Source organism: Collinsella sp. LCP19S3_D5 (genome assembly GCF_052121415.1).
In the GTDB taxonomy this organism is placed as follows: domain Bacteria; phylum Actinomycetota; class Coriobacteriia; order Coriobacteriales; family Coriobacteriaceae; genus Collinsella.
This window is the reverse complement of record NZ_JBQKEH010000017.1, coordinates 1-45,958: the sequence shown is the minus strand read 5'-3', so window position 1 is coordinate 45,958 and position 45,958 is coordinate 1. Positions and strand designations below refer to the sequence as shown.

Here is a 45,958-nt window from a genome sequence, read left to right as displayed (position 1 = left end):
CGATACAATACGGAGAGGCGCAGCGATGCGCTCGGCGGCCGCACGCCGGCCGAGTTCCGCGCCGCGCTGGGAAGGGCCGCGTAACGGTCCAAGAAATCGTCCGCAGTCCCGCCGATGCGGAAACTGCGTCCCGTTTCGGGTCTTTAAAGCGGGACGCGGCTTCCCCTAGGGAAGCATCTCGTTATTTGCCGTCGTCGTCCTGGGCTTCATCGCGCGCGTAGAGCTCCAGCATGCGGCGGCGGTATTCGCGCACGGCGAGCTTGGCGCGCTCCAGGCGGCGGCGCTCACGCGGAGTCAGCTCGGACGGGTCGATCTCGTCGCCATAGGTCTTCTCAGCCAGCAAATGAGCGGCGTCCACGATACGGGCATCGATGTGGCCGCTTGCCGCCTCGGTCGAGAGGCGGTCAGCAATGGAATCAAGGGTAGGTATGCCGTCGAGCGAACGCCCATGGCCATGCGAGGTCAAAAGCTCATGCTCGCGCGCGAGCAGGCTCGCTAGGTCGTGGTGAGCGCGCAGGATATCGAGTGCGTCGGCAGGGTGCTCGGCGACCTCTGCCACGGCAGTGGCCGGCGCGGCATCGACCACGCGATAGAAGAGCTGCGCGAGCAGCGGCATCAAGAACACCGTGATGGCACCGGCGGCTACCATAACCGAGGCGACGTCTTGCGACAGAGCGCCTGCGTTGACGGCCACACTCGTCACGGCAACGATGATCGGCAGGGCCGTGGTGCAGTACAGGGCCACGGTAATGCGGCCATACGCCGAAACGTCACGTGTCGCGGGACAAATGCTCATAGAGACAAGGATCGGTACGGCGCGAATGATCAGCAACGCCGCGATAAAGCCCACGAGCAGACCCGGGCGCGACGCCACGGCCGTCAGGTCAATCTTTGCGCCCGACACGGTAAAGAACACCGGAATCAAAAAGCCATAGGCCAGGCCATCGAGCTTGGTCTCGAGCGTATGGTTGCCCTCGGGGATGATATAGCGCAGGACAAAGCCAGCGGCAAAAGAGCCCAACACGATGTCGAGGTCAAAGATGGCGGAAAATGCCACGAGTGTGACCAGGATGAGCACCGTCAGGCGCACGAACGTCTGCGACGTCGTGTCGGCCCGTTCCTCGACAAACGCAAAGAAGCGGCTGCCGACGCGCTTGGAGCGGCTCGGAACCACGGCCAACAGCACACAGACCAGTGCAAACAAGCCAAGGATCACGAGCGTCTGGATACCAGTACGAGCGGAGAGCAGCACCGACATGGCAAGCACGGGACCGAGCTCTCCCCACGTGCCATAGGCAAGGATGGAGTCGCCCACGCGCGTGCCGGTCAGCGAACGCTCACGCATGATGGGCACGAGCGTGCCGAGCGCCGTCGAAGTGAGCGCCAGCGTCACGGCGATACCGTCGAAATGGCTGACCGAGAACCACGGGGTAAAGCGCACGGCAAGCCAGGCGATGCCAAACGTGACGACCCACGTCGCCATACCGTAGCGTCCCTCGACGCCCGTGATGTTCTTGGGGTCGATCTCAAAGCCGGCAAGCAGGAACAAAAAGGCCAGACCGAGCTCGGACACAAGCGAGACCTCGGCATCTACATGGATGACGCCGAGCATATGAGGTCCCAGCACCGCGCCGAACACAAGCAAAAAAACCGTCTCGGGAACGGGCTTTCCGGGAATCGCCGATGCGATAAAGGGGCTTGCAAAAGCCACAAGCGCGATGATGGCGAGCGAAACGAATGCCATGTGATGCCTTTCTCTTGTTTGCGCTTCACTGTAGCACCCTCGCCGTCCTCAATACGCCATGAGCTGTCGTATCATAGTGACGTTTACAAACATGTGGCTCAAGGCGACCGCGAGGCTTGTCCCGCAAACCGACCGCTGCCGCATACCGCACCGTACGCCCAACCGATCAGGAAGGCAGGAACCAATGGTCTCTCGTATTTACGTGGAGAAGAAACCCGGGTTCGACGTCGAGGCTCAGCAGCTCAAGGGCGAGCTGACCGAAATTCTCGGCATCAAGGGCATCGAGGCCCTGAGGATCATCAACCGCTACGACGTCGAGGGCATCGACGAGGAGCTTTTCCGCTCCTGCGTGCCGACCGTCTTTAGCGAGCCCCAGGTCGATGTGACCTACGACGAACTCCCCGCAAGCGATGGCGCCGTCTTTGCCGTCGAATTCCTGCCTGGCCAGTTTGACCAGCGCGCCGACTCCGCCAGCGAGTGCGTGCAGCTCATCAGCCAGGGCGAGCGCCCCGCCGTGCGCTCCGCCAAGGTCTATATGATCTCGGGCGCTCTGGACGAAGCCGCCATCGAGGCCATCAAGCACTACGTGGTGAATCCCGTCGAGGCCCGCATCGCCTCGCTCGACCTACCCGAGACGCTGTACATGGAGACCCCCGAGCCCCAGCCCGTCGAGGTGCTCGACGGCTTCCGCGAACTCGACGAGGCCGGCCTTGCCGCCTTTATCTCCGAGCGCGGCCTTGCCATGGACGAGGCGGACATCGCCTTCTGCCAGCAGTACTTCCGCGATGAGGACCGCGACCCCACCATCACCGAGATCCGCGTGATCGACACCTATTGGTCCGACCACTGCCGCCACACCACCTTCGGTACCGTCCTGGACGACGTGACAATCGATGACGCCGTGGTACAGCAGGCCTTCGACCGCTATATGGAGATGCGCCACGAGCTCGGTCGCGACGCCAAGCCCGTCTGCCTCATGGATATGGGCACCATCGGTGCCAAGTACCTTAAGAAGACCGGCGTCATGACCGATGTCGACGAGTCCGAGGAGATCAACGCCTGCACCGTCAAGGTGAAGGTCGATGTCGACGGCGAGGACCAGGACTGGCTGTTCCTGTTTAAGAACGAGACCCACAACCACCCGACCGAGATCGAGCCCTTCGGCGGTGCCGCCACCTGCGTGGGCGGCGCCATCCGCGACCCGCTCTCTGGCCGCAGCTATGTGTACCAGGCCATGCGCGTCACCGGCGCCGGCGACCCCACCGTCCCGGTCTCCGAGACGCTCGAGGGCAAGCTGCCGCAGCGCAAGCTCGTGACCACCGCTGCCGCCGGCTACTCCAGCTACGGCAACCAGATCGGCCTTGCCACCGGTCAGGTCAACGAACTCTATCACCCCGGCTACGTGGCCAAGCGCATGGAGGTCGGCGCCGTCGTGGGCGCCACCCCGGCAAACCACGTGCGTCGCGAGTGCCCCGCCCCCACCGACAAGATCATCCTGCTGGGCGGCCGCACCGGCCGTGACGGCATCGGCGGCGCCACCGGCTCCTCCAAGACCCAGAATACCGATTCCATCGAAACCTCGGGTGCCGAGGTCCAGAAGGGCAACGCCCCGGTCGAGCGCAAGCTGCAGCGTCTGTTCCGCCGCGGCGACGCCTGCCGCCTGATCAAGCGCTGCAACGACTTTGGCGCCGGCGGCGTCTCGGTCGCCGTTGGCGAGCTTGCCGACGGCCTGTATGTCGACCTGGACACCGTGACCAAGAAGTACGACGGCCTGGACGGAACCGAGCTCGCTATCTCCGAGTCCCAGGAGCGCATGGCCTGCGCCGTCGCCGACGGTGACGTCGAGGAGTTCATGGGTTATGCCGCCGAGGAGAACCTGGAGGCGACCGTCATCGCCGAGGTTACCGCCGAGCCGCGCATGCGTATGGCCTGGAACGGCGTCGCCATCGTCGATCTGTCCCGCGAGTTCCTCAACTCCAACGGCGCACCCAAGCACCAGGTCGCCCACGTGTGTGCCCGTAGCGTGTGGCAACCCAGCTGGGCCGGTACCACGCTTGCCGAGCGCATGACCTCGCTTGTCACCGATCTCAACGTCGCCTCCAACAAGGGCCTTTCCGAGCGCTTCGACTCCACCATCGGTGCCGCTACCGTGCTCATGCCCTTTGGCGGCAAGACGCAGCTCACCCCGAGCTCTGCCATGGTCGCCAAGTTCCCCGTGGACGGCGAGACCACCACGGCGAGCGCTATGGCATGGGGCTTCAACCCCTACCTGATGGAGGCCGACCAGTTTGCAGGCGCCTACCTGTCCGTGGTCGAGTCCATCGCCAAGCTCGTTGCCGCCGGCTTTGAGCACAAGCGCGCCTACCTCTCCTTCCAGGAGTACTTTGAGCGCCTGCGCACCGAGCCCGAACGTTGGGGCAAGCCCATGGCAGCCGTCCTGGGCGCCCTTATGGCCCAGGTCGACCTGGGTGCCGGCGCCATCGGCGGCAAGGATTCCATGAGCGGCTCGTTTGAGGACGAGGCCGGCGAGCTCAACGTTCCGCCGACCCTGATCAGCTTCGCTGTCGCCGTGGGCCGTGCCGCCCGCGCCGTCTCCCCCGAGTTTAAGGGCCTCACGCACCGCGTCGTTCGCATCGCCCCCGCCACCTATGGCGAGGACTACCGCCCCGATGCCCAGCAGCTGCTCGCCGCGTTTGACGCCGTCGAGGCGCTCACCGCTACCGGCGACGCCCTGGCCGTCTCCACGCCCGGCTACGGCTGCGGCGCCGAGAGCCTCTTTAAGATGTGCGTCGGCAACCAGATCGGTATCGAGCTTGCCGAAGATGTGGACGTTGAGAGCCTCTTCACCCCGCTCTACGGTAGCTTTATCGTCGAGCTCGCCGAGGACGCCGAGCTGCCCGAGGTCGCCGACGGCGTTGTCGTCGAGCCCCTGGGTACCACCGTCGAGGGCTATGTCATCGACACCGGCTCCGAAGTCATCGAGCTCGCCGAGCTCCAGGAGGCCTGGGAGAGCGGTATCGAGGGCGTCTTCGCCTACCGCAGCGCCGGCGAGACCCCCGAGGTCGAGGCCATCGACTTCCGCGCCAAGGATATCCACGTGTACGGCGGCGCCAAGATCGCCCGCCCGCGCGTGATCATCCCTGTGTTCCCCGGCAACAACTGCGAGTACGATAGCGCCCGCGCCTTCCGCGCCGCCGGCGCCGAGGCCGACACCTTCGTGATCAACAACCTCACGCCCGAGGCCGTCGCCGAGAGCACCCACGAGCTCGCCCGCCGCATCCGTGCAAGCCAGATCGTCATGATTCCCGGCGGCTTCTCGGGCGGCGACGAGCCCGACGGCTCCGCCAAGTTCATCACGGCGTTCTTCCGCGCTCCCGAGGTCACCGAGGCAGTCCGCGACCTGCTCAAGGCCCGCGACGGCCTGATGCTGGGCATCTGCAACGGCTTCCAGGCCCTGATCAAGCTCGGCCTGGTGCCCTACGGCGACATCGTCGACGCCACGCCCGATGCGCCCACGCTGACGTTCAACACCATCGGTCGCCATCAGAGCCGTCTGGTGCGCACCCGCATCTCGTCCAACCTGTCCCCGTGGCTGTCGCAGTGCAGTCTGGACGACCCCTACACCGTCGCCATCAGCCACGGCGAGGGCCGCTTTGTCGCCAACGATGAAGTGCTCGCCCAGCTGATCGCCAACGGCCAGGTCGCCACGCAGTACGTGGGCGAGGATGGCAAGCCCAGCATGGATCTCTCCGTCAACCCCAACGGCTCCGCGCTCGCCATCGAGGGCATCACGAGCCCCGACGGCCGCGTCCTGGGCAAGATGGGCCATGCCGAGCGTCGCGGCGACAACCTGTACCGCAACGTGCCCGAGCATGTTCCCGGCGACAAGTTCATGCCGATCTTTGAGAGCGGCGTAGCCTACTTCGCTTAAATACGTTCCCATCGGGTACAATCCCCTCGGGTAACAACACCCGCCACCGGCACACCCGGTGGCGGGTTCTTTTTTACTTCGCGCATACAGGAAGGACATCATGGAAAGCCGCAAGCCGCATCTCGCCACCCTGCCCGGACTCATCCTGGGCTGCCTCGTCTGCTGCGCACTCTGGGGGTCGGCTTTCCCCTGCATCAAGATCGGCTACGAGCTCTTTGGCATCCCCGCGCACGATAGCGCCTCGCAGCTGCTCTTTGCGGGCTTGCGCTTCACGCTTGCCGGCGCCCTGGTTATCGTTGGGATGAGCGCGGCCCAGCGCTGCCCACTCGTTCCACAGGCTCGCGACATTAAGCCCATCTGCATCCTGTCGCTCTTCCAGACTATCGGGCAGTACTTCTTTTTCTACCTGGGACTCTCGCGCGCCAGCGCCATGTCGAGTTCCATCATCGAGGCCAGCGCCAACTTCCTCGCCATCCTCTTTGCCGCCCTGGCGTTTCGCACCGAAAAGCTCGATGCGACCAAGGTGCTCGGCTGCGTACTGGGCTTTGCCGGCGTCGCATTCGTCAACCTTTCGGGTGCGGACGGCACCTTTGGCTTTACACTCGACGGCGAGGGATTAATCTTGGCTTCCACTATTGCGGGCGCCCTGTCGACCTGCCTCATTGGCATCTTCTCGCGCGAGCATGACGGCGTCTTGCTCGCCGGCTGGCAGTTTTTAGTCGGCGGTTTGGTCCTTACCGCCATCGGGTTTTTGATGGGCGGCGCGCTATTCCCCACCGAAATCGCCCCCGCCATCGCGCTCATCATTTATATGGCGCTCATTTCCGCCGTCGCGTACTCGCTGTGGTCCCGCCTACTCGCCGTCAACCCCGTTAGCCGCGTTTCGGTCTTTGGCTTTATGAACCCGGTCTTTGGCGTGCTGTTGAGCGCGTTGTTGCTCGGAGAGGGCGCTGGCACGAGCCCCGTTACCGTAATTGTGGCCCTGCTCTTGGTCTGCAGTGGCATCATCATTGTCAACAAACCTAAAAAGGCCTAACAAACCACCCCGTTTGGAAAAGGGCAGCTCTCACTTTAGCTTAATGGAGTACACTGTATCTCGTTGATTTCGTACCGAGTCGCGGCGGCAGACGCCGTCTTGCCGTAACGCGCCGGCGACATCGAGGGGATACAGATGCATAAGAAACTGGTTATGGGAAACCAGGCCTTTGCGTATGCCGCGCTTGCGGCGGGCGTTCGCGTGGTCGCCGGTTACCCGGGCACGCCGTCGACGGAACTTGTCGAGACAGTTGCCAAACTCAAGGCCCAAGGTAGTGCCGAGGGTGTCCACGTCGAGTGGTCGACCAACGAAAAAGCCGCGCTCGAGGTGCTGGCAGGTGCATCGTATGCAGGAGCGCGCTGCCTTTTTACCTGCAAACAAGTTGGACTAAACGTTGCCTCCGACCCGCTCATGAGCCTCAACTACGTGGGCATCAAGGGCGGTCTGGTGCTGTTTGTTGCCGATGATCCCGGCCCCATCTCCTCTCAAACCGAGCAGGATACGCGCCGCTTTGCCGCATTTGCGAAGATCCCCGTGCTCGATCCGCAAAATCTGGAGCAGGGTTACGCGATGATGCAAGAGGCATTTGAAATCTCGGAGCGCTACCATACGCCCGTTATCGTGCGCCCCACCACCCGCGTATGTCACGCCTCAACCTATTTGGAGGTACCCGAGCATACCGTCGCACATCCCGCTGGCACCTTTGAGAAGGATCCCAAATGGGTTATCTTCCCGCGCCGTTCGTTTGCCGCCCATGGCGAGGTTAACGAGCGCCTGCCGCAGATTGCAGACGCCTACTCCAGCGGCAAGGCCGCAGACGCGTTTAACCCCATCGAAAACCATGGCGATGCCACGCCGCGCTCGGTGAGCTACCCCGCTCCGAGAAAAAGACGAGGCGCATCTTCGACAGCCGATACTAGTCCCCGAAAGCGCAGAAGGGGCACACGACCATCGCAACGGTCGTGCGCCCCTTTTTTCTAGCGTATCTGGACGCCGGCTTTCTTCTTCTCGCGCTTTACGCGGTAGAGCTCCGCGTCGGCAGCACGGAGCAAGTCTTGCCAGGTATCGACGCCATCACCAACCCGTGCGTAGCCGATGGACATCCGCAACAGATACGGAACCTCGGCGCACGCGAGCTCGTCGTTGATTGCCGCGCACAGATGCAAGATATCCTGCTCCGCCATCGCCTTTTGAAGCACCACGAACTCATCGCCGCCATAACGCGCGATAAAGCTACCAGACGCCGAGCAGACTTCTTTGAGTGCAGCGGATATGACCTGAAGAGCATGGTCGCCCTCCACATGTCCATAGCGATCGTTAATCTGCTTAAAGCCGTCGGCGTCCATCATAAGCAGATACACGTCTTCGGCCTGATCCACATTTGAGAAGAGCGACAGTATATAGGTCTCAAAACGGTTGCGATTGTTGAGGCCAGTCAACGGGTCGGTCGAGATGAGCTGCTCCTGGAAGACAATGTAGAGCAACAATATGCTAATCATTATGCCGACACAAAGGCCGGGCACCGAGTATACGACCTGAAAGGTACCGCCCACCAGGGCCGGAATGGCGAAAAATGCCAAGGTTCGATAGATGGTCTTCGTCTGCAGGCTCTCGACCCTGCGAGATTGCACAAACGCATGTAGGGACGTATGTATAACGTAGCAGTAGCTGACAATGGGCTGGATCATATAAGCAGAGCCGCGACTATACACGCCCTGCGAATCGATATAGAACAGGGCGTGCGTCCAGTAACTGGTAAACGCCAGCACGACCACCAGAACCGTAGGCGACGCTACAAGCACCACCCTATAGCGCGAGGCCAAAAGGCGAGAACCCTGCACCGTCTCGGAATAGATAAACCAAATGAGACACACGATGGCAAAGAGCGAAAACGAAACCGCGTTGGAAATCCAGTTGACAGCAATGCCCAACGTGTCGTCCACACCATCCAATAGCACCCAGATCATATCGAATAATATGTACGCGGCAGAGGTGTAGCCAAGCGTGCTAAACAATAGCTGCTGGGTGCTCGAGAACAAGGAGCGACGACTCCGCACGGCAAGCCCGATAAGAACAATCATGCTTAGCAGGAATATCTCAATCTTGAGCGCCTTAACCACCAGGCCCATCTCCCCGCCATCAAACCGACAGCGCTTCTCCGAGCCGCACGCATCACCATAACTCCCCCAATCCAGAGGGGAATGAGGGAATAACACCAGAGCGCCCGGGCGCTCTCACGGCGCGAGTTGCACGCCAGCATCATTGATGGGCGCCGATGGCTACTCGCCATCGATGTCGGCCGCGACGGCTTCCTCGATGGCCTCGACACCGGCGGGCGACAGGTCTTCCTTGCCCTGGTAGAACTTCTTATCGACCCAACCGGTCAGAATCGGAGCCATGATTGCCGTGATGATGACGGCGGTGGCGATCTGAGCGTATGCGGCGGGCGCAAGCTCGGCATAGCGCGGCGCGACCTCGGCAAGAGCAACCGGCGTGGTCATAGCCGTGCCGGCGATAGTGGAACAAGCCACGGCGGCTTTGCCGTTACCGCCGCACAGGCGCTCGAACGCAAAGGTGATGGGACCGACGACAAACAACGTGACAAGGCCCAGCAAGATGCCGGAAATGCCGCCGGTGATAAAGCTCGACAGGCTCATAGACGCACCGAGCTGAAATCCGATGACGGCGATCGCAGGATTGGTGCCGGGAACCAGCAGGTTCTTGATGAACGGGAAGAGGTTGCCCAAAACCATGCCAATCACGAGCGGCAGAATGGAACCGATGATGGTGCCAACGGGAATGTTGGCAAGACCAGAGACACCAAGAATGATCATGGTAACCGCAGGGCCCGCCGTGAAGAACAGGATGCCCACGGCGCCCTGCTCGGACTCGTCGCCAAACTCGCCCATGATGCCCGTGTAGAGCGCCATGTTGCAAAACGTAATGCCGCCGATGATGGAAACCGAGCTCAGGCCCAAAAAGTTGTCGTTAAAGAAATACGCAACGCTCAAGCCCAGCACGGCTGCCACCACAAGCTTAGGAATCAGTACGACGATGCCGGTCTTGATGGCACCCGGCGTGGACTTAAAGCTGATGCCGGCGCCCACAAACAACAGGATCGCGGCGACGATGGTATTGGAACCGCCGCGGCAGGCGGCGGTAAAAAAGCCGCCGATCTCGAAGACCTGCGGGCAGAAGGTATTGAGCAAAAGGCCGACGATCATCGGGTAGATCATGATGTCACCCGGAATGCGCGGTACTTTGAATTTCTTTTGCTCGTTGGCGATCGCTTCCTGTGCCATGAAACCCCCATTTCCGCCGACGCAGAACAAAAGCCCACGTCATGCTTTGCTACAGTAAAGTTTGACCATGGTACCAGAAGAAGCAGACCGGCTCGGTGAGAAATCCGATTCGTTGGGCCCGGACGGTAAACGCACCCCACTCCTATACGAGGCTCAAAACGATATAGAGCCCGATACCCGAGACGCAGCACCACAACATCGACTTTGTCTTGATTGCCACCGCAACGACGCCGACAGCCGCTGCGAAAAGAGCAGGCAAATAAAGAGCGATGTGCAGACGAAACCCGCAATAGCGGTGGGGACATCGACAACGGCGCACCTATCGCAACATTGGTAAGCATCACCGGCCAGACGGTTTTAACGATTTTGAACACCATAGCGTTCCTCGTCCCGACAAGCTTTCCGAGCCGCATTCGACGACATGGCAGAATCATCGCCCGGCGGCAACCGAGTTCACCTACAATTGCCACCGGATCGAAAGACGCAGAAAGACACAGCTTTTTAGGAAGTCATTATGACAGCTATCGATCGAACGGGGGCAATCGCGGCCTTCAGGACCTACACCGATGCCTACGATGCCGCCAATCCGCGTATCGCGCTCAAAATCGAGCATACGTACCACGTTGCCGAGGCATGTGATGCCGTGGCACGTGAGCAGGGCTGGTCACCGCAGGACATTGACCTGGCGTGGCTTTGTGGGCTGTTGCACGATATGGGCCGCTTTGAGCAGCTGCGACGCTGGGACACGTTTAAGGATGCCGAGAGCATGAGCCATGCGAAGTTGGGCCTCGAGGTCCTTTTTGGCAAAAACCCTGCAGACGCGCCCGCGGCAACAAGTATCCGCGACTTTATCGACAGCCCGGCAGAAGACGAGCTCATCCGCGCGAGCATCGCCTATCACAGTGACTTTCGCCTGCCGGCACAACTCGACGAGCGTACACGGTGCTTCTGCGATATCGTGCGCGATGGCGACAAAATCGACATTATGCGCACCATCGCCGACAGCACCGTCGACACCATCCTCAAGGTGGATGAGGACGCATTTCTCGCCAGCCACTTCTCGGCGCCGACGTTGGCCGCCTTTGACGAGCGCCGCTGCGTCGCACGTGATGAACGCGACGAGCCCGCGGACTACCTGGTAGGACTCATCTGCTTTATGTTTGAGCTCGTCTATCCGGCGAGCCGCGCGCTGGCGCGCGAGCAGGGCGATATCTACCGCCTGCTCGACGCGCCCTTTGGTATTACGCAGCCCTTTACCGACCCCGCCACACAGGCAACCTGGAGCCGTCTTAAGGAAGAGATGCGCGACTGGCTGGCGCGCGCCTAGCGCTCAAGCTGGGCTAGCAGCTCCTCGACGACCTCGACGGCATCACCGACAACCTTGTACTGGGCAGCACCAAAGATGGGGGCATCCGGGTCCTCGTTGATGGCGATAATGCATTCCGCCCCACCGATGCCGGCAAGATGCTGGATGGCGCCCGAAACACCGATACTCACAAGAATCTTGGGCGAAACCGATACGCCCGTCTGGCCAATCTGATGGCGATACTCCAACCAGCCGGCCTCCACGACGGGTCGCGTGCAGCCAAGCTCGGCTCCCAGAGCCTCGGCGAGCCTTCGCATCAGCGGCAGGTTTTTCTTGGAACCAATGCCGCGACCTACCACGACCAGGCGCTCGGCATCGGCGATTGAAGCCTGCTGTCCCCACTCCTCGGCGGGAATCGAGATCTCGACACGAGCCTTAGCATCATCCGCAAGTGCTATCTGGGTGATCGTGCCGGAGCGACCGTAGTCAAAGTCGGGCGCCTTAAAGATGCCGGGGCGCACCGTTGCCATCTGGGGACGATGATTGGGGCAGACGATGGTGGCCATCAGGTTGCCGCCAAACGCCGGACGCGTCTGTTGCAGCAGCCCCGTCTCCGTATCCATCGAAAGCACGGTGCAGTCAGCCGTAAGGCCCGTCTGCAAACGCACGGCAACGCCGGGTGCCAGTTCGCGGCCAAAGGCGGTCGCTCCGTACAGAATGGCCTCGGGCTTGCGCTCTGCCACCAAATCGCAGATGAGGCGGGCGTAGACCTCCACATCGTTCTGGCGCAGACGCTCGTCGCGACAGATCAGGACCTCGTCTGCACCGGCGCAAACCAGATGCTCCAGGTCACCGAGAGAACCCTCGGGGCCCATGCCGACCAGCGCCACCAGGCGACAGCCGCGTGTATCCGCAAGCTCACGGCCCTTGCCCATGAGCTCGAAGGCAACGGGAGCCACCGTATCGTGCTCGTCGGTCTGCGCGAATACCCAAATGTCTCGATATGCATCGAGGTCAACCGCGCCGGCGGCCTCCTCGCGCTCGATCGAAATGGCATTGACGGGGCAAGCGTCGACGCACCCGCCGCATAGGATGCAGCCGTCGGTTACGCGGGCGCAACGGTTGGGCCGCTCGCCTTCCACTACGATGCCGCCCGAGGCACAGGCGCGAACGCAGCGACCACAGCCGATACAGGCTTCGCTATCGATAATCAGTCCGCTCATCTATGCCATCCCCTCGATAATCTTGGCAAGTTTCGCCGCCTGCTCGGACGCCGTTCCGTCAACGGTCTCGCACGTTTGGTCGCGGTCGGGCACAAACGATCGTACGACCTGTGTCGGCGAGCCGGCAAGACCGCAGCGCGCGGGGTCGGCGTTCACGTCGGCAGCGTTGACCACGCGCACGTCCGCCTCCTCGGCCGCACGAATACCGGCGATACTCGGCATGCGCAGTTGGCCAATCTCCTTGGCAGTCGTCATCGCGCACGGCATCTCAAGATAGACCGTCTCCTCGCCGGCATCGCAGCCGTGAACAAGCGCCACTGAACCACAGGTCGTAAAGCCCGCACTCTGCACGCAGCTCACGTCGGTCACGCAGGGAATCTCGAAGGCACCGGCAAGCTCGGGACCAATCTGGGCCGTATCGCCGTCCACCGCCATCTTGCCGCAGATGAGCAGGTCGAAGTCCTCGTCGAGCGCCTCGATACCGCACTTGAGGGCATAGGTGGTTGCCAGGGTATCGGCACCTGCAAAGGCGCGATCGGTTAGCAGCAGTGCGTCATCGGCGCCTCGGGCGATGCAGTCGCGCAATAGCGATTCAGTCGCGGGGATGCCCATCGACACCACCGTTACGCGCACGTCCATGCCAAAGCCGATAAAGTCGTCCTTCAGCGCCAGCGCGCATTCCAAAGCGCTCGCGTCAAAGGGATTAATGACCGCCTGCTTGCCATCGCGCACGATGGTATTGGTCTTGGGGTCCATCTTGACCTCGGTGCTGCCCGGCACCGCCTTGACGCACACCACCATATGGAAATCGCTCATCTTCACGCGCCCCCTTTCTGGACGAGCTCATCCAAGAGCTTCTCCGAAAACAGGTTACCGCGGCCCAGCTGCCCGGCAGGATCGAGCTGGAGCTTGAGCCGCGCCGACTCGATCATGGCCTCGTGACCGTACATCGTCTCCAAGAAGCCCGCCTTAATCTTGCCGACGCCGTGTTCGGCGGAGACAGCGCCGCCCATGGCCGTGACCTCGGAAGCCCACTGGGCAAAGAGCTCTTCGCCGCGGCGGTAATCCTGCGCATCGCGCGACAGAATGTTCACATGCAGATGGTTGTTACCGATGTGCCCCCAGGCGGCAGATTCAAGCCCACTTTCGGCCAACGTGCGGCGATAAAGGGCGATGACATCGGCCAAGTGCGCGTTGGGCACCGACATATCCGACCCCAGCTTGGTAATGGTGGGGTCCGTACGGCGACGCTCGTCGATGAGCATGTTGACGCTCTCGGGCACCGCATGGCGGAAGAATCGCTGACACTCGCGATCGACCTCGGTACGCGCGACCCATGTCGCATCGTCGCTGCCGCCCGCAAGCTCCAGTACCCACCCCAAGTGATACAGCTCCTCAGTCGCCTGGGCTTCGTCGTCGCAGTCGAGCTCCACGTAGACACAGACCTTGGCGTCTTTGTCGAGCGCCGGCAGCGAGGCGAACGCAGTCGACTGCTCGCGCTGACGACGCAGGATATCCAGGGCGCCCGCATCGAAATATTCGATGGCAGCCGCGTGGGACAGGACGGGACGTACAGAATCGGTGAAGGACACGGCCTTGTCTTCGCTGTCAAAGAAGCAGCTCACGCCCCAAACGACCGCAGGCGCCGCCTGCAGGGCAATCTCGAGCTCGGTGATGACGCCGAGTGTTCCACACGCACCGATAAACAGATCGATGGCATCCATATCGTCAGCAACGAAATAGCCCGAAGCATTTTTGGTCTTGGGCATGGTGTAGTCGGGAAGGTCGAGCTCGAGCGTGCGGCCCTGCACCGTGACGAGCGAAAGGCGACGACCCTGTGCAAAAACCTCGCCACGGTGAAGCTCGAGCAGGTCGCCATCGGTCAGCACGACATGAAGGCCCGTGACGTGAGGGCGCATGGGGCCGTAAGCGTAGCTACGGGCGCCGGAAGCGTTGCATGCCACCATACCGCCCAGGCAGGCAGATGCCTCGGTGGGATCGGTAGGAAAGAATTGCTCGGGAGCTTCCTGGAACTCCTCGTAGGCCTCAAGCGATGCCTGGTCCCAGCCGGCAGTCGGCAGCACTTTCTTGCCCAGTTGCTTGCGCAGCTCAGACAGCACGACGCCGGGCGCCACGCGCAAAAGAAAGCGGCCCTGCTCATCGCGGCGAATGCCTAGGTAGCGATTCATGCGGGAAGTATTGAGAATGTGACCGCCATGAGGCACGGCGCCGGCGGCAAGACCGGTCCGGGCGCCCTGAACCGTCACCGGGACACGCTCGGCATGGAGCTTTTCCATAATGGCGCGGACCTCGTCCTCCGTTGTCGGAAACGAGATGCTCGAGGCCTCGCCCGATGTGCGAGACTCATCGCGACCATACTCTTCGAACTCGTCGGTGAAGGGTTTGATGGTTGCAGACACGCGAACTCCCCCTTTAGCTAACTACAGTGTTTGCAGGGAAATGTTACCGCATCGTTTCACCGACATGTTCGAGACCGTCTCCATAATTGACGTTTTAACGTTCGCGCAATTCGGCGAACGGTGGAATTTTCGAGACAAGCGACGCTTTTGCCACACGTTGCCGCGCAGCCACAACATGTGCATTTATCAGTCAAAAATAGTTGAGATTTTTTTCACATGCTTTTACCTGCGGGGATATCGGCTCGTCAAGCAATTGGTTAGTTATTGGGCAAGTTGCGGCTGATACGGTCGGCATCGACAGCCAAACCAATAGGAGTTTTGGCCCCAGAGCAGGGAGGTTTCCATGGCATATTACTGGCCCCAATACGGTTTCGCCATCGAAGTCGATGACGACCCCTATCTCTTGCCTTTCGACGAAGATGCATTTCCAGGTACGGAGGTCTACCACGTCACCACCGATGTGATCTGCGACCCCGAGTCGTTCTCGGCGCTCGCCCACCACATCGCGCGTATCCACAACATCGAGCTCCCTCACGACTTCGACGAGCTCATCTACTCGCGCCGCCTGATGCTTCACATGCTCTTTGGAGCGGACCCGTCCACGTTCGCACGTGTCTACACCACCAAGGACGCCGCATGAGTGCGAAGAAGCCGCCCCGCCTTGCAGGACTGGGGCGTCGCAAGAAACTCGTCGTTGTCTGCCTGGCTGTCGTCTGCGCCCTCATCGCCGTAGGGCTATACGCCTGGCAGTCGCAGCCCGTGCCCGAAGCGGGCGCCTCAGTCACGACGGCAGAAGGTAAATCGCGCCAAGAAATCCAGGATGAGCTCGACGCCATCGTCCGCGACAACATGATGACGATCTCGGTCGCGCCGGTCGCACAGTTGCAGGAAGGCGGCAAGTTGCGCGTCAACGTGCAGAACGTCCAAGACAACAAGTTTCCCCAGCGCTTCCGCGTGATTCAAAACGACGAGACCATCTATGAGTCCGGTGTGGTCGAAGCCGGCAAGACGGTTGAGACCTGCCCCGCCGGCGATATCCAAGAAGGCGAGGCATATATCGAGATTCAGGCACTCGATGCCAAGACCTACGACACCCACGGCAATCCGACGCGCGTCAAAGTGCGGGTGGCACAGGCAGAAGGCTAGTGGCCGACGCGCTCGCAGGGGCAGCACCCTGTCCCCATTCGTCCAACCATCACGGAAACAGTCCGTGACGAGCAGAAGGATCGATTATGAACACACCCATGAACCTGAGCGGAGCCAGGGCACTCGCCGTGGGCGCAGGGCTTACGCTCGCACTTGCGATGGGCGCCGCGCCAACGGCGGCCATGGCAGAGGTGCGCGTTGGAACCACCGATGTGACGGTGAAGGCCGACATTAGCAATGTTTCGTTTAAGGCGCCAACGGTCATCCCTTTTGCCGCCAAAGCCGACGGAACGCTTGTAGGACCCTCCGACAAGACGATTACCATCGACAACCTCTCGGCATACGGCATCCACGTCACCAACATGAAGGTCACGGCCAAGAACGACTGGACAATCGTTGCAGACGCAAAGACGGGCTCGGCCCAGAACTCCATCGATTTTAAGGTTGGCCCCGATAAGGCAGAAAAGGATGCCAGCTCGGTGACTCAGACTACGGGCCTCGATCTTTCCAAAGACGCAAGCTTCGACATGAAGTACAAGGACATTGCCGACGGAACGGACAAAATTAGGCTCAATGTGAGTGGCCACGTCGCCCGCGTCACGCGTGACATCTACCACGCCACCGGTACGGGAGATCAAGTGGCAAGCATCACCTGGACGGTCGAACCCGGTGCGCACGCCACGTCCTAAGGCGATTGCACTGGCCGCCATCGTCGGCATCTTGGCGTCCGCACCCGCAATGCCTTTGCTCAACAAGAGCAAACGCAGGCGGCCACAGAAGTGACCGTCGATCTTTCGGGCCTTAATCGCGGCAGCCGTCACGAGCCGCTCGTCCAGACGAGCGACACCCGGCAACTCATTGCGGTAGGCGTCGCCACGGTGGGAGCAGGACTGACGTGCCTTGGCCTGCACATCAAACGCAACCAATAGCCAAGCACGACCGGAGTACGCGGAATAAATAGGAGAACCATGGCACCCAAAAACCTTTTGCCCGTTGCCGCGCTCTGCAGCGCACTGGCGAGCGGTACGCCTCTCGCCGCTTGGGCGACGCCCGCCACGGCAAGCTCCTTACCGCAAGCTCCTTACCGCAAGCTCTGAACCCCGCGTCGAATTCGTCGGGTATCGTCGCCTGCCAACGTTTTTCGCTCGCACATGCCACGGTCCGAACCTCGGGATGCCTTCACCGCAATACGGTCGACTCGATAGTCGTGGATATCAATCGACCGGACAAGGAGAGCGGCCCCCGGACAGGTTGCGCCGTCTGCACATGGAAATCGGCTGCAGTCGACGCCGATGGCGACCCATGCGACTTAGAGCTGCGCATCGATATTGCCTCGGTCGATGACTCGGCGAACGGGGCAAAAGTCGTCTTCGACAGCGCGGCCCATGAAGAAGAAGGGGGTGTATGCCTGGGCTGCGTTCCCTCGAATGTCGATGGCGCGCAGCCCATCATCTCCTTTACGGCGTCGCTGCGGCTGACCAAGGCGGACACCGAAGCCATCGCAACGGGAGATGCGCCTTTGCTGTTCTACGCTGGCGACGCGGACGACCAAAAGGCTCAAAGCACCAGGCAGAAGGGCTCGCTTAACCTCACGCGCGGATCAGAACCCGCCCCCATCAATATCGATGCCCAGGCGCCGGGCGTGCAGCGCATTCTCACCGATCCGGCGCTGCTCCAAATGACATGGCACGGAGTGGGGTCCGTCGAGATTGCCGCTCCTATATCGAGCGATAATGACAAATCCCCCAAAGACGAGGTCGCAGACGCACCGGCACATGTTGACGATGCATCATCAGAAGACAACGCTGCGGTTCCTCTCGAGAAGCCAAGCGGAAGCGCCACCGAACTAGGCGATTCCCAACCGAAAGACGGCCTGGACTTTGCCGCTCCCCCAGGTGTCGACGAAGGCAACTGTTGCATGATGGTCGCGCTCGACCACACGGAAACCGTCGATGCTGCAAGCATTGAGCCAGTCGCTGCCAATGCGCCCCGCCGCAAAAATATCCTCATCGCATTCCCCAATACCGTCTTTTTGCCTTCGGGCGAAGTCGTCGCGCCTACGGCACTTACAGCAGTGGGAGCAAAGAGCGCATCGAACGATATCCAAGCTATCTCGGCACTTGATGCCACAACGACCGCCAAGTTACACCTTTATTCCGTTGCAGCAGACGGAACGCGAACCGAAGAATTCGACGGAACCAAGCTTTTGGTTCCTCGTCGCATCGGTATCCAAGAAGACGTCCCCTATCAAATGGAACTTGAAGGGTTCGATCGCGCACGAGATGCCGACATCATTGCCGCAGCCATCGAATCCCCACAGCACCTCATAACGCTGCGCTTCGACTTTAGCCCCATCCTGTCCTAGACCGCTAACCGCCGCTTGGCTCGGATACTGAGCGCCCCCTCCCCGTTCTGCTACGATTGCCGCGTTGGCATCAATTACAGGAGGGTCCATGCCGGGTTTAGGAACGATCATCAACGTCGCGCTTTTGATCGCGGGCGGTCTGCTTGGCCTTATGGGTGGGCGCTTCATTACGCCTCGCATCCAAGACACGCTCATGAAGGCGTCGGGGTTGTGTGTTCTGTTTATCGGCCTGGGCGGCACCATGCAAAAGATGCTCGTTATCGATGGAGAGGCGTTGGCGACCACCGGCACCACCATGCTTATCGTCTCATTTGCCCTCGGTTCGCTCATCGGCGAGGCCATCAACCTGGAGGCCGCCATCGAGAACCTCGGCGAATGGCTCAAGCGCAAAACCGGCAGCGAAGGCGACAACGAGTTCACCAACGCCTTTGTCTCGGCATCGCTCACCGTGTGTATCGGTGCCATGGCCATCGTAGGATCGATTCAGGACGGTCTGCTCGGCGACTGGTCCACGCTTGCCCTGAAGGGCGCGCTGGACTGCATCATCGTCTGCACCATGACGGCCTCGCTTGGCCGCGGCTGCATCTTCTCGGCCCTGCCCGTTGCCGTATTCCAGGGCACGATCACGCTTTTTGCCGGCGCACTCTCCCCCATCATGACCACCGCAGCCCTCGACAGCCTTTCGCTTGTGGGCTCTATGCTCATCTTCTGTGTTGGGGTTAACCTTATTCGACCTCAGACCTTCCGCACGGCCAACATGCTCCCCTCCGTCGTCGTGGCGGTCATCTACGCCCTCTTGTTCTAAATCTATCTACGTAGCGGTTTCTCGAACACCTGTTTGATGCTGTGCTATGATATGAGGTCACCGAAGCTGCGTTAGGAGAGGAGAAGCGGTGGCCGACCAGGACGTCAAGATGCTCATCGAGCGCATTATGGCCGAGGCCCGGACCCATCAGTCCGCCCGCTTCTCAAACGAAATCTATGCTGACGAGCCGATTCTCAAGACCGGTCGACAGATGCAGAACTTCCTCCCCGACCAGTACCGCAAGATGCGCGAGATATCGCGCTGGCAAGATGATCCCAAAGGCGGCGCGGGACGTTGGCTATCGGAGGCAGAGCTCTTTTACCGCCAAGGCCTGCTGATGGCCGACTTCGAGGACGATTGTCCCTACAACGGCACCTTTAAGTCGTACTTTCCCACCTACAATGCCATGAGCGATCGACAGTTGCGCGGCTACTTTACCTGGCGTGCCCAAGTGCGCCGCGGAACTGTCGAGGAAACGTCTACGTCCTTTGCCTTCCTGTATCTCTATGAGCTGATCTGCGGCATTGGCGTAGATGACCCACTCGATGGCTTTAGCAAGATCAAGGCCTTTTGGAACGCCTATCGTGCCTTCGAGCCCGGCATCGACCGGTTTGCACGCGTGTGGTTGCAAGATTACGCCGTTTTCCACGGGCTCGACCCCAAACTGCTTCGCGATTCTAAAACCGTCATGTTCGATAACGCCCTTATCGAGCTGCGGCGCGCGGCTCGAGACCTTGCACCTGCACCGACGCCGCCGGACCTGGCGCCTGCGCGTCGCAAGACCTCCGAGCCTACGCTCCCCCTCCCGCCCGACGAGGCGGGCGAGGAGCGACTCATGGCCGCCATCAACGCCCTCTCCACGTATAACCTCGATAACTCTAGACTCGATCGCAGCCACCATCGCGACCTACGCCACGTGGCATGTGCCGTGTACGTCCGCATGGCGCGCTACTATGACACGCACCGAAAGACCGGTATCGTGGCGAGCTTGTTTGGGGAGGAGACGGCCATGCCCTATACCATGTTTGCCTCGGCCGTGTTCTTTGCGCCCGAGCGCCACGAGGACTGCGAATACCGTCTTGACCCCATCCATATCTACCGCTGCCAAAACGGTTTTTGGGAATGCATGCGAATTCACGGCAGCAGGCAAAAGAGCAGCAAGCTTGGTGAAATGATGCGCGCCTGCGACCAACGTCTGCGCCTGGCCCTAGCCCCCGCCCACCCCCTAAAGGAGGAGAAGGTCCCCAAATATCTGGCCAAAATCATCGATGACGAGATCGTGGCATGGCTTTCGTGGGATGCCGCACACCAGCCCGTCAAGATCGATATCGATTTGAGCCAGCTGGGGCACATTCGGAGCGCCGCCGCGCAAACGCGTGAAGCGCTTTTGATTGATGAGGAGCGCGAGGACGGCACGCCCGTGGAAGCCGAGGCAACGTTTATCGAGCAGCCGGGCAGCGAGTCTGCGCCCGGCATGACTGCCGAACCTGGCGAGATGACCATACAGCAAGACGAACCCGACGAGCCGACTGTCTCCGCCGAAGAGTTTGGCGTCATGGCACCGCTCCTCGTGTCTGCGCCCGCACCCGTAACGCCCGCGTCTGCCGAAGCTACGAACAAACTCGCGCCCGCCGAAGATGCCTTTCTTCGCGCGCTCCTCGAGCAAAACACAGCGCAAGCGACATCGGCAGTGGAGAGGTCGGGCCAGAGCGAGGATATGCTCGTCGACAGCATCAACGAGACGCTCTTTGACCTGGTGGGAGACACCGTTATCGAGTTCGGCGCGGCAGGACCGCAAATTATCGAGGATTACGAAGCAGACGTGAGAGGATACCTAGACCATGAGTGATACCGCATCCGCAGCACCCCGCGTGCCCAAGCGCGTCGCTGCCGTCATTCTCAACTCACTCAAGGGCGGTGTGGTCCCGCGCATCGGCCTTCCCTATATCACCGTAGGGCGCGAGGTCGAGATCCGCGCCCTGCTCACCGATTTGAGTCTCATCGCCGACGGTGGCGCGAGCTTCCGGTTTCTGGTCGGTCGCTACGGCGCAGGCAAGAGCTTTTTGCTCCAGACCATCCGCACGCACGCCATGGGCGAGGGGTTCGTCGTCGCCGATGCCGACCTGTCGCCCGAGCGCCGCCTGCAGGGCGGTCAGGGGCAGGGCCTTGCCACCTACCGTGAGCTCATCCGCAACATATCGACCAAGACGCGCCCCGAGGGCGGTGCGCTCAACCTTATTCTGGATCGCTGGGTCGCCTCGTGTGCCGACGTCGACGAGTCGGTCGTCAATGCCCAACTGGCCCCGCTCGAGGAGATGGTCCACGGCTTCGACTTCGCCCGCATGCTCCGCCGCTACCGCACGGCCGTATCCGAGGGCGATGAAGAGGCCATGAGCCGCATAACCAAATGGATCCGCGGCGAATACCGCACCAAGAGCGAGGCTCGCGCCGAACTGGGTTCCTCGACCATCATCAGCGATGACGACTGGTACGACTACGTTAAACTCATTGCGCGCTTTTTGGTCTGCAGCGGCTACAAGGGCATGCTGGTGCTCATCGACGAACTCGTGAATCTGTATAAGATTCCCAACGCGATCACGCGCCAATACAACTACGAGAAGATCCTGACCATGTACAACGACACGCTCCAGGGCAAGGCGCAGTACCTGGGCATGATCATGGGCGGCACGCCAACCTCCATCGAAGACCGCCGCCGCGGTGTGTTCTCCTACGAGGCCCTGCGCAGCCGACTCGCTCAGGGCCGCTTTGCACGCGAGGACCTTAAGGACATGCTCGCGCCCATCATCCGTCTGCAGACACTCACCTACGAAGAGTTGCTGGTGCTGATCGAAAAACTCATGCAAATTCACGCCGGCTACTTTGGCTGGACGCCCACGCTTACCGAGAGCGACCTGGTGGACTTCCTCAAGATTGAGTTCGGTCGCGTGGGAACCGACACGCATCTGACGCCGCGCGAAGTCATTCGTGACTTTATCGAGCTGCTCGACATCCTATGCCAAAACCCCGACGCCAACGTGGCCGAGCTGCTGCAAAGCGTCGGCGGTGACGCGCCAGCAGCCGCAACAGACGACACCGGCACCGCAGGCGCCGACCGCAACTTCGCCGAATTCGCCATCTAACCTGCCAAAAAGGGACAGGTTTATTTTGGCAGGTTTTATCTGGGCAAACATTGAAGCAGTCATGCAGCAAGCCACTGCCCGCCGCGTTGAGAGATTCGCTTTTGAAAGGAGGCCCCGTGAACGCCTTTGACCGCTACGCCCCGTTTATCCAAGACTTCATCTACTCCCACGATTGGGAGAGTCTCCGCTCCATTCAGGTTGCGGCGGCAGATGCCATCTTTAACACACAAGACAATGTGCTCCTGACGGCATCCACGGCTTCCGGCAAAACCGAGGCGGCCTTCTTTCCCATCCTGACCGAGTTTTGGGAGAAGCCGCCCGCGAGCGTGGGTGCCCTCTACATCGGCCCCCTCAAGGCGCTCATCAATGATCAGTTCGTCCGCCTTAATGACCTCTGCGAAGAGGCCGATATCCCTGTCTGGCACTGGCATGGCGATGTCTCGCAGTCGCACAAGGCTAAGCTCATCAAAAAGCCGAGCGGCATCTTGCAGATTACGCCCGAGTCACTCGAGGCGCTCCTGATCCATAAGCACATGGCGATCCCGCGCATGTTTTGCGACCTGCGCTATGTGGTCATCGACGAGGTCCACTCGCTCATGCGCGGCGACCGTGGCGGGCAGACGCTCTGCCTTATCGAGCGACTCTCGCGCATGGCCGGCGTGCAGCCTCGACGCATTGGCCTTTCGGCCACCATCGGCGACCCCGAGCGCACGGGCGCTTTTCTCTCACAGGGAACGGGACGTGACTGCGTTATCCCTCGTTTTGAGGAACCGCGCCGCGTATGGCGCATCTCCATGGAGCACTTCTACAACTCAGGTCCCCAGGCACAGCAGCGGGGATTCGAGAGCATGGGTCCTCAAGAGGCCGAAGTGCTTGCCTCCGAGCGCATTGAGGCAGCGGCACCCACGGCGCTGCCGGCCGACACCCAAGGCACGAGCCGCAGCGGACAGCCCACACAGGAGGAGCGCCGTCAACGTCGTGAGCGAGCACGGGGCAAGGCCGCTCCCAAGGACCGCCAAACTTCCTCGGCCCCCGAGGGCGAAGTCGACATTCCCCGGGCCGCCGAGCAAGCGCTCCTCAACCCCACCGACACCGCACCCGACAACGCCGATCCCGGCATGGGCTATATCTTCGAACACACCCGCGGGCGCAAGTGTCTGGTCTTTGCCAACTCGCGCGAGGAGGCAGAGGCCGTATGTTCCATGCTGCGCAGCTACTGCGAGAGCCGACACGAGCCTGACCGTTTCCTCATCCATCACGGCAATCTTTCGGCATCGTTGCGCGAGACGGCAGAAGAGCTCATGCGCGATGAGGAGCAGGCACAGACGACCGTCACCACCTCTACGCTTGAGCTTGGCATTGATATCGGCCGTCTGGAGCGTGCATTTCAGATCGATGCGCCATTTACCGTCAGTTCCTTTTTGCAGCGAATGGGCCGCACGGGACGCCGCGACCTTCCGCCCGAGATGTGGTTTGTCATGCGCGAGGAAGAGCCCGAGCCGCGCACGATGATGCCCGAAACCATTCCGTGGAAGCTCCTGCAGGGCATCGCACTCGTACAACTCTATCGCGAGGAAAAGTGGGTCGAGCCGCCCGAGCTCGATCGACTCCCCTACAGTCTGCTCTATCACCAGACTATGTCGACGCTTGCCAGCACCGGAGAGCTCACGCCGGCAGAACTTGCCCAGCGCGTGCTCACGCTCAGTTATTTCCACCGCGTCTCAGCCGATGACTATCGCGTGCTGCTGCGTCACCTCATTAAGATCGACCATATCCAGGTCACCGAGGGCGGCGGACTCATCGTGGGCCTCGCGGGCGAGCGCATCATCAACAATTTTAAGTTCTACGCCGTGTTCCAGGAAAACGAGGAGTTCACCGTCCGCAGCGAGTCGGCCGAGCTGGGCACGATCGTCAATCCCCCACCGCCCGGTGAACGCATAGCCATCGCCGGGCACTGCTGGATTGTCGAGGAAGTGGACTGGAAGCGCCATACCGTCTTTGCCACGCAGGTCAAGGGCCGTGTACCGGCTTACTTTGGCGACTGCCCCGGCGACATCAACACGCATGTACTCGAGCGCATGCGTAAAGCGCTCAACGAACATGCCGCGTATCCGTACCTTATGGGCAACGCGCGAGCCCGTCTGGCGCAGGCTCGCCATACGGCCGAGATTTCGGGTGCGGGCACTAGGCCACTCATTAACCTGGGCGGCGACACCTGGGTGCTCTTCCCCTGGCTGGGCAGCTATGCCTTTTTGGCGCTCGAGCGCATGCTCAAGATTAAATGTGCCGCGGAGCTGGGCCTTCGCGGACTCGACCCGTCGCGCCCGTACTTTATGCAGTTTAAGATGAAGGCCGACGAAGAGACGTTCTTTGAGGTACTCGCCGCCGAGGCCGAGAAGGACTTCGATCCCATCGAGCTCGTCTATCCCGGCGAGGTGCCTTACTTTGATCGTTACGATGAGTTCGTTCCCGAAGAGCTCGTGCGTAAGGGCTTTGCCGAAGGCGTGCTCGACATAGATGGCATGAAGCAGCGTGTCCGCAGCTGGCGCGACCACGTATAAAACGGGGCTGACTATATGAGCAGTCAATTTGGGACGGGGCTATTTTAGCTGCCCTTGCAGGTAAAGCGAAAGGTTTGGCCGATTAGTGGCAGGGATAGCTAAAATAGCCCCGTCCCAAATTGACTGCTCCCGATGTGGAGCGAGCCGGCATCCGAAAGCAGCTAAAAAGCCCCGTCCCAGAAAGACTGGTCGCAGAAAGACGCGCTAGTCGTGAAGGACGGTGCCGAGGAAGTCGGCGTCAAAGGGCACGGCTTCGGCAAAGGCATAGTTCCCGTCGCTGGCGATGAGCAGGTAGTTTTCCTCGCCGCCGAACTCTGTATCGCCACAGGGGACCACCCAGGCGTAGGCGAATATCTCGAGTGCCGTGGCAGCGCAGTCGCGCAGAAACGTTACATCGCTCCCCTCGTTTGCGCTCACGATATTGGCAACGTAGATACCCCCGGGGTTCAGGCTGCCCCGCACTAAACGCAACGCCTCAACCGTCGCCAGCTCGCGTACGGGCTCGGCACCGCCAAAGCAATCGCTCACGACCACGTCGTAGCGACGATGGCCCACACTCGTCACGCCCAGATACGAGCGAGCCTCAGCGGTTATCACCCGCAGGCGATCGCCTGCCGCGCGCCCTAGCTCGTCTAGGTAGAACCAGCGGCGCGCCAGGCGCGTAATCTCTCCGTCATACTCGATAACGTCCATGCGCAGGCCCTCGTGCGACATCAGCGCAAATTTGGGATAGGCAAACCCGCCGCCACCTAGCATAAGCATACGGCTGATACCGTGACCATAAACGTCACGCATCGCATCCTCGGCCTCAAACACGTCGTCAAACGCGCGATAATACGCAAAGACGGGCTCCGCCCAGCGCTCGCCGACGTAACTCGCGCTTTGGTAGACACCGCCTTGCACCAATACGCGGACTTCATCGCCGCCCTCATCGTGCACGCGTTTCACGCGCGTCAACCCATTGCGGGTTCGCGCAACCTGCAGGCAGGCAGCGCGAACAGCGACGGCAGCCGCGCCCAGCGCCGCGGCTCCCAGAGCAACGCCGGCAACAACGCCGGCAGAAACACTCGGCTTGTTCATCTAGAGCTCCTTTTGCAGATAAAGGCCATGGTCATAAAATCCAAGATGGCGATAGTACTCGCGCGTGCCAATCGCGCTGATCACGTTGATGCGCGCATAACCCGCATCCCGGGCAATCTCGCACGCACGCTCTACGAGCAAACGCCCCAACCCGTGATGCTGCGCCGCCTGGCCCTGGTCGCCCACGCGCGCCGCCATGCCGTACACGTGCACCTCGCGAATCATCGCCTCGTCCGGCGTCGTCGGCAACTCGTCCGCATGCGCGGCAACAAACGAATGGTCGGGCAGCGACAGGCGCAAAAAGCCCGCAATCTTGCCCTGCGGCGTCACCCACTGCAAAAAGCGCTCGTGCGTCACCGGCGTCTCGTACGCCACATCCTCGTCAAGGGCCAACTCGTCCAGGTCGGCACCCGCCGTGCTGATCTCGCGATAGCGAATCTCGCGCACCGTCGCACCGTCACCCCGAGCAGCCAGGCGGTTCTCGACGAGCTGACGCAGGTTGGGCTTCTTGTTGCCCACCATAATGTCGTCGGAGCTAAAATCGCGGATCATGCGGCTGATGCGACAGAACGGCGGCGTCACCACGATGTCATCGGCTAGCACGTCGAGCAGCTCCTCCTCGGTATAGGGGCGCCACTCGCCGCGCTCGTAACAGCCCACCAGACGCGAGCCCTCGATGAGCGCGCACGGGTAGACCTTGACCTCGTCGGGCATAAAGGCCCCCTCGGTCATAAAGCGCTCGTAGTCGCGCTTGTCCCCCTCGGGTGTGGCACCCAGCAAGTTGAGCATAAAATGCGCGTGGATCTTAAAGCCAAACAGGCGCGCAAGCGAAAACGCCCGCTCGATTTGCCCCACCGAAATGCGACGCTCGTTGATATCGAGCAGGTACTGGTCGAGGCTCTGGATGCCCATCTGGATCTTGGTGCAGCCCAGGCGGCGGATGAGCGTAAGCGCCTGCGGCGTTACGGCATCGGGGCGCGTCTCGATAACGAGTCCCACCACGCGATGCTTCGCCGTCTCGTTGATGTGCTGCTGACGCTCGAGCTCCTCCATCGTTGCCGTCTGCCACTCGGTGACCTCGCCCCACGGCGTACCGGGGCCGTACAGACGACGCACCGCACGGTTATAGTCGCCCACGGCAGCATCCACACGCTCCTGCTCGTCGGCAACGTCGGCAGCGAGCTCGGCCTCGTCTGTCGCAATGCCGGCAGCCCGATAGCGCTCGCGGCGCTCCGCTACCACCGGCGGCAGCGCATCGGCGGGTGCATCGTCGAGCAGACGCCCCGCCTCAGCACGGCTGATACCCGGACGCGCCAACATGGGGTTGGCCGCCACGCCGGCGACGGCATCGTCATTGAGCGCACGGAAAAGCTCCGACATAAACCATGTCTGATAGCCTTCCGGATAGTCGCTCCAGGTGCCGCCAAGCACAATGAGTTCAATCTTATCGGTCGCATGCCCCATCTGCGAAAGCGCGGTCAGACGAGCGCTCACCTGCAGATACGGATCGAAGCAATTTTGCTCCGCACGGGCGCACGCGGGCTCGGTATGCAAATAGCTTTTGGGCATACGCAGGTCGTTGGGGCAAAACAGACAATCGCCCGAGCACGGCCACGGCTTGGTGATGACGGTAATGGTCGCTACGCCCGAAGCCGTGCGGCGCGGCTTCATGCGTAGCACCTGCAGCAGTTGACGTTCCAGATCGGAATCGACATTCCACGTAGCCCAACGAGCCGGATCCTCACGTTTAACCCGCTGGTAGAACGGCAGCAGACGGCGCTTGGCCAGATCGCGCTTGTCGGCACCCTCACGGCGCGCCTCGGCATGTATCAGTTTGACGAGCGCCTTGTCGTCTACGGTCTCGCCGCAACGCAGGGCTTTAAGTATGTTCAAGATAATCTGTTCCATGCCCCCATTGTAAAGGCAAAGGCGCCGGAGCCCGTCACGGCCCCGGCGCCTCCATCAAAGAGCACGCCTATATATACCGATCTCCGAAAACCGCATGTCACTCCGGATCAAACGACATGTCGCCCGAACCGACCTTAAAACGATACGTGGCAGACTTATCGCCGTTATCGAATTCATGATTCAAAATGGTCTCGCCATCGTAGCCAAGCGGAAGGAAATCGCTCTCGAAGTCGCCGCTGCCCACGGTAAGGCTCGCCTTAAAGCCCGTCGAGTTCGGAACCGTCATCTCCACATCGCCCGAGGCCACGCTCACGTCCATCGACTTCGCGGGGGCCTGGTAGAGCTCGAACGTCGCATCGCCCAAACTGACCTCAGCATTCAGAGTGTCGGTCACGGCGCCCGCAAACGCGACGTCTCCCGAATCCAATGTCAAATCAAAGTCGTGGCACGCAATGTCCGCGACCGTCAGGTCTCCCAACCCCACGTTTGCCGTAATACCCATCATGTTATCGGCAAGCTCACGCGGCAGTTCAATGGTGACCTTACGGTCATGGGCGCGCTCGTCATCGCAGTCGAACTGGCTAATCTTGAGTGTAGAGCCCTCGATCTTGACCAGATTCTGAGTGGCGGCATCGGAAGCAGACACCCCCTTTGCAACGTGCCCGCTTTCGATGACACGTACCGGTCCGTCAGAGACACGTTTAACCTCGACCGTCCCCGACGTCACACCCAAGTCGAGCGATTGGAACGCGTCTTCGTCAAAGGTCGCACTCGAAAGCTGCTGAGGCCGAGCGGAATAGTTACCGCTGTTCAAGGAATCGTCCTCTTCAAACATATCGTCAAAATCAGACAAATGGCCAGATAGAATACCGGTCGTACGCACCATATCGGAATGAGCCAATAGCCGCGAAATGCCAAAGACAAGCCCAATGATGAGCACAAACGCTCCGACGCCAACGCCCAAGCGTACCTTGGATTCATGCGAAAGCTTCATCATTCATCACCCTCTTTGGCAATCGGCTCAGCGGTGGTCGCGGTAGCCACGTCAGTATCAACCGCAGCGGAAACATTCCGAGCCCTAGCCGTCACCGATGCCGGACCAACCTGAATATCACCGCGCGCCCAATCGCCATCGAGCGCACGCGCCACCCAGTGATAGATGGGAATCGTAAAGAATATCAGCGCGGCAAAAGGGCCGGCGCCAAACGGGAACATCAGCAAAAAGAACAGTAGCAGCACACGGCCCAATACGGGAACGACTGGAACGGGCCCTTCGCCGGAGTCGATCCAACTGTACCGCCACTCGTCGCCTGCGCCGTAGCGGCGTTGGCGGCCTGCGCACTCCAGCTTGCCGCTTGTGCCGCCTTGGCCGCAGCATCACTCGCCTGCGTTGCCGCCTCGGTGGCGCGTGCCGCCGCCTCATGGGTGCGGGCGCGCTCCGCGGCCTCGGCCTCGCGCTGACGGGCGCGGTCCTCGTTCTCAAACTCGATATCATCCTCGATCTCGTCGCTCGGATTGAGGAGCTCGTCCAGGCTCACGCCATAGAGTTTGGCGAGCGAGATCAGGTTCTCGGTATCGGGCGAGCTCTCCGTGCGCTCCCATTTACTGACCGCCTGGCGCGACAGCCCCAGCTTTCGCGCCAGCCCTTCTTGGCTAAAGCCTTTGCTGCGGCGAAGGTCGGCGAGCCGCTGCGCAGTTTCTACATTCATGGTTCCTCCTATGTGATGCCAGCCGTGCCGCCGGACCGTTTTTGTTCTTAAGGCGCCTTGCACAGTTAAAAATCTATCCGCCACCGCCAAAAGCATGCCACCTATTCTAGTGAGATTTTTGACAACCGGCGGTTGCGGGTGCATGTGAGCTGCGGAAATGTGTCCAAACAAAGCAATGGCACCTAGCCCGGTTGTCCCCGTTGCGGCGTTAACGGTAGTATGGTCGTACTGTTAATTCCGCACCGCCAACGGAGGGAGTTCCGCGCCGTGAACCGCGATTTCGCCTCATCGCTCATCCAGCTCAACAACACGTTCTATCGCGAGCACTCCGCCTCCTTTTCCGATACGCGTCAGGCCCCGTGGCCCGGCTGGGTACGCACCATGGACATCGCGCTCGGGCAGCTCGACGTCGCCAGGATCGAGCATCCCGTCCGCGTCTTCGATCTCGCCTGCGGCAATATGCGATTCGAGAACTTTGCCGCCGGCGGCGCACTTGCCGCCAAGGGCGTCGGCGGCGCAAACTCCTCGGCAGACGCCAGCTGCCCGTTTGAGTTCTATGGCGTCGACTCGTGCCAAGACCTGGCTATCGATGCGCACGGTCACGCCCTGCGCATTCCCAACCTGCACTTCCAGGAACTCGACGTGCTCGACGCCCTCATGAAGCTCAACCCCGCCGAGACTCCCGACGTGCTTTTCGACGCCCCGCTCGCCGATATCTCGGTCTGCTTTGGCTTTATGCACCACGTGCCGTCGTGCGAATACCGCGTACGCGTGCTCGACGCCCTGGTGCGCCAGACGCGCCCGGGCGGCATCATCGCCATTAGCTTTTGGGAGTTTATGAACGACGAGCGCATGGCGCGCAAGGCCGTTCGAGCCGAGGCCCGCGCCGAGCTCACCCCGCCGTTTGAGGGTTACGATTCCGCGCAGTTTGAAGCCGGCGACCACCTCATTGGCTGGCAAAACGACCGCCACGCCTACCGCTATTGCCATCACTTTGACGATCAGCAGATCACCGACCTGGTGCGCGGCGTGCGCACGTTCTACAAGAGCGGCGAGGTCCCCGTACGCGAGCTTGAGCGCTTCCATGCCGACGGTCGCAGTTGCGAGCTCAACCGCTACGTGATTCTCAAGCGCCTGTAGGCGCCGACGACTCGCCGTCGAGCCGCACTGCATCTTTCGGGCAAGCTATGCCTACCCTTTTTTCAACCCATTGATGGAGCGCGCAGCTATGCGTTCCATACTTATGACCAAGGAGCCTCATGGGAGCCGTCCACGTTCGCACGCCTAAGAACTTTGTGCTCGAAGAGCGCCTGGAGCGCTACGCCGATGCGATTGAGACGAACCCTGAAATCTATGCCGGAGATTGGCGCGAGGCCTGTGCGCCCGCAGGCAGCAAGTCTTTCGAACACCTTCACCTGGATCTTGGCTGCGGCAAGGGAACGTACCTTGTAGAGCGCGCGGCCCACGAGCCAAACACGCTCTTTATCGGCATGGACCAGGAGCCCATCTGCATCGCCTATGCCGCACAGAAAATCTGCGAGCAGGAACTGACCAACGCACTCGTCCTGCCCCGAGGCGCCGCATCGTTGCCGCAGCTGTTTGCCACAGGCGAGCTCGATGCCATCACCATCAACTTTCCCACGCCGCAGCCTAAGGCCAAGTACGCCAAAAAACGACTCGTCCATGTCGACCATCTGATGCTCTACCGCCCGCTTTTTTCAGCCGGCGCCACCGTCACGCTGCGCACCGACAGCAAGCCATTGCGTGACTACGCCCTGGGGCAGTTTGCCGCGGCCGGCTACGACACACTTTGGGTAAGTGACGACGTTCGCCGCGACCATCCCGAGCATCCCGAGACCGAATACGAGCGCCGCACGCGCGAGATGGGTGCCGCCGTCTATGGCATTTGCGTCACTCCCGACGCGCTGCCCAGCGACGAACAGCTCACGGCGGGCCGCGCGCAGGAGCAAAGCCTTGCGTGCTACCTGCCCGACAATCTCGATGAGCTCACCTACGTGCCCCTCGGCATGGAAGAGGCCGTCGAGAACTTTAAAAACCGCGCCCGCAAGGGCAAGAAGCGCTTACCGCAGGAGTCCCAGGGGCCTCTGATGGTCGCGGCTTCGGCAAACAAGCGCAAATAGGCGCCAGCAAACGACCCTCAAATCTAAGTGAGTAGACTTTTTTGCAATAGCCAAGCACAACCCGCATAACCAATACTAAAACCGCAGGTAGAGCCTTTGCGCAAAAGCCATGTGGTCGCGATATTGCAAAAAGTCTACTCACTTAGCTGGCAACTGCACCAAACAGCTGGGCAGAACGCCCATTTCCTGCATTTTCTTGCCTGCGAACGCATCGATGCGACGCTACGCCATAATAGTTGGCGGACAATCGCGAGAGAAAGCAAACACATGGCACAGACCACGACAGATACCGCCACCAGCACCGTCTCCGGTGCCGGCGCCGCCAGCTCGTTCTCGGGCGGCACGGGAACCGAAGCCGAGTTTGGCTCGCTCGGCGCGCTCTCTCCCACCTGGTGGGAGCCCGAGGACGGCAGCGAGCCCGAACCATGGCTCACGCCCGATCAGGCCTTCGAACGCTTCTTTGAATGGACGAGCGACCGTGGCATTGAGCTGTGGGATCACCAAGAAGAGGCCCTCATGGACCTGGCCGCCGGCGATCACGTCATTTTAGGCACACCGACCGGATCGGGTAAATCGCTCGTCGCGCTGGGCATGCTCTTTATGGGCATGGCTCAGGGCAAGCGCTGCTATTACACGGCCCCCATCAAAGCCCTGGTCAGCGAAAAGTTCTTCGACCTGGTACAGGTACTCGGCCGCGATAACGTCGGCATGATCACCGGCGATACGCATATCAATACCAAGGCGCCCGTCATCTGCTGCACGGCCGAAATCCTTGCCAACGATGCGCTGCGCGAGGGCGAGGGCGCCGACGTGGGCTGCGTGGCCATGGACGAGTTCCACTACTTTGCCGACCCCGACCGCGGCTGGGCCTGGCAGGTACCGCTGCTCACCCTGCCCCACACGCAGTTTATGCTCATGAGCGCCACGCTCGGCGATGTCACCGTCATCGCCGCCTCGCTCGAGGAGCACACCGGCGCTGCTTGCGACTTGGTTGTCGATGCCCCGCGTCCTGTTCCGCTGAGCTACGACTATGTGACGACCTCCCTCGAGGGCACGGTCGAGCTCGCCATGCGCCGTGGCGAGGCCCCGCTCTATATCGTGCACTTTAGCCAGGATGCCGCCCTTGCGACGGCACAGTCGCTCGCCAATTTTGGCATCGCCAGCAAGGAGCAGCGCGAAGCCATCAAAGAAGCGGCAAAGGGAACGAGCTTCTCCACGGCCTTTGGCAAGATTCTCAAGCGCCTGCTTGGATGCGGCGTCGGCGTGCACCATGCTGGCATGTTGCCGCGCTATCGCCTGCTGGTCGAGCGCTTGGCGCAGCAGGGCCTACTGCCCGTCATTTGCGGCACCGACACACTCGGCGTCGGCATCAACGTACCCATCCACACCGTGGTGCTCACTGCGCTCACCAAGTTCGATGGTTACAAAATGCGTCGTCTGCGCGCCCGCGAGTTCCATCAAATTGCCGGTCGCGCCGGTCGCTCGGGCTTCGATACCGAGGGCATGGTAATCGCCGAGGCACCTGAGCACGAGATCGAGAATGCCAAGCTTATGGCCAAGGCGGGCGACGACCCCAAAAAACTCCGTAAGATTAAAAAGAAAAAGGCCCCCGAGGGCTTTGTCTCCTGGAACAAGCAAACTTTTGAGCGCCTGATCGAGACGCCACCCGAAACACTCAAGCCACGCCTGCGCATCACGCACTCTATGGTGATTAGTGTGGTCGAGCAGGGCGGCAATGCCCGAGCCCGCGTACATGACCTCATCGAGACAAGCCTGCAGACCCCCGAAGAGAAGGCCAAGCTTGAGGTTCGCGCCGACGAGATCTTCGCCACGCTCATCGACTCCGGCGTCGTCGTGCGCACCGAGGTGCCGCCCGCACCCGACGCTCCGGCTGACGCCGCGCCGGATATCGACTACGCGCTGACGGTCGACCTGCCCGAGGACTTTGCGCTCGACCAGCCGCTCTCGCCGTTTTTGCTTGCCGCGCTGGAGCTGCTCGACCCCGAAAGTGAGACCTATACCATGGACCTCATCTCGATGGTCGAGGCCACGCTCGAGGACCCCAAGCAGGTATTGCGTGCACAGGAGCGCGCCGCACGCGATCGCGCTATGGCCGAGATGAAGGCCGACGGCATCGAGTATGAGGAACGCTTGGAGCGCATTCAAGACGTCACGTACGAAAAGCCGCTCGAGGATTTGCTCGACGCCGCTTTTGACAAGTACTGCCAGGAAGTGCCCTGGGCAAACGACTACCAGCTCTCTCCCAAGAGTGTCCTGCGCGATATGCTGGAAAGCGCGAGCGATTTTAAGGGTTACATTCAAAAGCTCGGCATCGCCCGCTCCGAGGGCATTTTGCTTCGCTACCTGGCAGAGGCCTACCGTTCGCTCGACCGCACCGTACCTATCGAGAAGCGCGACGAGCGCCTGCGCGACATTATCTCGTGGCTGGGCTTTGTGGTGCGCTCGGTGGACTCGAGCCTGGTGGACGAGTGGGAGAACGCCGGCAACCCGGCAGCCCTCGATGCCGCGCCGCCACAGGGCATCGACGAGGTCGTGGCGGACCGCCGCGGCTGCACGCTGCTGGTGCGCAATGCGCTCTTCCGCCGCGTGACCCTTGCCGCCCGTGAGCACGTTCGCGACCTGGGCGAGCTCGACGACGACTGGGGCATGAGCGAGATCCGCTGGCAAAAGGCCCTCGATGCCTACCATGAGCAGCACGAGGAAATCCTCACCGACGGAGACGCCCGCAGCGCCGCGATGTTTTCCATCGATGAGTCCGACGAGAAAACCGCGCACGTATGGCACGTGCACCAGATCTTTGCCGACGAGGACGGCGACCACGACTTTGGCATCATGGGCGATGTCGATCTGGACGCCACGCAAGACGGCGGTGAAGTCATCTTCAAAAACTACCGCGTCGGCTTTATCGAAGACCTGCTCGAGGACTAGTCGAACATATTGGAACGAAACGAAGCGGGGCCGTTGGCAATATCGCCAGCGGCCCCGTTTTTGCACTATACGCTATGCCTTACTCGGTATCCTCGACCTCATACGAATCCGCCTCGGCTGGCTCATCGTTTGTCTCTGGCGCAGCCCCGCGCGCCTCGTCAAACGCCGCCTTCATGGTCTTGTTGCCCCACGTGAGCTTGCGAATGGTAAGATCGTCGGCCTTCTTGTTGGCTAGGCGCAGATTGTTCTCGGAGGACAGCAATGCCTCCTTGGTTTTCTGCAGATGGCTAATCGTCTTGTCGATCTCATCGATTGCCGTTTGGAACTTGCGGCTCGCGATCTCGTAGTTGCGACCGAAATCATTCTTGAACTTCTCCATCTTGGCTTCGAAGTTCGTGACGTCGATATTCTGCTGTTTGTACTCCGCTAGCTCCTGTTTATAGCGCAGTGAGCCCATGGCGGCGTTGCGAAGGAGCGTGATCATGGGAATGAAAAACTGCGGGCGAATCACGTACATCTTCTCGTAGCGATAGCTCACGTCGACTATCCCTACGTTATAGAGCTCGCTCTCGGGCTCGAGCAGCGTGCAGAGCACCGCGTACTCACAGCCTTTCTGGCGACGATCGTGATCGAGTTTCTTAAAGAAGTCCTCGTTTTTATGCTTGGTCGCGGTCTCGTCGTTCTCGTTTTTCATCTCGAACATAATCGAAATGACCTCGTTGCCGCTCGCGTCGCACTCGCGGAAGATAAAGTCGCCCTTGGTACCCTCGGACGCATCGTTATCCTTCTCGAAGTACGCGTTGGGAAATGCCGTCATGCGCAGACGGTTAAACTCGGTTTCGCAATGCTGCTCGAGCGACTCGCCCACCATCTTGGTGGACAGACGGACCTTCATGTCCTTAAGGCGCTCGATCTCTTCATCCTTGTAGCGAATCAGGTCATCGCTCGCGCGCTTGGCCTGCGCAAGCTCGAGCTCGTGTGCCGCCTTGGCCTGTTCCTCGCGAGAATCGCGCACCGCCAGCTCGCTCGTCAGTTTGGCACGCGCCTCATCGCGCTCTCGCTCCGCCGCGGCGACCGCCTTCGACAGCTCCATTTTTGCAGAAAGTTCTTGCTCACGAAGCTGTGCACGAAGGCCCTCGGCCTCGCGCTCAGACTGAGCCTTTGCGGCGGAAAACCTCTCTTGTACCTTCGCGCGATAGTCAGCAAGCGCGCGTTCGGCCTCGCTGCGAGCGGCATCGAGCTCACGCTGCGACTCTGCCGCGGCAGCGGCAAGCGCCATCACCTGGGCCTTGTCCGCCGCGGCAAGCCTGGCCTGCAGCTCGGCAATCTGAGCATCACGTGCAGCTAAATCGTTTTGAGCAGCATTGCGCGCCGCCGACTCGACGAGCTTGGCTTCGTCATCTTTGCGCTCCAGCTGCGCACGCAAATTGTCGATCTCGCGCTGGAGTTCAGCATTCTCCTTTTGAGCGTTGGCTCGTGCCTCTACCGCCGCGCGCTGGCTTGCACTCTCGCGCTCTGCGGCAGCGCCCTCGAGCTTGGCGCGCAGCTCGGCAAGCTCGGCATCGCGCTTGGCAACCTCTTGTGCCAGCTGTTGAGCTGCAGCGTTCTTCTGCTCGGTAAGCTGAGCGTTGCGCTGGGACTCTGCCTTTTGCAAGGCAGCCATCGAACGCGAGCGCTCAAGCTCCAGCGCTTGCTCGCCCTCGCGCTGGACCGCCTTCACACGCTCATCCAGGTCGCGCGAAAACTCGGCATTGCGCACTTGCTTGACGATATCCGCATAGCCGGATGCATCGACCTTAAATACTTCGCCACAATGCGGGCACTTAATCTCGTTCATAGCAGCTCCTCGATGGACGCAAATTTCAACCGCCTACACTCTACCGCGCCGCACGGACAAAAAAGACGCCGCCATAATGGCAACGGCGCCAGAACCACCACAAAGGTGCCCGTCCCCTTTGTGGCGTTTTGTGTGACGGTTCGAGAATTACAGTCCAAAGAAGCCTAGGATTTGGTCACGGCTTACGGGCTTGTACTCGTTGGCATCGAGGCCGACATCGTAGCGAAAGATAGGACGTTCGCGATCGCGGTTGCGCGTATTGGTGCGGTCTCCCCTGCTGTGGATATGCCCGTGCAGCATGATGGCGCCACGTGCCTTGCCATTCCAGCTGAGCATGGGGTAGTGGCTCATAACCAGACGATGACCCTTGGCATAGCCGGGGGCAATCTCCAGGTAATCACGCACGTCTTCCCAAATCTGCGGCACGTCGGGATCTTCCCAGTCGCCGTCATGGTTACCACGGATGAGCGTCACGTTCTGGCATTCGATGCGCTCGCGCAGGCGCACGGCATCCGCTAGGGGTAGACGATAGGTAAAGTCGCCCAGAATATAGAGGCGGTCGTCCGCAGCCACGCACTCATTGATGACATCGATGACCTTGCGGTTCATCTCCTCAACCGAGCCAAACGGTCGGTCCATGTCGTGCAAGATATTCGTATCGCCCAGGTGCAGGTCGGCGGTAAACCACATCATCGTCTCAGTCCTCATTTCGCAACGCGTCCAACTCGTGCTAAGTATACAGACGCAGCGATGCGGCAGTTACCCAAAGAGCCCGCCAAACAGTCCGCGACGGCGCTTGTCTATTTATTCGTACCTTTACCCTGGGCGTTCTTATCCTTTTGCTTTTTGCGATCCTGCTCCAGTTCATCGTCGTCGAGTAGCATATCCCACTCAAACGAATCGTCCGTCAAATCGAACAGGTCATCGTCATCAAACATGGCAGCCTCCCTTACCGATTAGCGGGCATCCACCACATAGAGCCCAACGCGCACCTGGTGCCACGGGCTACGCTCGGGGGCAACCTGCTGCACGCGGGCCTCAAATACGTCCTCATGGCCGTAATACATCATCAAGGACAGCGGACCGACCTCGTTTCCCGGAACATAGCCAAGCTTGGTGTTGCCGTAGTAGATCGCAACCGCCTCGGGATCATGGGGATTATCGCGCTCGGCGCACAGCGTCAGTTTATCGCCCACTTTAAGATCTCCTAGGACCAAAGCGCCGTCGGCATACTGAAATCCCGCAATGTGAAACGACAGAAGAACACGTGAAGGCTCGTACATAGCAACTCCCCTAACGGCCGGATAAACCGGCGTTTAACCTTGCCGAGAAGTCTACGGGTCCGTGCGGACACAAATTCATCCTGTCTGCGCCTTTTCGACCGTTTGTCCCTATGTCATCTGATTCTAATGCACAAACATGCGCACGAATTTGTGCTTCCAGTTTGCGTAAGGGGCATAGCGGAATGGCACGTCCAGCCACGTTGCCTTGTTCACGATGCTCTTCTTGTGGCTAAACGTATCGAAGCTCTCGCGTCCATGGTACTGCCCCATACCGCTCGCTCCCATGCCGCCAAAGCCCATATGGCTCGTAGCCAGATGCATGATCGTGTCGTTGACGCAACCGCCACCAAAGGGCACGTAACGCACAAAGCGCTGCTGAACCTCACGGTCCTGGCTAAAGATATACAGGGCCAGCGGCGTCGGACGATCCGTAATAAACGTCTCGGCCTCGTCTAGGCTCTCAAACGTCAGCACCGGCAAGATGGGGCCGAAAATCTCCTCCTGCATCACGGCGTCATCGGGGGCCACGCCGTCCAAAATTGTCGGCTCAATCTTGAGCGAAGCCTCGCGCGCAGCACCTCCAAGCACGACCTTATCGGGATCGATTAGCCCATGCACGCGCGCAAAATGCTTGGCATTGACGATATGCCCGTAATCCTCGTTGTCGAGCGGATGCTCGCCAAACATACGGCGCGCCTCTTCCTTGATGAGGCCCAGCAACTCGTCGTGCACACGCGCATCGACCAGCAGGTAGTCGGGCGCCACACAGGTCTGCCCCACGTTGAGCCATTTACCAAAGGCGATACGCCGTGCCGCAACCTTCAAGTTTGCCGTCGCATCCACGATGCAGGGACTCTTTCCACCCAGCTCAAGCGTCACGGGCGTAAGGTTTTTACTTGCGCGCTCCATGACGAGCTTGCCGACCGGAACGCTACCGGTAAAGAAGATCTTGTCCCAGCACTCATCGAGCAGCGCTTCGTTCTCGGCGCGCCCGCCCTCGACAACTGTCACCAGGCACGGATCAAATACCTCTTCGCAGATCTGTTTGAGCACCGCACTCGATGCCGGAGCATAGGCGCTCGGCTTGATGACCACAGTATTGCCCGCGGCAAGGGCGCCGGCGAGCGGCTCGAGCGTTAGCAAAAACGGGTAGTTCCACGGGGCCATGATGAGCGTGACGCCATAGGGCACGGCTTGCGTTTTGCACACACTCACGGCGTTGGCAAGGTCGCACGGACGCAGGCGCGGACGACTCCATCGAGCCACATGTGCGATCTGATGACGAATCTCGGAAAGCGACGTGCCGATCTCGCACATATACGCCTCGTCATGCGACTTTCCCAAATCGGTCTTGAGCGCATGGGCAATATCGGCCTCATGGGCCCGCACCGCATCGCGTAAACTCACGAGCGCACGACGTCGAGCATCGACATCAAACGTGGCGTGCGTCTTAAAGTAGACGCGCTGGTCTCCGACGCTGCGCGCAATTTCCTCGGTGTTCATGGACCCTCCTAGTTCTCGCCCTCAAACATACCACCCGCGACGACCTCGTACATGCGCATCAGCTCCAAACGGTCCTTCAAAAGTGGAACGGGGTACAGCGGATTGGCCTCAGCATCGGCATGCGCCGCCATCTCGGGAATGTCGGAGCGGCGAATGCCCGTCACATATTTGGGAATGTCCAAGGCGGCGTTCATTCGATCGACCCAATCTATAAAGGCCTCGACGGCATGCGTCAGGGCGTCCATGCCCGTCTGCCCCGTAATGGAGGCGGGCAGACCTCGCGTGAACTCGGGGTCGTGCACCGCAAAGCGCGGGATAAGCACAAAGTCGTTAATGGGGTACTTGTAGTGCGTCTCGTCATCGGTGATAACCGCCGCGAGCGTGACTTCGCTTCCCGTACCGGCGGTAGTGGAAACCGCAATAAGCAGCAGCAGGAGACGGTGGACGCGCAGCAGGCCGCGCATCTTGTTGATGGGCTTGTTTGGCTGCGCGATGCGTGCTCCCATGCCCTTGGCACAGTCCATGGCCGAGCCACCGCCAAAGCCGATAATGGCCTGGCAGGCGCTCTCTCAGCATGCTCCAGAATGCGTGGCTCGGTATAGGGCAGCACCGGCAATGCGATGCGAAAAACCGTTTGATACGTTCGGCACCAGGCGCAGCGGGCTAGATGCATAAAGGAAACTCCCTCATTTGTTGATTGGTCAACATTTGTTCGCCCGATTGTACTCATCAGAGGTCGCAGGCGGCCTGCCAATCGTTAATCAATCAACATCCTCATCTCTCAAAATTGTTTTATCAAAAATCATTCCTAATAGGCTTCACATTTTGTTGCATTTATGGATAATAGAACTCGTCAAGACGCACGTCCGGAGAGGGCCCTTACGGGATCGGACAAGCGCCCCATCGCCATCCATCGAAAGGATCGAATCATGAAATTTGTTTGCCCCGTTTGCGGTTATGTGGAAGAGTTCGACGGCGACCAGCTGCCCGAGGATTTTAAGTGCCCCCAGTGCGGCGTTCCCGGTTCTCGTTTCCTGAAGCAGGAGGAGGGCAAGCTCGAGTGGGCTGCCGAGCACGTCGTGGGCGTCGCCAAGATGGAGGGCGTCTCCGAGGACATCGTTGCCGACCTGCGCGCCAACTTTGAGGGCGAGTGCTCTGAGGTCGGTATGTACCTGGCCATGGCTCGTGTCGCCCATCGCGAGGGCTATCCCGAGATCGGCCTATACTGGGAGAAGGCTGCCCACGAGGAGGCCGAGCACGCCGCCAAGTTCGCCGAGCTCCTGGGCGAGGTCGTGACCGACTCCACCAAGAAGAACCTCGAGATGCGCGTTGAGGCCGAGAACGGCGCCACCGCCGGCAAGACCGATCTTGCCAAGCGCGCCAAGGCCGCTGGCCTCGATGCCATCCACGACACCGTGCACGAGATGGCTCGCGACGAGGCCCGCCACGGCAAGGCTTTCGCCGGCCTGCTCAAGCGCTACTTTGGCTAAGCCAACCGCCTGAGAGATAATCTCTAACTTTAAAGGGCCCGAACCGCATGGTTCGGGCTTTTTTCGTGTCTCATGAACTCGTTAACGCCCTGAAATAGGGCCACTTTCGGCATCGACTTCTCGTCAAAAACTAAGTGAGTAGACTTTTTGGAACTTGCCGAGCAGACCATCCATATTGCTCTATAAAGCCGCAGGTAAATGACTTGTTGCAAAACGGCCCGGTCGCCATCACGCCAAAAGTCTACTCACTTAGATCCGCGCCGCCCACGATCGAGCTGTTTTGTGTCCAATGGACATCTTTCCGTCGATTACTCCCAAATTTGTCCAGTCAACGAATAGTTCAGACCGGAGTAATGCCTCAGCCCTTTGCTCATCCGAGCTTTTATAGCGATATTCAACATCGAGCATCCTGCATACGGCCTTAACGATCGCACGAAATCTATCCTCATCGGATATCTGTCCGTGTGTCAGGAGAAGCACGTCGTAGCCCATGGCTTGAAGCGCCGTCATGCGGTCAGCGTCACGCAAGCCATCCCCCGCGCGCCCGTGCGAGGCCTTTCCTTGACATTCAATGGCCACCTGTCGCCTCCCGTCCGGCGAAGAAAGGAGTAGGTCGATATATACGCGGGTCTTTCCTACAATCGCTCGAGCACTTGTGCTTAGCATCACTTTGACATTGAGCTCTATGCCGCAAAACCCTTCACCTCCCAGGGCTCGCGGCAGTCCAAGCAACAAATACGCCTCGACCTCAAAAGGCGAAGCGGCACCCAATGGAACGAGATGCGATACCGCCATAAATCGATTGCCGTAACGCATCCCGCAAACATCTGAACAAAAACGGTCAAGGTCCCCATCCAAAACCAAAGCGTCGCGACGCCACAAATTTGAGGCGGCGCCGCCCTCGGACGGGCAGCGCACCCAACCCAACGTTGTCGAAATCGTACCCGAATCAATTGCACGCGAAAGCTCCGCCTCAAGTGGCGCCGGCAGGGCACATACCGCAAACAAGCCGCACATCTCCGACAATACCAGAAGAAGCTGGAGATCCGTCAGATGTCGAGACATGATAAATGCCGTCAGTAGAGGAGACGTGACCAAAAATCCATGCTCCGTTTCCAGCACGGATTCCCTGGGGAGTTCACCAAGAAACAGCCGGTGCCTAATGTTGGCAGGGCAAGTCCGTTTGTTTCTCGTCCGAACCAATGTATACAACGGAAAACCGAGCGCGACCGCAGCCGTCGGGTTGCGGACGAGGTCATATCGCTGCCGGTCTTCATCCGGCCGCGGAAGCGGAGGACACAAAGCGCGGACTTGAGGGGGCAAACGCCAGTACCTAAAAGCCGATATGTCACAAAGTAGATCCTTCATAGGCACAGGAAAGCACGAATTTCAACCCAGTCGGCCTCTCATTGGCGCGAACGCACCAAAAATGGCGCCGAACGAACTGCAAAGTTTTCAACAGCCCTCCCCAATTGGCCAAAAGCTTACCGAGAACTGGACGAAGCCCTGTTGAAAACCCCTTTTTTCTCATGCGGAAGCTTTGCGCGGCAAGTGAGTAGACTTTTTGGGACATCCCGAGCAGACCGATGATCCCACTTCTCAAAACCACAGGTAGATAGCTTGTTACAAAACTGTCTGGTCGCCAAAGTGCCAAAAGTCTACTCACTTAGGTTACAGAGTGCCCCATTAGCTGCGATTCCAGGGTATTAAGCACCTCCGGACTCAGGTCGTCATACTGGACAAGAATTTGAGCTGAGTTTTCAGGGACAGATGCGCCATCGGCACACCAATAACAGTTACTGATATCGATAAAAGGGATGCTCGAGCGCGTGAGGGCCTGCGCAAAAGAGCTTCCGCCCGTTCCCCGCTCCGCAACCACGGTGCAGTAAAGACCTGCGTCTGCATGCTCGATCGAAACCTCTCCTGCCGGAAACGCATTCCGTACAAGCGCCGCCAGGCCATCACGCGCCTCACGAGCACGAACGCGCACGCGGTTCACATGTCGCTCGTAATCGCCCGATTCCAGCAAACGAGCCAAAGCGACCTGGTCGACAGAGCTCACCGACGAGGCGTAGAAACCAAGGTTGCACCTAAACCGCTCCATCAGCTCATCGGGCAACACCATGTACGCTAGACGCAACGCCGATGAAAGGCTCTTCGAAAACGTGTTGGTGTAGATGACCGATTGAGCGGCATCGATCGAAGCAAGCGCGGGAATCGGCTTGCCGGCCAGACGTAACTCGCAATCAAAGTCATCTTCGATGAGATATCGACCTGGTCGCTCGGCGGCCCAGCTCAGCAGCGCATAGCGACGCGCAATGCTCGTCACAAGGCCGGTCGGATACTGATGGGACGGCATCAGGTGAAGGACATCGGTCCCCGTTTTCTGCAGAGCGCTCAAGTCTACGCCCTCATCATCCAACGGGATATGTCGAACTTTGCAACCCATAGCCTGATAGATGCGCGTCAGGCGCAAATAGCCCGGGTCCTCAACGGCATACACCTTGTCGGCGCCAAGCAACTGAACCAACATGGTATCGAGCAGCTGGGCGCCTGCTCCGATAACAACGTTGTTGGGGTCGACATTCATACCCCTTGTCCCGCGCAGATGGTGGGCAATTGCGCGTCGTAGCCGAGTGGTGCCCTGTGCCGGCGCGGTCGAAAAGATTTCGCGCTCGTCTTCGGATGCCAGCGTCGCCCGCAGCGCGCTTTGCCAAAGCCGCGCCGCCTCCAAAGCAGAAGGAGAAAGCGCATCGATCGCTCGACCTGTCCGTTGACATCATGCGCGCCGGAACCCGCAGAGATGGCATCCCGGTCGATACCCTCTGCAGTCGAAGCCAAAACCGGTGCATCCGGAAGCTTGCAAGCGTAGTAGCCACGACGCGGCATTGAGCAAATATAGCCCTCGGCAAGTAACTGGCTATATGCATTCTCGATGGTAATGACACTGATTCCCAGATGATTGGCAAAGGCGCGCTTAGACGGAAGATGCTCCCCCGCCGCAATGCGTCCAGCAACGATATCATCTCGAATTTGCTGGTAAATATACTCATAGAGCGATGCGTCGCCGCGTTTTTCCAAATTGTAGTCAAGCATGAGTTTGTCACCTGACCTTATTGAGTTATTCAATCTGGTATTAGTCTGGCCTTATTATTATCTCGAAAACTGAGTATTTCGCCATACCCAGCTCCCCGATAGGATGTTCCGTCAAGCAATGCACATGCCAACCAAGGGAGCAACCATGGCAGAACAGACCAGCAAGGCAGATCGCGTCAAACTCAATCGCGAGCTCGCGCAGATGCTCAAGGGCGGCGTCATCATGGACGTCACCACGCCCGAGCAGGCACGTATCGCCGAAGAGGCGGGGGCCTGCGCCGTCATGGCACTCGAGCGCATCCCGGCCGACATCCGTGCCGCAGGCGGCGTCTCGCGCATGAGCGACCCCAAGATGATCAAGGGTATCCAAGAGGCCGTCTCCATCCCCGTTATGGCCAAGTGCCGCATCGGCCACATTGTCGAGGCGCAGGTCCTGCAGGCCATCGAGATCGATTACATCGACGAGTCCGAGGTTCTCTCCCCTGCCGACGACGTCTATCACATCGACAAGACCCAGTTTGACGTGCCGTTTGTCTGCGGTGCCCGCGATCTGGGCGAGGCACTGCGCCGTGTTGCCGAGGGCGCCACGATGATTCGCACCAAGGGTGAGCCGGGTACGGGCGATGTCGTCCAGGCCGTGCGTCACATGCGCAAGATCCAAAAGCAGATCCGCGACGTTGTTGCCCTGCGCGATGACGAGCTCTTTGAGGCAGCCAAGCAACTGCAGGTTCCGGTCGAGCTGGTGCGCGAGGTCCACGCCACGGGCAAGCTTCCCGTCGTGAACTTTGCCGCCGGCGGCGTAGCGACCCCCGCCGACGCCGCGCTGATGATGCAGCTGGGCGCCGAGGGCGTCTTTGTGGGATCGGGCATCTTTAAGAGCGGCAACCCGGCCAAGCGCGCCGCCGCCATCGTCAAGGCCGTGGCAAACTTCACCGATGCCAAACTCATTGCCGAGCTTTCGGAGGACCTGGGCGAGGCCATGGTGGGCATCAACGCCGACGAGATCGAGATTATCATGGAAGAGCGCGGGCGCTAGTCCGGCAGACAGGATCGCCCATGAGCGATTATGCAGACCAAACGGTCGCCGTGCTGGCGGTCCAAGGCGCTTTTGCCGAGCACGAAGCAAGACTATCCGAGCTGGGCGCACACTGTATTGAGCTGAGGCAGGCGGCCGATTTGCAGCAGAACATTGACCGTCTGGTACTTCCCGGCGGCGAGTCCACCGTTCAGGGCAAGCTACTTGCCGAACTCGATATGCTCGAGGATCTTCGTATCCGCATTGTTGAAGGCATGCCTGTACTGGGAACTTGTGCCGGTCTGATTCTGTTGGCGCGCGACCTTGCCGCCCACGATGACAAGGGAACACCGCGCTTGGCAACCATGGATATACTCGTTGAGCGCAATGCCTATGGCAGGCAGCTCGGCAGTTTTCGCACCAAGGGGCAGGTAGGCGGTATCGACGGTGAAGTGCCGTTAACGTTTATCCGTGCACCCCGCATCGTCGAGGTGCACGGCAATGCCAAGGCCTTAGCGAAAGTCGACGGACGAATCATCGCCGCGCGCCAGGGCAACCAGCTCGGCGTAACCTTCCACCCCGAACTCGATGAAGACACCCGTCTCCACGAACTGTTCCTACAAATGTAGGCATCGAAATCAATAAACGAAACGCGAGTGGATAATCTCCCGCTTTAAGCTTGGGTGCAGGCTCAAACCGGGAGATTATCCACTCTCATGCTATGTAGTCGTTGGGGACGTTCTCAACGACTAGTCAAACAAGAACGTCCCCAACGACTACATTGCGATAGACGGCCACGTTTGACCAGATAATACCGACCAAAATAAACCTGTCCCTTTTTGGCAGGTTTGGATCAAGGCAACGCCGATGTTTTGGCAACGACAGACACTATGACCCAATCCGAGGGCACTAAAAAGATAGGAGCCCCCGCTCGTGACCGCGGGTCGGGGCTGCGACAATGATGTTGA

38 protein-coding genes and 1 pseudogene are annotated in these 45,958 nt (G+C 60.2%); 19 read left to right on the top strand and 20 right to left on the bottom strand.

The features are described 5' to 3' along the window. Positions 1–181 precede the first annotated feature (181 nt). Positions 182–1,744: a cation:proton antiporter gene (locus ACTQXO_RS07650; RefSeq protein WP_441032784.1), complete on the bottom strand. Its 1,563-nt coding sequence runs from the start codon at positions 1,742–1,744 to the stop codon at positions 182–184. Positions 1,745–1,928: 184 nt separating this feature from the next. Here ACTQXO_RS07650 and ACTQXO_RS07645 point away from each other — a divergent pair, with 184 nt between their 5' ends. From ACTQXO_RS07645 to ACTQXO_RS07635, 3 genes are all read left to right on the top strand, one after another. Continuing rightward, the gene (locus ACTQXO_RS07645; protein WP_427747911.1) at positions 1,929–5,675 is read left to right on the top strand and encodes a phosphoribosylformylglycinamidine synthase; all 3,747 of its coding nucleotides are present in this window, start codon (positions 1,929–1,931) and stop codon (positions 5,673–5,675) included. A gap of 100 nt (positions 5,676–5,775) precedes the next feature. Next, positions 5,776–6,711 (top strand): DMT family transporter, encoded by a 936-nt coding sequence (locus ACTQXO_RS07640; RefSeq protein WP_441032788.1) that lies wholly within the window; start codon positions 5,776–5,778, stop codon positions 6,709–6,711. Positions 6,712–6,846: 135 nt separating this feature from the next. Further along, complete coding sequence (locus tag ACTQXO_RS07635; protein WP_441032791.1) at positions 6,847–7,692, top strand: hypothetical protein; 846 nt, start codon at positions 6,847–6,849, stop codon at positions 7,690–7,692. On the opposite strand, the gene ACTQXO_RS07630 is transcribed toward ACTQXO_RS07635, so the two are convergent. Beyond that, complete coding sequence (locus ACTQXO_RS07630) at positions 7,689–8,840, bottom strand: diguanylate cyclase domain-containing protein (RefSeq protein ID WP_441032794.1); 1,152 nt, start codon at positions 8,838–8,840, stop codon at positions 7,689–7,691. The two genes, ACTQXO_RS07635 and ACTQXO_RS07630, sit on opposite strands and share 4 nt — an antisense overlap. Positions 8,841–8,990: 150 nt before the next feature. Further along, positions 8,991–10,013 carry a 2-keto-3-deoxygluconate permease gene (locus tag ACTQXO_RS07625; protein ID WP_427719609.1) on the bottom strand — a complete coding sequence of 341 codons (1,023 nt, stop codon included), beginning with the start codon at positions 10,011–10,013 and terminating at the stop codon, positions 8,991–8,993. A gap of 514 nt (positions 10,014–10,527) precedes the next feature. On the opposite strand from ACTQXO_RS07625, the gene ACTQXO_RS07620 reads away from it, so the two are divergent. Beyond that, on the top strand, positions 10,528–11,340 hold the full coding sequence (locus ACTQXO_RS07620) for an HD domain-containing protein (RefSeq protein ID WP_441032797.1): 813 nt from the start codon (positions 10,528–10,530) through the stop codon (positions 11,338–11,340). Here the strand turns inward: ACTQXO_RS07620 and ACTQXO_RS07615 are convergent. From ACTQXO_RS07615 to ACTQXO_RS07605, 3 genes are read right to left on the bottom strand one after another with little or no spacing between them, the layout of a single operon-like run. After that, entirely contained in the window at positions 11,337–12,542 is a 1,206-nt protein-coding gene (locus tag ACTQXO_RS07615) for an FAD-binding protein (RefSeq protein WP_441032800.1), read from the bottom strand. The two genes, ACTQXO_RS07620 and ACTQXO_RS07615, sit on opposite strands and share 4 nt — an antisense overlap. Beyond that, on the bottom strand, positions 12,543–13,358 hold the full coding sequence (locus tag ACTQXO_RS07610) for an electron transfer flavoprotein subunit beta/FixA family protein (RefSeq protein ID WP_441032803.1): 816 nt from the start codon (positions 13,356–13,358) through the stop codon (positions 12,543–12,545). It lies immediately after the preceding gene. 2 nt (positions 13,359–13,360) lie between these two features. Next, positions 13,361–14,962: an FAD-binding oxidoreductase gene (locus ACTQXO_RS07605; protein ID WP_441032806.1), complete on the bottom strand. Its 1,602-nt coding sequence runs from the start codon at positions 14,960–14,962 to the stop codon at positions 13,361–13,363. Between the two features lie 343 nt (positions 14,963–15,305). Here ACTQXO_RS07605 and ACTQXO_RS07600 point away from each other — a divergent pair, with 343 nt between their 5' ends. The 9 genes from ACTQXO_RS07600 (at position 15,306) to ACTQXO_RS07560 (ending at position 24,979) form a co-directional block, all read left to right on the top strand. Beyond that, positions 15,306–15,602 carry a hypothetical protein gene (locus ACTQXO_RS07600; protein WP_154517147.1) on the top strand — a complete coding sequence of 99 codons (297 nt, stop codon included), beginning with the start codon at positions 15,306–15,308 and terminating at the stop codon, positions 15,600–15,602. Then, positions 15,599–16,108: a hypothetical protein gene (locus ACTQXO_RS07595; protein WP_427719604.1), complete on the top strand. Its 510-nt coding sequence runs from the start codon at positions 15,599–15,601 to the stop codon at positions 16,106–16,108. Before ACTQXO_RS07600 ends, ACTQXO_RS07595 begins: the two co-directional genes overlap by 4 nt. An 86-nt stretch (positions 16,109–16,194) precedes the next feature. Continuing rightward, the gene (locus ACTQXO_RS07590; protein WP_441032809.1) at positions 16,195–16,797 is read left to right on the top strand and encodes a hypothetical protein; all 603 of its coding nucleotides are present in this window, start codon (positions 16,195–16,197) and stop codon (positions 16,795–16,797) included. 279 nt (positions 16,798–17,076) lie between these two features. Beyond that, positions 17,077–17,205, top strand: a complete 129-nt coding sequence (locus tag ACTQXO_RS07585) for a hypothetical protein (protein WP_427794193.1) — start codon at positions 17,077–17,079, stop codon at positions 17,203–17,205. A 110-nt stretch (positions 17,206–17,315) separates the two neighbouring features. After that, positions 17,316–18,473 (top strand): hypothetical protein, encoded by a 1,158-nt coding sequence (locus ACTQXO_RS07580; protein ID WP_441032813.1) that lies wholly within the window; start codon positions 17,316–17,318, stop codon positions 18,471–18,473. Between the two features lie 88 nt (positions 18,474–18,561). Beyond that, complete coding sequence (locus tag ACTQXO_RS07575) at positions 18,562–19,278, top strand: DUF554 domain-containing protein (protein ID WP_154517132.1); 717 nt, start codon at positions 18,562–18,564, stop codon at positions 19,276–19,278. An 88-nt stretch (positions 19,279–19,366) separates the two neighbouring features. Then, positions 19,367–21,127: a TerB N-terminal domain-containing protein gene (locus ACTQXO_RS07570; RefSeq protein WP_441032816.1), complete on the top strand. Its 1,761-nt coding sequence runs from the start codon at positions 19,367–19,369 to the stop codon at positions 21,125–21,127. Continuing rightward, positions 21,120–22,418, top strand: a complete 1,299-nt coding sequence (locus ACTQXO_RS07565) for an ATP-binding protein (protein ID WP_441032819.1) — start codon at positions 21,120–21,122, stop codon at positions 22,416–22,418. Before ACTQXO_RS07570 ends, ACTQXO_RS07565 begins: the two co-directional genes overlap by 8 nt. A gap of 116 nt (positions 22,419–22,534) precedes the next feature. Continuing rightward, entirely contained in the window at positions 22,535–24,979 is a 2,445-nt protein-coding gene (locus tag ACTQXO_RS07560) for a DEAD/DEAH box helicase (protein ID WP_441032822.1), read from the top strand. Between the two features lie 204 nt (positions 24,980–25,183). On the opposite strand, the gene ACTQXO_RS07555 is transcribed toward ACTQXO_RS07560, so the two are convergent. The 5 genes from ACTQXO_RS07555 to ACTQXO_RS07535 form a co-directional block, all read right to left on the bottom strand. Next, positions 25,184–26,059, bottom strand: coding sequence for a spermidine synthase (locus tag ACTQXO_RS07555; RefSeq protein WP_441032825.1), 876 nt, complete (start codon positions 26,057–26,059; stop codon positions 25,184–25,186). Then, positions 26,060–27,967, bottom strand: coding sequence for an elongator complex protein 3 (locus tag ACTQXO_RS07550; RefSeq protein WP_441032828.1), 1,908 nt, complete (start codon positions 27,965–27,967; stop codon positions 26,060–26,062). A gap of 97 nt (positions 27,968–28,064) precedes the next feature. Next, on the bottom strand, positions 28,065–28,961 hold the full coding sequence (locus ACTQXO_RS07545) for a DUF4097 family beta strand repeat-containing protein (RefSeq protein WP_441032831.1): 897 nt from the start codon (positions 28,959–28,961) through the stop codon (positions 28,065–28,067). After that, positions 28,961–29,206, bottom strand: coding sequence for a hypothetical protein (locus ACTQXO_RS07540; RefSeq protein ID WP_441032834.1), 246 nt, complete (start codon positions 29,204–29,206; stop codon positions 28,961–28,963). The genes ACTQXO_RS07545 and ACTQXO_RS07540 overlap by 1 nt, the downstream gene beginning before the upstream one ends. After that, a complete protein-coding gene (locus ACTQXO_RS07535; RefSeq protein WP_441032837.1) occupies positions 29,182–29,676 on the bottom strand; it encodes a helix-turn-helix domain-containing protein in 495 nt (164 codons plus the stop codon). The genes ACTQXO_RS07540 and ACTQXO_RS07535 overlap by 25 nt, the downstream gene beginning before the upstream one ends. A gap of 267 nt (positions 29,677–29,943) precedes the next feature. Here ACTQXO_RS07535 and ACTQXO_RS07530 point away from each other — a divergent pair, with 267 nt between their 5' ends. The 3 genes from ACTQXO_RS07530 (at position 29,944) to ACTQXO_RS07520 (ending at position 34,766) form a co-directional block, all read left to right on the top strand. Beyond that, positions 29,944–30,816: a class I SAM-dependent methyltransferase gene (locus tag ACTQXO_RS07530; protein WP_441545591.1), complete on the top strand. Its 873-nt coding sequence runs from the start codon at positions 29,944–29,946 to the stop codon at positions 30,814–30,816. Between the two features lie 119 nt (positions 30,817–30,935). Next, a complete protein-coding gene (gene trmB / locus ACTQXO_RS07525; RefSeq protein WP_441032843.1) occupies positions 30,936–31,817 on the top strand; it encodes a tRNA (guanine(46)-N(7))-methyltransferase TrmB in 882 nt (293 codons plus the stop codon). Positions 31,818–32,084: 267 nt separating this feature from the next. Further along, the gene (locus ACTQXO_RS07520) at positions 32,085–34,766 is read left to right on the top strand and encodes a DEAD/DEAH box helicase (RefSeq protein ID WP_441032846.1); all 2,682 of its coding nucleotides are present in this window, start codon (positions 32,085–32,087) and stop codon (positions 34,764–34,766) included. Positions 34,767–34,845: 79 nt separating this feature from the next. Here the strand turns inward: ACTQXO_RS07520 and ACTQXO_RS07515 are convergent, their stop codons facing one another. The 6 genes and pseudogenes from ACTQXO_RS07515 to ACTQXO_RS07490 form a co-directional block, all read right to left on the bottom strand. Then, on the bottom strand, positions 34,846–36,603 hold the full coding sequence (locus tag ACTQXO_RS07515; protein WP_441032849.1) for a DUF2130 domain-containing protein: 1,758 nt from the start codon (positions 36,601–36,603) through the stop codon (positions 34,846–34,848). A 147-nt stretch (positions 36,604–36,750) separates the two neighbouring features. Then, positions 36,751–37,296 carry a metallophosphoesterase gene (locus ACTQXO_RS07510; RefSeq protein ID WP_441038956.1) on the bottom strand — a complete coding sequence of 182 codons (546 nt, stop codon included), beginning with the start codon at positions 37,294–37,296 and terminating at the stop codon, positions 36,751–36,753. A gap of 107 nt (positions 37,297–37,403) precedes the next feature. After that, positions 37,404–37,541, bottom strand: coding sequence for a hypothetical protein (locus tag ACTQXO_RS07505; RefSeq protein ID WP_427719590.1), 138 nt, complete (start codon positions 37,539–37,541; stop codon positions 37,404–37,406). An 18-nt stretch (positions 37,542–37,559) separates the two neighbouring features. Next, a complete protein-coding gene (locus tag ACTQXO_RS07500) occupies positions 37,560–37,886 on the bottom strand; it encodes an HIRAN domain-containing protein (protein WP_055250700.1) in 327 nt (108 codons plus the stop codon). Positions 37,887–38,009: 123 nt separating this feature from the next. Beyond that, complete coding sequence (locus ACTQXO_RS07495; RefSeq protein WP_441032854.1) at positions 38,010–39,389, bottom strand: aldehyde dehydrogenase; 1,380 nt, start codon at positions 39,387–39,389, stop codon at positions 38,010–38,012. Between the two features lie 8 nt (positions 39,390–39,397). Next, positions 39,398–39,943, bottom strand: a pseudogene (locus ACTQXO_RS07490) (iron-containing alcohol dehydrogenase); the annotation flags it as partial. 375 nt (positions 39,944–40,318) lie between these two features. On the opposite strand from ACTQXO_RS07490, the gene ACTQXO_RS07485 reads away from it, so the two are divergent. Next, complete coding sequence (locus ACTQXO_RS07485; protein ID WP_154517090.1) at positions 40,319–40,879, top strand: ferritin family protein; 561 nt, start codon at positions 40,319–40,321, stop codon at positions 40,877–40,879. A gap of 249 nt (positions 40,880–41,128) precedes the next feature. Here the strand turns inward: ACTQXO_RS07485 and ACTQXO_RS07480 are convergent, their stop codons facing one another. The 3 genes from ACTQXO_RS07480 to ACTQXO_RS07470 all read right to left on the bottom strand — a co-directional run bounded on the left by ACTQXO_RS07480 (position 41,129) and on the right by ACTQXO_RS07470 (position 43,975). Next, positions 41,129–42,001, bottom strand: coding sequence for a hypothetical protein (locus ACTQXO_RS07480; RefSeq protein ID WP_441032857.1), 873 nt, complete (start codon positions 41,999–42,001; stop codon positions 41,129–41,131). A gap of 544 nt (positions 42,002–42,545) precedes the next feature. Beyond that, positions 42,546–43,547, bottom strand: coding sequence for a MocR-like pyridoxine biosynthesis transcription factor PdxR (gene pdxR / locus ACTQXO_RS07475; RefSeq protein ID WP_441038962.1), 1,002 nt, complete (start codon positions 43,545–43,547; stop codon positions 42,546–42,548). Beyond that, complete coding sequence (locus ACTQXO_RS07470) at positions 43,466–43,975, bottom strand: GntR family transcriptional regulator (RefSeq protein WP_441032860.1); 510 nt, start codon at positions 43,973–43,975, stop codon at positions 43,466–43,468. Before ACTQXO_RS07470 ends, pdxR begins: the two co-directional genes overlap by 82 nt. A gap of 145 nt (positions 43,976–44,120) precedes the next feature. Here ACTQXO_RS07470 and pdxS point away from each other — a divergent pair, with 145 nt between their 5' ends. Further along, positions 44,121–45,011: a pyridoxal 5'-phosphate synthase lyase subunit PdxS gene (gene pdxS, locus ACTQXO_RS07465; protein WP_154517081.1), complete on the top strand. Its 891-nt coding sequence runs from the start codon at positions 44,121–44,123 to the stop codon at positions 45,009–45,011. A gap of 20 nt (positions 45,012–45,031) precedes the next feature. After that, the gene (gene pdxT / locus ACTQXO_RS07460) at positions 45,032–45,619 is read left to right on the top strand and encodes a pyridoxal 5'-phosphate synthase glutaminase subunit PdxT (RefSeq protein ID WP_441032864.1); all 588 of its coding nucleotides are present in this window, start codon (positions 45,032–45,034) and stop codon (positions 45,617–45,619) included. Positions 45,620–45,958: the final 339 nt, after the last annotated feature.

Coding starts and splice junctions, on each gene's coding strand:
- ACTQXO_RS07630 (WP_441032794.1), bottom strand. CDS start 8,840: ATGGGCCTGGTGGTTAAGGCGCTCAAGATTGAGATATTCCTGCTAAGC.
- ACTQXO_RS07575 (WP_154517132.1), top strand. CDS start 18,562: ATGCCGGGTTTAGGAACGATCATCAACGTCGCGCTTTTGATCGCGGGC.
- ACTQXO_RS07650 (WP_441032784.1), bottom strand. CDS start 1,744: ATGGCATTCGTTTCGCTCGCCATCATCGCGCTTGTGGCTTTTGCAAGC.
- ACTQXO_RS07545 (WP_441032831.1), bottom strand. CDS start 28,961: ATGAAGCTTTCGCATGAATCCAAGGTACGCTTGGGCGTTGGCGTCGGA.
- ACTQXO_RS07505 (WP_427719590.1), bottom strand. CDS start 37,541: ATGTTTGATGACGATGACCTGTTCGATTTGACGGACGATTCGTTTGAG.
- ACTQXO_RS07500 (WP_055250700.1), bottom strand. CDS start 37,886: ATGTACGAGCCTTCACGTGTTCTTCTGTCGTTTCACATTGCGGGATTT.
- ACTQXO_RS07635 (WP_441032791.1), top strand. CDS start 6,847: ATGCATAAGAAACTGGTTATGGGAAACCAGGCCTTTGCGTATGCCGCG.
- ACTQXO_RS07555 (WP_441032825.1), bottom strand. CDS start 26,059: ATGAACAAGCCGAGTGTTTCTGCCGGCGTTGTTGCCGGCGTTGCTCTG.
- ACTQXO_RS07485 (WP_154517090.1), top strand. CDS start 40,319: ATGAAATTTGTTTGCCCCGTTTGCGGTTATGTGGAAGAGTTCGACGGC.
- ACTQXO_RS07600 (WP_154517147.1), top strand. CDS start 15,306: ATGGCATATTACTGGCCCCAATACGGTTTCGCCATCGAAGTCGATGAC.
- pdxT (WP_441032864.1), top strand. CDS start 45,032: ATGAGCGATTATGCAGACCAAACGGTCGCCGTGCTGGCGGTCCAAGGC.
- ACTQXO_RS07585 (WP_427794193.1), top strand. CDS start 17,077: ATGGCACCCAAAAACCTTTTGCCCGTTGCCGCGCTCTGCAGCGCACTG.
- ACTQXO_RS07595 (WP_427719604.1), top strand. CDS start 15,599: ATGAGTGCGAAGAAGCCGCCCCGCCTTGCAGGACTGGGGCGTCGCAAG.
- ACTQXO_RS07615 (WP_441032800.1), bottom strand. CDS start 12,542: ATGAGCGGACTGATTATCGATAGCGAAGCCTGTATCGGCTGTGGTCGC.
- ACTQXO_RS07470 (WP_441032860.1), bottom strand. CDS start 43,975: ATGCTTGACTACAATTTGGAAAAACGCGGCGACGCATCGCTCTATGAG.
- ACTQXO_RS07510 (WP_441038956.1), bottom strand. CDS start 37,296: ATGATGTGGTTTACCGCCGACCTGCACCTGGGCGATACGAATATCTTG.
- ACTQXO_RS07625 (WP_427719609.1), bottom strand. CDS start 10,013: ATGGCACAGGAAGCGATCGCCAACGAGCAAAAGAAATTCAAAGTACCG.
- ACTQXO_RS07520 (WP_441032846.1), top strand. CDS start 32,085: ATGGCACAGACCACGACAGATACCGCCACCAGCACCGTCTCCGGTGCC.
- ACTQXO_RS07535 (WP_441032837.1), bottom strand. CDS start 29,676: ATGAATGTAGAAACTGCGCAGCGGCTCGCCGACCTTCGCCGCAGCAAA.
- ACTQXO_RS07515 (WP_441032849.1), bottom strand. CDS start 36,603: ATGAACGAGATTAAGTGCCCGCATTGTGGCGAAGTATTTAAGGTCGAT.
- pdxS (WP_154517081.1), top strand. CDS start 44,121: ATGGCAGAACAGACCAGCAAGGCAGATCGCGTCAAACTCAATCGCGAG.
- ACTQXO_RS07495 (WP_441032854.1), bottom strand. CDS start 39,389: ATGAACACCGAGGAAATTGCGCGCAGCGTCGGAGACCAGCGCGTCTAC.
- trmB (WP_441032843.1), top strand. CDS start 30,936: ATGGGAGCCGTCCACGTTCGCACGCCTAAGAACTTTGTGCTCGAAGAG.
- ACTQXO_RS07565 (WP_441032819.1), top strand. CDS start 21,120: ATGAGTGATACCGCATCCGCAGCACCCCGCGTGCCCAAGCGCGTCGCT.
- ACTQXO_RS07610 (WP_441032803.1), bottom strand. CDS start 13,358: ATGAGCGATTTCCATATGGTGGTGTGCGTCAAGGCGGTGCCGGGCAGC.
- ACTQXO_RS07550 (WP_441032828.1), bottom strand. CDS start 27,967: ATGGAACAGATTATCTTGAACATACTTAAAGCCCTGCGTTGCGGCGAG.
- ACTQXO_RS07640 (WP_441032788.1), top strand. CDS start 5,776: ATGGAAAGCCGCAAGCCGCATCTCGCCACCCTGCCCGGACTCATCCTG.
- ACTQXO_RS07645 (WP_427747911.1), top strand. CDS start 1,929: ATGGTCTCTCGTATTTACGTGGAGAAGAAACCCGGGTTCGACGTCGAG.
- ACTQXO_RS07620 (WP_441032797.1), top strand. CDS start 10,528: ATGACAGCTATCGATCGAACGGGGGCAATCGCGGCCTTCAGGACCTAC.
- ACTQXO_RS07590 (WP_441032809.1), top strand. CDS start 16,195: ATGAACACACCCATGAACCTGAGCGGAGCCAGGGCACTCGCCGTGGGC.